This window comes from Actinomadura fulvescens, assembly GCF_039533225.1.
Taxonomy (GTDB): domain Bacteria; phylum Actinomycetota; class Actinomycetes; order Streptosporangiales; family Streptosporangiaceae; genus Spirillospora; species Spirillospora fulvescens.
In genome coordinates, this window is sequence record NZ_BAAATD010000001.1 from 681,700 (window position 1) to 736,150 (window position 54,451).

Below are 54,451 nucleotides of genomic sequence, written 5' to 3' on the forward strand. Positions count from 1 at the left end.
AGACCCTGGCCAAGCTGCGTCACCCGTCCCGCGCCCAGATGCTCAGGGAGTATCTGGACTGAATCCACCCATCCGGCAACGACTCTCCGCCGTGATCATGCGATCCCCACCCCGGTCGTGTGATCACGGCGGAGAGCCGTCCGGGGCGGGCAGGTTGCGCACCCTCATCCCGTGACCGCACGGGCTCAACGTGAGCGTCCCGGGGCCGATGGTGACCTGCTCGGCCGGTGTCCCGCAGACCGGGCACGGGGGCCGGTCGTCCTCGCCCTTGGTGCCGTACGGCGGCTTGAGGAACGGCCGCGCCCTCCACATGCTGACCCTCGGAAGCTCCCGCTGCCGCCTGCGCAGCAACGTCAAGGTGTCCTCCCCGCCTGAGCCGGCGTGCTCCCCGCTTGAATCGGCGTGCTCCCCGCCTGAGCCGGTGTGGCCGGGCGGCGCGGGCAACGGGCGCCTGCGCCTGCGTACGAGTGCCCACCCGGCCGGGACGACGAAGAACAGGACGAGGCCGACGCCGACGAAGAAGCCCTTGCCGGTCCCCGGGCCGCGGTCCACGGCGAACCCCGCGCCCCCACGGCAGGTCACCCGGTACTCGCCTTCGCGAGACGCCTCCAGGACATAGACGCGATGCCAGGTCGTCCCGTCCACCGTCAGGTCGGAGCCGGTGCGGGGCGTCAGCGTCGCGCGCGCGTCCGGCGTCACGCACCCGGCGGAGGCCGCCGGCTCGTCACGCACATAGATCGAACGTTCGTCGTCTCCAGAGACGAAGATCCTTGTCTCGTCCCCGGCGGCGAACCGGTCCTGGACCTTGCCGGTGCCGGTCACCAGCCCGGCGCCCGTCCTGACCACCAGCAGGCCGAAGGGGAGCACCACCAGCCCGACCACGACCCACGCCGCGATGGTGAACGCGCGCCCTGACTTTGCCATGGCGGACATGATCGGGCATCCGGTGCGATTCGCATAGGCAGCCGCTCATGATCGCAGGCTCAGGTTCCCCGGAGGGGGCGTCTCGTCGGCACTGCGTGTCCACCGTCTCGGTCCTGCCCGACGGTCGGCTGCGCGCCTGGACGAGACGTGGGAGTGGGAGTCGAAGCCCGGTTCCGGGACCAGCGCGGTGGAAGAAGTGTCAGAAGGGCTCTGACGGCACATTTCCGGCGTTGTTCCATTACCGTTGAGGCATGCTGATCGTGACGACTGACGGACTGGCCGGGTACGAGATCCGTTCCGTGTTCGGCGAGGTCCTCGGGGTGGCCGTCCAGACCGATCAGAGCCTGCCGGCGGCGGGGCAGTCCCCGAGCAGCGCGACGTTCCGGGTGACGGGTGAGCAGCCGGGCGTGGGCCTGGCGGCGACCCGCCGGGAGGCCGTGGACCGCCTCGCGCAGGAGGCTCATCGCAAGGGCGCCAACGCCGTCGTGGGCATGTGCTTCGACACGGCCCAGCTGGCCGGGGGAGGGCACGAGGTCTGCGCGTACGGCACCGCCGTGTGGGCCGAGCCGGCGAAGACCGCCGCCGCCCAGCCGCAGTCCGCCACCATGCCGCAGCAGAGCTCCCAGGCCGTCCCGCCGTACGCGGACCCGCAGCCGGGCGGTCCGCCCATGGCCGCGCGCAACCTGACGATCGGCCTGCACGACCGCCCCCGCTGAGAAGGGCCGCTGCCATCCCCGTGCGCAGGGGACGGCAGCGGGCCCGCGACCGGGTCAGCAGTAGATGCGCCGCCAGTCCTTCTTGCTGCCGCCCGCGACCATCCTGGAGTTGATCCGCAGGTAGACGCTGGTCTTGTAAAGCTGGCTGCCCCCGGAGCACTTCCACGCGAGGTTGATCCCGACCGTGAACGTCGCCCGGCCGGACTTGCCCACGACCTTCCTGGCCTTGGTGCTCCAGACGACCTTGCCGCCCCGGTACTGGGAGAGCTGCGCCTCGACGGCCCGGTAGTTGGGGAAGAAGGTCTTCTTGCAGTGGACGACGGCCCAGGCCCTGATGTACTTGCCGGACTTCCACGGATGGCTCCACTGCATGTAGCCGCCCTTGCCACCCCCGCAATTGCGCGACGACAGCTTCATCGAACCGGTCTGGACGCCGGCCTGGGGCTCGTCGGCCGTGTGGACGAGCGACGCGGGCGCCTGCACGGTGACGGCCTTGGCCGCCGGCGGCGAGCCGGTGGCCGCCTGCGCGGCGGGTGCGCTGAGCGTGGCGGCCGCGACAGCGGCTACCGGAACGGCCACGAGATACCGGGACTTGGTCATCAGACCCCATTTCAGGAAGCGGCGGAGCCGCGACCGCCTCGTTCGGCGATCGGGGAACACCTCAGCGACCGGCCGTCTCCGGTGCGTCGCCCGAGAGTCTCGGGAACGACTCCGTGGCGTCTCCGATGCTGCTGGCGGGCCTCTGATGCTGCCGGCGGGCCGGGCATCGCGCCGACCGCCCTGTCAGGCGCCGACCGCCCTGTCAGGCGCCGGCGGCGCGTTCGGCGCGGATTCGGGTCACCACGTCGCCCGCGGCGGTCTTGATCGCTTCCAGCTCCCGCAGGTAGGCCCAGTAGTCGGGGTGTGAGCCGGTGAGCCGTCCGGGCGCCGCGTCGAGGCGTTCGACGAGGGCGTCCAGCACGCGGGCGTGCTGGGGTGCGGGGCCGCCCGGCTGGGCGGTCGCGAGCTTCTGCGCGTCTCGTACGACGAAGCGGGCCGCCTCGGCGGGCGCCGCCGGGTCGGCGCGGACGGCCTCCAGCTCCGTCACCCGCCCGGTGACCTGGCCGGCCCGGCGGTCGGCGGCGGCGAGCTCGGTGCGCGCCGCCGTCAACGCCTGCTGGGCCCGCTTCCACTCGTTGCGGGACAGCAGCTCGGACGCCTCGTTCAGCCGCTCGCGGGCGCGGGTCACGCCGTCCTCGATGGCCTCCGGTGCGCCCTTGAGGTCCTGCCAGCACGCCTGCGAGTAGCTGATGAGCAACTTCTTCATGGCCAGCCGGACGGATTCCACCCGCCCGGACACCACGTCCACGCGCGTACGGACCGACGCCAGCGAGTTGCGCACCTTCTCGCCCAGACGGGGCAGCTCCTCGGCCGACTCCCGGGCACGGGCGGCGAGCCGGGCCACTTCGTCGGCCTTGTCCATCGCGCCGGACAGCCCAAGCCCGCCGAGGCCCTGCGATCCCAGGACGGCGAGGCCCTCCTTGGCCTGGGCGAGTTCCGCCTCGGGGTCGGCGGTGTCCATGCCCGCCTTCTGGGCGGCGGCGATGGCGGCCTCGGCGGCGGCGACGGCGTCGCGGGCGGCGGTCAGCCGGGGCGGCAGCCGGTCGAGCGCGGTCTCCATCCGCGCCATCTGGGGTGTCAGCCGCTCGGCGAACCGGTTGAGATCGTCAGTGATCTTGCGGAGCCGGTCGCCGACGGCCAGCAGGGCGCGGCGGGCGGCGTCGTACTCGGCCACCGAACGGTCCGGGGAGTCCAGATCATGAGCGTCCACGACGTCGATGTAGCCGGCGGACGCCGCGTCGGCCGCGTCGTTCAGCCGGTCGAAGTCCCTGCGGGCGGCGGCGCCGGCGGCCTGGTCGAGGTCGGTCAGGACGGTGACCCGGCCGTCCAGGTACTTCTGCGCCTGGTCCATGTCGTAGAACGCCGCGGCCGCGTCCTGCCTGGCCTCGACGGCCGCGGCGCGGGCCTCCGCCTCGCGCCCGGCCCCCCGGCCCCGGCGGCGCTGATCGCCCGGTCCCCGCAACGCTTGCCTCCCTGTCGGTCTCGCTCGCTCTAGTCTCGCTCAGGCCGACCGGTGAGTTCACCTCTCCAGGCCAGGTAATGTGTGGTGGATCACCCTTTCTCTGGGGATCTGGTCGGTTTGTGGTGAATCTGGCTGGCTCTGATCGTCCTGGAGGGAACGGATAGCATCACCTCCAGCGTCTTTATTGCGAGGCGCCACGCGGCGCCGGCGCAGCAGCAAGCGATTTTGGAGGCACTGTGGGTGTCAGTCTCAGCAAGGGCGGCAACGTCTCCCTCACCAAGCAGGCCCCGGGCCTGACCGCGGTGACCGTGGGTCTCGGCTGGGATCTGCGTACCACCACCGGTACCGACTTCGACCTCGACGCGTCCGCCCTGGTCCTGGACAACAGCGGCAAGATCGTTTCGGACCAGCACTTCGTGTTCTTCAACAACCTGCGCACGCCCGAGGGTGGCGTCGAGCACACCGGCGACAACACCACCGGCGAGGGCGAGGGCGACGACGAGCAGATCAAGGTCGACTTCGCCACCATGCCGGCGCAGGCCGAGCGGGTGGCCTTCGCCGTGTCGATCTATGACGCCGAGACCCGGAGCCAGAACTTCGGCCAGGTGCGCAACGCGTTCATCCGCGTGGTCAACCAGGCCGACAACTCCGAGCTCGCCCGTTACGACCTCACCGAGGACGCCTCGACCGAGACGGCGATGGTCTTCGGCGAGCTCTACCGCAACGGCGCCGAGTGGAAGTTCCGGGCGGTCGGCCAGGGGTACGCCTCCGGCCTGGCCGGAATCGCGACGGACTTCGGCGTCAACCTCTGACACCAGAGCCAGGGAGCAGCGCGATCATGGGAGTATCGCTCGCCAAGGGCGGCAACGTCTCGCTGACGAAGGCCGCGCCCGACCTCACCGCCGTCTCGGTCGGGCTCGGCTGGGACGTGCGCGCCACCACGGGCGCGGACTTCGACCTGGACGCCTCGGCGCTGCTGCTCGACAGCGGCGGCAAGGTGCTCTCCGACGAGCACTTCGTGTTCTTCAACAACCTGCGCAGCCCCGACGGCTCCGTCGAGCACACCGGCGACAACCTGACCGGCGAGGGCGAGGGTGACGACGAGGTCGTCACCGTCGACCTGGCCAAGGTGCCCGTCCAGTGCGAGCGGATCGTCTTCCCGGTGTCGATCTACGACGCCGACAACCGCGGCCAGAGCTTCGGCCAGGTCCGCAACGCCTTCATCCGCATCGTCAACCGTGCCGACAACAACGAGCTGGCGCGATTCGACCTGACCGAGGACGCCTCGACGGAGACCGCCATGGTCTTCGGGGAGCTTTACCGGCGCAACGACGAGTGGAAGTTCCGCGCCGTCGGGCAAGGGTACGCTTCAGGTCTGGCCGGTATCGCCACGGACTTCGGCGTCAACGTCGGATGACCCGCGCCGAATGACCCAGGCGATCGCCGCCAGTCACCCCGCCTAGCAGAGACACATTCATGATTCTTCGCACGTTCGGGTGGTCCTTCGGGATCACCGCCGCCGGCCTGGTCGCCGCCCTGTTCTACCGGGGCGCCACCGGGCTGGCCCTGGTCGCCGTCCTGGCCGTCCTGGAGATCTCGCTGTCGTTCGACAACGCCGTGGTCAACGCCAAGGTGCTGGACCGGATGAGCGTCTTCTGGCAGAAGATCTTCCTCACCATCGGCATCGCCATCGCCGTCTTCGGCATGCGGCTGCTCTTCCCGCTGGTCATCGTGGGCATCACCGCCAAGCTCGGCCCCATCGAGGCCGTCGACCTGGCGCTGAACGACAAGGAGGCCTACAAGGCCGCCATGGTGTCGGCCTATCCGATGATCGCGGCGTTCGGCGGGATGTTCCTGCTGATGCTGTTCCTGGACTTCGTGTTCGAAGAGCGTGACGAGCGATGGCTGGCCTGGCTCGAAACGCCGCTGGCCAAGATCGGCAAGCTGGACCAGCTGTCGGCGGTCATCGCGGGCGGTTCGCTGGCCCTGGTGGCGGCCGTGTGGGCCAAGGACCCCGGCGACGTGATGATCTCCGGTGTGCTGGGCATGATCACCTACATCCTGGTCAACGGGCTGGGCGAGCTGTTCTCCGACGCCGGCCTGAGCGAGGTCGAGACGGCGGCCGAGACGTCCGGACGCGGCGGCCCGAGCGAGCTGGCCAAGGCGGTCGGCAAGGCGGGCTTCTTCCTGTTCCTCTACCTGGAGGTCCTGGACGCCTCGTTCTCCTTCGACGGCGTCATCGGGGCGTTCGCGATCAGCACCGACCCGATCATCATCATGCTGGGCCTGGGCATCGGTGCCATGTACATCCGGTCGCTGACCGTCTTCCTGGTCCGCAAGGGCACGCTGCACGAGTACCGCTTCCTGGAGCACGGTGCGCACTGGGCCATCGGCGCGCTGGCGGTCTGCATGCTGATCAGCATCGGGCACCACGTGCCCGAGTGGATCACCGGTGGCCTGGGCGCCGGACTGATCATCGCGGCGTTCGTCAGCTCGGTCGTCCGCAACCGCAGCGAGTCCGACGGCGACCGGCCCACATCGGACAAGGAACTGCACTCCTCCGGCGTCTGACCGGGCGAGCCCAAGCCCAGGACCTCATGCGAGCCCCAACTCATCACCAAAGGAGCCGATGATGTCGATCTCACTGCAGAAGGGGCAGAAGGTCTCGCTGGCCAAGCCCGGCGGAGGCACTCTGACCCGCGTCAAGATGGGCCTCGGCTGGGACGCGGTCGCCAAGAAGGGCCTGTTCGGCAAGAAGGGCAAGGCGCAGTCGATCGATCTGGACGCGTCCTGCCTGATCTTCGACGCCAGCGGCAACCTCGCCGACACGGTGTGGTTCCGCCAGCTGCGCAGCAAGGACGGCTCGGTGCTGCACACCGGCGACAACCTCACCGGAGCCGGTGAGGGCGACGACGAGGTGATCAACGTGGACCTGCAGGGTCTGCCGGCCAACATCACCCAGCTGGTGTTCACGGTCAACTCGTTCACCGGGCAGGACTTCTCGCAGATCGAGAACGCGTTCTGCCGGCTGGTGGACGAGGCGACGGGCCAGGAGCTCGCCCGCTACGACCTGAGCGGCTCGGGCCAGCACAACGCCCAGATCATGGCCAAGGTGTCGCGGGACGGGGAGGGCTGGTCGATGACCGCGATCGGTGCGATCGCCACCGGCCGCACGGTCCAGCATCTCGTCCCGGCGGTGACCCCGCACCTGTAGAAAAGACGGCTGAAAAGCACCGACGGGCATCTTTTGGTGTTCGTCGGTGTTTTTCGTATGACCGAATATTCACATACCCCCACATACCCTGGGTATCGTGCCCGCGTGCGGGCCCGACGATGGGGAAGGACCCAGCGTGCATGCGGCACTTTGACCACATCGACACCGCGTACCGTAAACAGCTCTTCTACCGGCAGCCCCGCCGTTTCGACCGGCACGCCGACCCCGACATCCTGGCGGTCGCGCTGGGCGCCACCCTCTACAGCCCGGCCACCCGGCCGACCCTCGCGGGCGACGTCGCCAAGGCCCATCGGCGGGGTGTGACCAGCATGGTCATCTGCCTGGAGGACGCGATCGGAGACGCCGACGTCGCCGCCGCCGAGGCCAACGCGGTCGAGCACCTGCGCCGCGTCCACGCGGAGGGGACCGAGGCGCCGCTGCTGTTCGTCCGGGTCCGCGTTCCCGAGCAGATCGCGGACCTGGCCGCCCGGCTCGGCGACGCCGTCGAGCTGGTCAGCGGATTCGTGCTGCCGAAGTTCACCGCCGCCAACGGCGAGGCCTTCCTGGACGCGCTCGCCGAGGCCGCCGACCGCACCGGACGGCGCCTGCTGGCCATGCCCGTGATCGAGAGCCGCGAGGCGGTCTACCGGGAGACGCGCGGCGAGCTGCTCCAGGACGTGGCCCTGCTCCTCGCCAAGCACCGGGAGCGCGTGCTCGCCGTCCGGCTCGGCGCCACCGACATGTCCGCCGCGTACGGGCTGCGCCGGCCCCCGGACCTGACGATCTACGACATCCAGCCGGTGGCCGGGGTGATCGCCGACGTGGTCAACATCCTCGGCCGCGCCGACGGCACCGGATTCGTGGTCACCGGGCCGGTGTGGGAGTACTTCTCCGCCGGCGAGCGCATGTTCAAGCCCCAGCTGCGGCAGTCGCCGTTCGAGGCCCAGCGGGCCGCGCCGCTGCGCCAGCGGCTGATCACCTCCGACCTCGACGGCCTGATCCGCGAGGTGCACCTCGACAAGGCCAACGGCCTCACCGGCAAGACCGTCATCCATCCGAGCCATGTGGCGGCCGTGCACGCGCTCTCGGTGGTGACCCACGAGGAGTACTGCGACGCCGCCGACATCCTCGGCGTGGCCGGGGGCGGCGCGATGGCGAGCTCCTACGCCAACAAGATGAACGAGGCCGGGCCGCACCGGGCCTGGGCCGAGCGCCTCATGCTCCGCGCCCATGTCTTCGGCGTGGCGGCCGAGGACGTGACGTTCGTCGAGCTCCTCGACGCGGCGGCGGGCGGCCGGTGAGCGCGGGCATCTGGACCGGGCAGGCGGACCTGTGGACCGGCGAGTGGGTGTCGGATCGCCTGGACGTGCGCCTGGCCGACGGTGAACGTCCCGCCGGGGTGGGCCTGAGCGACCTGGTGGGCCTGGCCGTGCGGCGCAATCCGCGGCGGGCGCACCTGCTGGTCTCGACGGTGCTCGGCAAGCACGTCCCGACCGACCCGCGGCTGGTGTACGGGGCGGGACTGCTGCTGGGCGACCTGGTGAGAGCTCGGCTGAACGGGCGGTCGCCGGGCGATACAGGCGGCTTGCTCGCGGAGGCCCTCAAGAGCCGTCCCGGAGCCGCCGCCTCGTTGCGTGACCGTCTGCGGGCGCCGCGTACGCCGGTGGACGCGGTGGTGCTGGGCTACGCCGAGACCGCCACCGCCCTCGGGCATTCGGTGGCCGACTCGCTCGGCGGGGCCTACTACCTGCATTCCACGCGGCGTCCGGTGGCGGGCTTCGCCACGTACGGCGGCTTCGAGGAAGAGCACAGCCACGCCACCAGCCACCTTCTGCTCCCGGCAGACCCGGCGGAGCTCAATGCCGAGGTGCCGATGGTGCTCGTGGACGACGAGCTGTCGACGGGCCGTACGGTCCTCAACACCATCCGCGCCCTCCACGCCGTACGGCGGCGACGTCATTACGTGGTCGCGGCGTTGGTGGACCTGCGGGACGACGACGACCGGGCGCGCATGCGGGAGCTCGGCGACGAGCTCGGCGCGCGCATCGACGCCGTCGCGCTGGCGAGCGGCCGGGTGGAGCTGCCGGACGGGATCCTGGAGGCCGGCCAGGCCGTCGTCTCTGATCTTGAAGCCGGGCGCGGCGAGCGGCCGGTGAGGCCGGTGAGGCCGGCGAGGCCGGTGACGTGGGTCGACGTGGGATGGCCGCAGGGACTGCCCGACGGCGGACGGCACGGGTTCACGCCGGAGCATCGGGCGCGCCTGGAGAAGGAGCTGCCCGCGATGGCGGCGCGCCTGGTTCCCGCGCTGGCGGGCTGCGGGTGCGTGCTGGTACTCGGCTCCGAGGAACTGATGTACGCGCCGCTGCGGCTGGCTGAGGCGCTTGCGGACGTGCTCGCGGACGTGGCCGTGCGGTACTCGACGACCACGCGTTCGCCGGTGCTCGCCGTGGACGATCCGGGCTACGCGATCAGGACGCGGCTGGCGTTCCCGGCGCATGACGACCCGGCGGACGGGCCGGGGGAGAGGTACGCCTACAACGTCGGCGCGCGGTTCGACGCGATCGTGCTCGTGGTCGACGCCGCCGCCGACACGCAGGCGTTGAAGGGCGGCCTGCTGGCGGAGCTGAGCGCCCTGGCGCCGGTGTCCGTCGTCGTGATTCCCGCTTTCGGGGAGGGGGAGCTGTGACCGAAGGCATGCTGCCCGAGCCGCTGTACGGGCCGGACTTCGGCAGCTACGCGCGTGCCGATGTCGCCTGGCTGCTGAAGGACCTGTCGGACGTCCGGCTGGAGGCGCCCACGGAGGAACGCGAGGCCGCGATCCAGGCGGGCCGGGCCCACTACGCCGAGTCCCTGCCGGTCGAGTACCAGCCGGGCGAGGCGTACCAGCGGCTGTTCCACGAAGCCCTCGACGCGGCGGCCGAACGGCTCGCCTACGCGGTCGGCCTGATCTCCGAGCTGATCCTCGCCGAACGCGGCCCGGACGCCGTCCTGGTCTCGCTCGCGCGTGCGGGCACGCCGGTCGGGGTGCTCGTACGGCGCTGGGCCCGGTTCGCGCACGGCCTCGACCTGCCGCACTACGCGGTGAGCATCGTGCGCGGGCGCGGCATCGACGCCGTGGCCCTGCGCTATCTCGCCGCGCACCACGACCCGGCGAACGTGATGTTCGTCGACGGGTGGACCGGCAAGGGCGCCATCACCAAAGAGCTCACCGCGGCACTCGACGAGCACGCCGCCGCCCACCCGGGCGAGCGGTTCTCCGACCAGCTCGCGGTGCTGGCCGACCCCGGCCGCTGCACGCCGGTCTACGGCACCCGCGAGGACTTCCTGATCCCGTCGGCCTGCCTCAACTCGACGGTCTCGGGACTGGTCAGCCGTACGGTCCTGAACGACGACCTGATCGGGCCGGGTGACTTCCACGGCGCCAAGTTCTACGCCGACCTCGCGGACTCCGACGTGTCGCGGCTGTTCTTGGACACGGTCTGCGCGCGGTTCGGGGACGTCGCCGAGCGGGTGGCCAAGGACGCGCCCGACCTGCTCGCCGCCGACCGTACGCCGGACTGGTCGGGCTGGGAGGCGGTACGCCGGGTCGGTCGCGAGCACGGCATCGACGACCTCAACCTGATCAAGCCCGGGGTGGGGGAGACCACCCGGGTCCTGCTGCGCCGCGTTCCGTGGAAGGTCCTGGTCCGTGCCGACGCGGGCGACGACCTCCGCCACCTCCGGCTGCTCGCCGCCGAACGCGGCGTCCCGGTGCTGGACGTGGAGCCCGGCGCGTTCCCGTACGCCTGCGTCGGCCTGATCCACCCCAGCTTCGGCCAGGGAGCCGCGCAGTGACCGTGCTGGTCTGTTCGGACCTCGACCGCACCCTGATCTACTCGGCGGCGGCGATGAAGCTGGAGGGGCCCGACGCGGCACTGCCCCGGCTGCTGTGCGTGGAGCTCTACCAGGCCGCGCCGCTCTCGTTCGTCACCGAGACGGCCGCGCGCGGGCTGGAGTCGCTCGCCGCGGCCGCCACGTTCGTGCCGACGACGACGCGCACGCCCGAGCAGTACGCCCGGGTGCATCTGCTGGAGAAGCCGCCCGCGTACGCGATCTGCGCCAACGGCGGCCACATCCTCGTGGACGGCGTCGACGATCCCGAATGGTCGGCGCAGGTACGCGCGCGCGTCACCGAAGGACGCGCCGGGCTCGACGAGGTGCACGACCACCTCGTCGGTATCGGCGGCGACTTCGTGCTGAGGCTGCGCACCGCCGCCGATCTCTTCGCGTACGCCGTCGTCGACCGGGCGGCGCTCCCGGACGGCTGGATCGCCGAGCTCACCGGCTGGTGCGCCGAGCGCGGCTGGCGGACCTCGCTCCAGGGGCGCAAGGTCTACTGCCTGCCCGAGACCCTCACCAAGGCCGACGCCGCGGCGGAGGTGGCACGCCGGACCGGCGCCGACCGCACGCTCGCGGCCGGGGACTCCCTGCTGGACATCGAGCTGCTCGCGTTCGCCGACGCGGCGATCCGGCCCGCGCACGGCGAGCTGCACGCCACCGGCTGGAGTTCGCCGCACACCACGGTGACCGCCGCCCGGGGCATCGCCGCAGGTGAGGAGATCGTGGACTGGCTGCTCGACCGCGTCGCGACGGGGGCGCCCACAACGGCGTGAACAATCACATACTCCCCGCTCACAACGAAGAGAAGCGACAGCGAATTGGGGGTCGTCGCGGCCGCCTTCTGAGGTCACAATCGCGGTAATCCACGGTGCGCGACACCCGGAGGCGCGGTATGAAGGTCGACGTCGCTGTGGGGGGCCCGGAGCTCCGGCAGCTCTCCGGGCTCGCCCGCCTGGCTGAGGACATCGGATTCGACTCCCTCTACACCGCCGAGTCGTGTCGTGCTCCGTTCCCGTGGCTCGCGCGGGCGGCCGAGCACACCACCCGGCTCGGGCTGGGCACGTCCATGGCGGTGGCGCCCGCCCGCAGCCCGATGGCGCTCGCTCACCTCGCCAACGATTTGCAGGAGTATTCGCGCGGACGGTTCGTGCTGGGGCTGGGCGCGCAGACCAGGACCCAGCCCTGGTGGCGGTACGGCGCCTCGTTCCATCCGCCGGTGCCGCGCATGCGGGAGCTGATCCGCGCGGTCCGCGGGATGTGGCGGTCATGGCAGAACGAGACGGCGTTCGTGCCGCCGCCGCATCCGTACGGCCCGCCCAAGATCTACCTTGCGGGGGTGGGGCCGCGCATGACGCAGCTCGCGGGCGAGCTCGCCGACGGGCTGATCCTGCACGGCTTCACCACCGCCCGGCATCTGCGCGAGACCACCGTTCCGGCGCTGGAACGCGGGTTGCGCCACTCCGGCCGGACCTGGGAGGACATCGAGGTGGCCGCCCCGGCGTTCCTCGTCACCGGCGCCACCGACAAAGCGTACGAACGGTCGGAACGACGGGTCCGCCAGGCCATCGCCCTCTATGGCGCGAGCCCCGCGTACCGGCACGTCCTCGAATCGGCGGGCCGCGCCGGGCTGCAGGACGAGCTCGCCTCGCTCGCCCGGCAGGGCCGATGGACCGAGATGCCCGGCCGCGTCGACGACGAACTGGTCGACGAGGTCGCCGTACGCGGGGAGCTGACGGAGATCCCGGAACTCCTCGTGCGTCGCTATGGAGCCCTGTGCCGCCGCGTCACCCTGATGGGACCGTTCCATGAGAATCCGGGCGTCTGGGCCGTCCTGATCGCCCGCATCCACCAGATCACCTGTGAACCGGTCCCCTCGTAGGGGTGGCGAGAACGCGATTGAAAGGTCACCCTCAGGTTATGAGTCCCCGTCTGACCGGCGACGAGAGCGTGCTGTGGCAGGCAGCGGCGCGGGTACTCGACGCCAACTGGACCGGGGCGGCGACCGTTCCGTCCCCGGGCCTCTACCCGCACCAGTGGAGCTGGGACTCCGCGTTCATCTGCATGGGCCTGGCCCGGCATCGCCGGGACCGCGCCGAGCACGAGCTGACGTCGCTCTTCCGCGGCCAGTGGGGGACCGGCCTCGTGCCGCACATCGTCTTCAACACCGACGAGTCCCGGCTCGCCTACTTCCCCGGCCCCGAACTCTGGCGTTCGGACCGGCAGCCCGCCGCGCCCACCGGCACCCACACCTCCGGCCTCACCCATCCGCCTTTGCACGCGCTGGCCGCGCTCCGCCTCCACGAATGCGCCTCCGACACCGAGCACAGCCGGGACTTCCTCGCCCACCTGTATCCCAAGCTCGCCGCCCAGCACCGCTACCTCTCCGAGGCCCGTGACCTCGACGGCAGCGGGCTGATGGCCATCTGCCACCCCTGGGAGTCCGGCCTCGACAACAGCCCCGCGTGGGACAGGCCCCTCGGCGCGCTCCAGCTGCCGCCCACCGGGTACGCCCCCCGCAGGCTTCCGCGCAACCTGCCGACCGGAGAGGACTACGACCGTTACGTGTGGCTCGTGACCCTCCTCCGCGACGCCGGCTACCAGCACGACTACCTGCGCGAAGAGCACCCGTTCGCCGTCCAGGACCCCCTGGTCAACGCCACCTACCTGGCCTCCACCCACGCCCTCGCCGAGATCGCCGCCATCGTCAACGCCGACGCGCGTCCCCACCGCGAGGCCGCCCACCACATCCACTGCGGCCTGCTCGACCGCCTGTGGGACCGCGAGACCGGCTGCTTCCGCGCCCGCGACCTGCGCGATGGCCGGCTGCTCCCCGTGGTGACGGTGTCGTCGTTCGGCCCGCTCCTCGACCCCGAGCTGCCCCACCCGGTGATCCGCAACCTGGTGGATCTCCTGCTCTCCGCGCGCTTCGCGGGCGCGGCGGGCTACCCCGTCCCCTCGTGCGACATCCAGGCCCCGTCGTTCGACCGCGGCGGCTACTGGCGCGGCCCCACCTGGATCAACACCAACTGGCTGCTCTGGTACGGAGCCCTCAGCCATGACCTGACGGTCATCGCGGACCTGCTCTACGGTTCCACCCTCCGCCTGGTCCGCCAATCAGGCTTCCGCGAGTACTTCGACCCGTTCGACGGCACCGGCCGCGGCAGCCACGACTACAGCTGGTCGGCCGCCCTCGTCCTCGACCTTCTCGGCGCCCGCCGGGCGCCCCGCGCCGCCTGATCGCCTACGCTCGGAGCATGCGCCCGCCCGTCGACCTCGAACGCCGTGAACGCGTCCTCACCCACGCCCCCACCCGCGGCGGCTCGCACGTCGTCGCCACCACCACGGCCCTCCACATCCCCCGGGCCGAGGGCGGCTTCCTGCGCATCCCCTGGGACCGCATCGACCAGGCGACCTGGAAGAACGGCCACCTGCACCTCAAAACCGCCACGGCCGAGCACCACGTCGGCCTCACCGCCCCGGGCTCGGTCCCCGAGACGGTCCGCGAACGCGTCACCGCCACGATCGCGGTCAGCCACCAGGCCAGACTGCCGCACGGCGGCGGCGTCCGGATCGCCGGTCGCCGCCCGGCGACGGGCGGCGACATCCGCTGGACGTTCGTCTTCGACGCCGGCCTGGATGCCGACGACCCGGGGTTGCGGGCCCAGGCCGAGCAGCTCCTGGAAGACCTGCGCCGCCAAACCGGCCTTTAGCTGACCGGCTCGCGCCGCGGATCCTCGTACTCCGCCGGCGCCGAATCCTTGTGCAGCTTGTGGCTGACGGCCTGACCGGCCTTGTCGGCGATCTCACCGCCCTTCACCTTGGCCGCCCCGGCGAGCTCCTCGCCCTTGGAGCGCAAGACCCCGGCGGTCTCCTGAACGGTCGGGTTCTCAGCGAGCCTCCGCGAGGTCCGCTTGAGCTCCTCGTACCGCTCCCGTCCGGCCCGCGTCCCGAAGACGTAGCCGACGACGAGACCCGCCGCAAACGCTGCGCGGTACTTCATGTCCACCCCCCAGTGGTCCGGCTTCGTGCTGCCACCCATACCCAAGAACGATGCACCCAGTCCTTACCTCCTCCCTGCGGGACCGGGCCACACCACCGAACGCCCCTTGGCCCAGCAGCCTGAAGGCACGGGCCCCCAGCAACACGGGGATCTCGGCCGCTGACCGCATCCCCGTGGCCGAGGCATCCGGGCGCCGCTGTCTGACCACGTCGCCGTGAGCAGGTAGAACAAGCCTCCCGCGCCGCCTGAGCCCTCGCGCCCCCTGCAAGTGGCTCGCTGACCAGGAGTCGCCCCGGCACGAACAGGTCCCGGGATGCGCTAATCTAGACCCGCTGGCAGGGCGTGAAACCCCTGACGAGCACCAATCCCGCGTAGCTCAATCGGCAGAGCAGCCGGCTGTTAACCGGCAGGTTATTGGTTCGAGTCCAATCGCGGGAGCTCAACCACGCCCCCAAAAAGCGCAGATCAGGCCCGTATCCCCGCTGGGATGCGGGCCTGATCATTTGAGCGAGTACCAAAGTGAGTACCTAGGACGTCCTCACGGTGGCGGGGAAGATCCGGTCCATGGCCGTGGCTCCGTCCTGGATCACCGGCCGAATCTGCTGCCGGTAGACCTTCTCGGTGACCTGCGTCCCGCTGTGGCCCACCAACAGTGCGATCTGATCAAGGGACATCCCGTTGTCGGAGAGCAGCGACACGAAGCTGTGACGCAGCTCACGAGGCGTCCAGTCCTTGGCCACGAGGCCGGCCGGCCCGATCACCTCTGTGCGGAACGCCCTCAGGACGGCCATGGCTCCCCGAACTCTCCCGTCCGGATCCGGAAACACCAGGGCGCTCGGCTGTGGCGGCTCTGGCGTGCTCAGCCACAGGTCCCGGAGAGCGATCACGCATCGCTCTGGGAGCTTGAGCGTGCGACGTGACTTCTTGGTCTTGGTGTCGCTACGAGCTCGCACGGAGCGCCAGACGTAGACAGCGAACTCCTCGTGGTTCCAGCTCGTCTCGTGGATGGGTCGCCATGCCTTCCGGTTCTTGTCGTACGCCACGACATGAGACCAGTCGAGCTTGCGGAGTTCTTCGGTCCTTGCTCCGGTGAGCAGAGCCAGGATCACGTATTGCCGCATGTCGGACCGGGCTTGCTCGGCGGCTTCGAGAACTTGCACCGCTTGCGTGAAGTTCAGCGCCTTCGAAGGTCTGCCGGCGCGCTTCCCGGTTGGGACTTGGCAGAGCTCGACGACGTTCCGCGTCACGCGCTCGTCACGGCGCATCACGCGCTCGACAGCACGACGCAGCACCGAACGGACTTCACGCAGAGACTTCGTGCTGAGAAACTGGGCCCGGTCCTCAAGCCAACGCTCGCAGTCATCGGCGGTGAACTCGCGGACGGTCAGTTCGCCCAGTTGCGGAACGATGTGGTGCTTGGCGAGGCTCTTAGCGTTCTTGACGGTCTCCTGATCGCGCCCCATGAGCCCGTACTGCAGGAAGCCTGCAACCGCTTCGGCGATGGTGACCTCGGCGGTCGTCTTGGGGGCTTGCTTTTCCTCCCGCTTCTTGAGGCTCTCCTTGAGCTTGTTGAGTGCTTCCGTCTGCGTCTTCCCTCTGCCTCGGACGACGATCCGTCGTCCGTTGGGGCGGTAGCCGACAGTCTTGGACGCCACCCACCGTTCGCGGGACGCGTCCCAGCTCAAGCCGCCCTCGCCGTGGGCCCGCCGTGGCTTGCTGCTCATGGGGCCTCCGCTTGCTTGGGGGAGAGGTGCTCGGCCATCGGTACGTTCCTCCAAGGTGATCGTCACTGTGGGTGATGTGAGCTGGGGTGCTCGGGCGAGGCTCGGGCGGCTGCAGGCATGCAGGAAATGCAGGAATATTGATTTCTCTGCATTTCCTGCATGCCTGCAGGGGTTCGGGTGGGCTCAACCACCCAGGTCAGGTGACTGTGCGTAGCGGCGCTGAGGTTCATCGCGGAGCCTCTTCGGGCCCGCTGTGCGCGTCGGGATGGAGTTCGTAGAGGACGGCGCGTGCGCGGCCCGGACCGCCGTTGCGAGGCGGTACGGGCAGGCGCCGGATCCAGCCGTGGGCCTCCAGGACGCGCAGCCCAGGGTCAAGGTCGACGACCTTGCGGAAGCGTGGTCGTAGGGCTTGTACGGCGTCGCCGGCGGTGAAGCGGTGGGTGCCGGTGCGGACGAGCCAGTCACGGATGGCGCGGGCGTCGGCCAGGTCGGGGTCGGCGCCGATGAGGTCGTAGGCGGCCTGGGCGTGGGCGAGGAAGTAGTCGCCGATCTGCCGGGCCGAGGCGAACGTCGCGGCGGTGATGGGCCGACTCCAGGTGCCGTGATGGTGTTCGGCCAGATGCAGGAGGCCAGCGATGCGGACGACGGCGCCGGGGAACTTGCCGCCCCAATCGGGCATGTGCGCCAGGTCGTTTCCGGGGCGGTAGCGCGGTTCGGTTTCGCGCAGCAGCTCCAGCACGGCGGTCGTGGCGGAGTCGGTGAAGGTGAGCGCGATCGGTTCGGTGAGGGCGTGTAGCCGGGTGATCAGGTTGGTCAGCGAGGCGGCGTAGGTCTGGGCGACCTGGGCGGGAACGAGGTCGGGGGCGTTGTCGCGGTAGCCGAGCAGTGAGGCAGGGACCGAGTAGAGGATCCTGCCGAGCAGGCCTTGTCCGCGGAATTGTGGGGTGTCGGCCAGTCCGGTCAGTACGTCGGGTTGGGTGCAGATGCCGAGGGTGACGTGTGCCGATTCGATGATTTCCGAGGGGCGTCCAACGCGGTCGATGCGCATTCCTTCGCCGGCGTGGCCGTGTTTGAGGACGGCGAAGTTCGGGGCGCCGCTGTAGCGGCCGGCGGCGATGGAGAAGATCTCGCCCTCCGGTGACAGGACCGCCATCCGGCCGCCTTGCTGAGCCAAGAGCGAGGTCAGGACCTCCGGTGTGGCGTCGTCGGAGAACAGCCGCGGCTCGGCCGGTATCTGCAGGTCTTCTAGGCGTTCGGCGGCGATGCGGGCGTCGGCCAAGTGCTGTTTGCGAACGATGGCGTCGATGGCGTTGATCGCGGCTTTCTCGGCCTTCTCCATGTCGGCTTCGGCGACGCGCCGTTGCAGGGCGATGTCGGTGATGAGCGGTTGGGCCTGCTCACGCAGGGCTGCTTCGGCGGCGCGGATGGGGCCGGTCATCGCGGCGAATACCTCGGATTTGCGGTTGCCGGGGCCGAGGGCGATGACGGTGAAGATGTTGGTGGGCTCGCGCCAGCCGCGCGCCTGGACCCACACTTTGCCGCTGGCGGCGACTGCGAGGACGGCCAGTGCGAGGCATCCGGCCAGATCGTTGGGTGTCTGGGTCTGTTCGGCGAGGCGGGCCGCGTATTCGGCGATCCAGTCCGGCAGCATCGGCAGCGGGAAGCTCGGCAGGTCGCGGGCAGCTTCCAGCGGCGTGGGGGCCAGCCAGCCGCGGACGTGGGTGCCGGTGATGTCTTGGACGGTGTCGGCGACGGCGCCGCGCAGATCGGTGGTGTCGCCGTCGGTGGCCTGGTGGCCGAGCTGGGTGAGGCGGATACCTGTGATCGCGACGGCGCGGGCGTAGGCCAGATCGGCCAGCCGGTGGGCGTAGTAGGTGACCTGGGTGGACGAGACCGTTTCGCTGATGAGCGTGTGCAGGTACGGGCCGCCGCCCACCTTGCCGAGCTGGCGCGGCCCGAGTTCGGCGGCGACCGCGGTTGGCTCGCAGGGGTCGCCTCGGTCGGCCAGGTTGCAGATCGCCTGCCAGATCACTTGATGGGCGGGCCGGTAGAACTCGGTGCCGTCCAGCACTTCGCGGGCCTCGGCCACGGCGCGGGCGGACAGCATCATCGCCCCGAGCGCCTGTTGCTCGGCGCTGATGTCGTGGGGCAGCGGCCGAGCCGAGTCGCCGGGCTCGCCGTGGCCGCCGTCCAGAACGCGCAGCGGTGGCTTGCTCACAGGACGGCCACTCCTGGGAGGACAGGCCGGTCCCGTCGCGGTGCCGGCGAGGCGGGAGCGCTTGGAGCTTCCATCAGTCCTCCGAGAGCAAGAACGGATCAGCCGCGAGGCTGTTGGCTATGAGGCGGATGTGACTTGGCGAGCCGAGAGAGGCCCGGACCGCCACGGGGTAACGGTCCGGGCTGGATTCGATAGCTAGATCGAGATGGGCGGCCGCGTGACAGGCAGGGGTGTCACGGGCGGGGGCTGGGGGAGGGAGTCACAGGTCAGAGGCGGTGTCACGGCCGTGACAGGCGCCCGTGACAGGTGGCGTGGCACCCGCGTGACACCCTCCCGTGACAAGATCAATATCGGGTGCGAGCGCGGTCCCACGCGCAGCCGTACACACGCGAGAGGAGCCCGCGGCCACCGGGTGGCGGATCATGCGGCTTGGTTGAGGCCGGGGCTGTCGAGAGGCGCCAAGTCGATGACGGTGAACGTGGTGGTGGCGCCGGTCTTCTCACGGCGCAGTACGCCGTCGTCGACCAGCTCCCCGAGCACCTTGTAGGACCACGGCCGCTTGGTCCCGGACGCCTCGCGGATCTTCTGGAACTCCGGATCGCTGGCGGTGAAGGTGGGCCGGTTGGTCGCGGCGCGGTGGCGCAGCCAGTCGTGCACCAGGCGGCGCGCGGCCTCGGGCGACACCTTGGTCCCGTCCTCCTCGGGAGGGGTTTCCAAGACGTCGTCGGCGCCGGGCTCGGTGATCGGGTCGTCGGGGCCGGCGGTGAGGTCGGGCGAGGGGTCGTCGGTGCGGACGTGCTGGCTGACGGCGTCGCCGTCGGCGCGCAGCTGCTCCAGGACCTCCTGCGCGGCCTCGGCGTCGGCGGGTACCAGGACTGGTCGGCCGGTGGCGTCTTCGGTGGTCTGGGGGCCGATGATGCCGCGGCGTTCCAGGACCTCCAGGACGCGCAGGCAATCGGCGTGCGAGAGCCGCAGCTTGCGCTGCAGCATCGCGGTAGAGGCGTGCCGGGCGGTGACGACCAGCTCGGCCGCCTCGGCCAGCAGCTCGGTGAACCGCTCGTCGCCGGCACCCTCGCGCGGGCCCTCGACGGCTTCGGGCTGGCTCTGGCCGACGCCGTGGCCAGCGTTGGTGTGGTCGGCATCGGTGCTGGCGGCGGGCATCGCGATCGCCGCACCGGGCCGGGCCGCCGAACCGGACGGGTCGGCGAGGCGGGCGGTGAACTCGTCGGCGTTCTTGGAGGCCGCGGGGAAGGCGGCGGCGTGGGCGCGCATGTTGGCGTTGGCTTCGTTGTCGGTCTTGCCCCAGGCGTAGGTGCGCATTGGCATGGCGTAGTGGGTGGCGCGGATGCCGGGGGCGTCCAGGTAGGCCATGCCGGGCTGGTGGTTCTCCCACTGCTCGGGGGCGACGCCGGCTTTGCGCTGCCGGTCGCTGGTGCCGAACTTGGCGTCATCGTCGTCGGCCAGGCCGAAGCACATCTTGGCCATCTGCGACCGGATCAAGGTCGGGACCTGGGTGTAGTCGGCGCGCTGCAGCGAGATCACCACCGAGCCGCCCGCGGACCGGATCTCCTTGATGATCTCTTCGAGCTTGGTCTGATCGGCCTCGCCCAAGGCCTCGTACAGCTTGGAGTACTCCTCGATCCACAAGAACCAGTACAAGAGCCCGCAGCCCTTGGTCCACTTCTGGAAGCCGTGCGCCGACAGCCACTTGGTGCGCTGCGGGATCTCGGCGTGCATGCCGCGGATCAGGTCGACCGCACCGGCCTTGGTGGTCTCGAACCGGTGCAGACCATCGCGGACGGGGCCCAAGGTCTGCTCATCCTTGGAGATGTCGATGCCAAAGGTTCCGGTGTCACGGCGGGAGATGATCTCGGCGAGGTAGTTCCACGCGCCGCCGATCGACTTGCCGGACCCGATCATGCCCATGATCTGCAGGTGGTGGCCGATGAAGGGGTGCAGGACTTCGCTCATGTCCTGGTACATGCCGGGCCGCAGCGCCTCGGCGATCGACCCGCCGGGCCGGTAGGGGCCGGGCCAGGGCAGCGGTCGCTTCATCACCCGCGGGTCGGAGAAGGTGACGTGCGCCTGGGAGGCGTCGTCCTCATCGGCGGCGACCAGCACCGAGCCGGGCGGCAGCCTCATGCCCGATTCGATGTAGGGCGCGGTCTTGATGGCGTCGTCGGCGGTCTTCTCCCCGGCTGGCAGCGCCAGCTTGCCCCTGATCTTGTAGTCGTCGACCTCGGTGGTGCGGACCTTGGCGCCGGAAAGGCCGAAAGAGTCCTTGGCCTTGTCGAACAGGAACGACAGCGGGTCGACCGAGCCGCCGTCCAACGATGGCGTCTGGCGGATCACCGCGCGGATGTTCCATGCCACGGCCAGGGTGCCGCCGCCGAAGAACAGCATCCCGAGGGTGACCTGGGCGGCGATGCCGGTGATAGTGGCGATGGTGAACCACAACCCGCCGAACAGGGCTGTCAGCGTGGAATGGGCGCGGCCGAGCAGCCCGCGCTGATGGGACACCGCCCAGGTCACCCCAGTCATCACGACGGTGGACAAGGTGGCTGCCATGGTCGCCCACGTCACCGCGGGCGGTTGTCCCCACTTGGCGTGGGAGATCGCGGCGATGACCGTGACCAGGCCCAGGACGGCCCACGGCGGCACCATCACCCCGATCTTGGAGACCGCGGCGACGATGATGCGCTCGACGGTGGCGTCCTGGGCGATCTGCAGCGTCTGTGTCTTGCGTGCCATCAGAGCTCGACCTCTCCGGTGTGCTTGCGGGGCTTGTCGATGTCGATGAACTGGCGGCGGTACTCGAGGTTGAACTTCACGGCCTCGGCGGAGATCCCGGTGCACAGGTCGCGGGCCTGGCGCAGGTGGCGCGACACCCAGCGGGCGCGCACGTAGACGTTGACGTGCTGCAGCCGCGGATGCTCTTTGAGCTTGCGCATCGCGCGTTCGGCGGCGCTGGCGTCGGCGTCCAGCTGGCGGCCCAGGTCGCGGCCGAGCTGCTGGGTTTCCTTGGCGTAGGCGGCGATGTTCTTGCCGACCTTGCCGCGGAAGGTGATGGCGCCGATCCTCTCGATGCGGCGGACTGCGGACGAACCCATGACGGTCACCTCCAAGAGTCGTGAACAGGGCAGACAGGCGGCGGCCGGGTGCCGCCGTAGGTGTGAGCGGCACCCGGCGAGGGTCAGCGGCCGAGGAAGTGCTTGCGGTAGGCGCCGTGGAAGCGGCGGCCGTGCGACTCGATGCCGTCGGCCATCTCCTGCATGCGTTTGAGGCGCTTGGCGATCTGGCGGGCCTTCCATTTGGTGTCGACGCCCACCAGGTACCAATGGCCCTTGAGCGAGGCGATTGCGGCCTCGGCCTCTCCGGCGGCCAGCTCCAGCTCGAACTTCCACTGGCGGCCGAGCTCCTCCAGGACCTCGCCGTAGTCCAGGAACGCCTCGCCCAAAGAGCCTCGGAACTCGATCCACGCCAGCTCATCGATGTGGTTGGCCATCGCTACGCCGCTCCTCGTTCATCAGGGGTGAACACGTCACTGACCACCTCGCCGTCGACTACCTCGCCGGCGAGAGGGGCGTCGCTGACAGGCTCCTTGCCGTCGTCGAGGAGGTCGCCCAGGACGTAGGCGTCGCGAACGCGAGCGCGGATGACCTGGTAGCGGTCGGTGATCGTGTGGGCCAGGCTTCGCAGCCTCGGCCCCAGCGGCGCGATCCCCGTCAGCGCGGTGACCTGCTCATCCAGCCAGGCCGCGAACATCGCCAGCACAGCCCATACGCCGCGCAGCACCCGAACCAGCCGCGCCCACACGCCCGGCCTGACCGCTCGGCGCGGACGGGGAGGCACTGCGGTGAGCATGGTCAACGTGCGGGACGCCGAACGGCCGCTCACCGGTCAGCCCTCCGCGCGACGCGGGCGCTGATCTGGACCGGCCAGACCCACCGCAGCACGAACCGGGTCCGTATCCACATCACCGCGCAGAACGCCGTCGAGATCGGCACGGCCAGCGCGATCCGTTCCGGCCACGACGTCACCAGCACGCTCGCCGTGATGAACACGCCGATGGTGAAGAACACAGCCGCGATGAACGCCCGCCCGCTCGCTTGGGGGTCGGCGGGCCGCTTGCCGGGACCGTGCACATGCAGGTGCTGCTCGGTGTCGGCGACCTGTTCCAGCAGCCCGGCCGCGACGGCGCCGAGCTGCTGGTCAGCCAGCACCGCCAGACGGCCGATGAGCATGGCGCGTTCACCGTGGCCGCTGGCTCCGGCCAGCTTGAACCAGGTGTCCTCATCGTCGTCGACCGGGAACGAGGTGCCGGGGTGGCCGATGACGGCGCGCTCGGTCCAGGCGACATGGCGTAGCAGGGAGGCGCCGGCTCCCAGGCTGATGGACATGGGGCGCCTGTGCTGGTCCTCGTCACGGCCCCAGACGCGGGTGTGCACCGCGGCCAAGTCGTCCAGCAAATCAGCGGCGTGCTCCAGAAGCTCGGCGCGAGTGTCGGAGTCGGCGACCACGTGCAGTTCGCCGAGCGCGTGGTCCAGCGTCCGCGACAGCGCCTGATAGCGGCGCCGGTCGCCCGCCCGGTCCCACCGGGCGAACATCATCTCGATCATGAGCTTGACCTCCTCAAAGGCCAGGAGAAAGGGAAGAGTCGGGGGCCCGGTCGGGGCCGGGCTCAGGTAGCCCAGCGACCGCGGCCGGGGTGTGCTGTCGGCACCGCGGCCCGAGCACGTACGGCCGCACCGCGTCGGTGCCGCCGCACGCGCCGCTAGCCGTAGACCAGTAGCCACACACCGCCGCCAGCAGCCGCGGTGTGCCTGGCCGCGCTCGCGGGGCATCACCGCTGCTGACCGCCGTCATGGGTGCCGTCGGCGGGGTGGGGCAGATCGACTGACACGCGTAGGCCGCCGGACGGGACGGCGGTGTACTGCACGATGCCCAAGGCGGCGCAGATCCACAGGCCGCGGCCACTTTCGCCGCCGCCCAGCAGGACCTGAGGGATGCCGGAGCCGCCTTGGTCGACGACTTCCACGTGCACCTGTCCGCTGGCGACCGGCCTCACTTCCACCACGACGCGGTATCTGCCGCCCGGTCGACCCGAGGCGGTGTGGCGGGTGGCGTTGGTGGCCAGCTCGGACACGCACGTCAGTGCGTCAGATACCAGCTCATCGGGTACGCCCGCGCTCGCCAGGGCCTGGCGCGTCCAGCGCCGCACCTGGGCGACCGTTCCGGGTTCGCCGAGGAAAGCGGCCTCGTAGTGCTGCGGAGCGTCGTACTGCTGGCCGGGGTTCATGCGAGCACCCCCGCGACCAGCGCGGCGAACGTCAGGACCAGACCCGTGGTGAGCAGGTCGACGGCGCGTTGCACGGCCTGGTACTTGGTCCGCGCGAGGCGCGACAACACGATCAGCTCGGTGGTCTGGTGCGCCTGTTCGCCGTACTCGCTGCAGGTCAGCAGTGCCCGGCGGACTTCGTCGCCGGTCATGAACGCCCAGCGGCAGAAGCCCGTGGTGCCCAGCCGTGGTCGCAGCACCTGCGTCAGCAGCAGCACCGCGGCCGCCGCTAGCGCCAGACCGGCACTCACCAGCAGCACCTTGACCGGCCACGGGTTGTCGGCGCCCGCCTGGGTGACCAGGAACGCCAGGATCGCGCCGGCCAGGCTGGTCAGCGTGGCCACCTTGGTGTCGATGCGGGCCAGCTCGCCGCGCACCGCCAGCAGCTCGCCCTCCAGCAGCGCGCGGCCCGGCACCTGCGTACGGGAAGTGCTCATCGCGCCTCACTCCCGCTCACCCGTACGGCCACGGCCAGGCCCTCGGCCACCACCGCGTCGGCGACGGCGCCTGGGGCCGGCTGCAGGCCGATCTCCTCCAGGTGACCGGCGATGTAGGCGATCGGCGCGACCTCGCCGCACGCGGCCGCGGCCGCAGCCGCGCGGGCGTGCGTCAGCAGCTCGACGTACGCCACGTGCAGCTCGACATACGAGGCACGCGAAGTCTCGAGATTGCGCGACAGCGCCTCGGCGTTCTCGCGCAGCGCCGCCTCCTGCTCACGACGCGCCCGCAGTTCCTCGCGCGCCTCGCGCAACTGGCGACGCAGGTCCAGGTCGGCCGGCGAACCAGCCACACCAACGTCCTGCCCGTCCTGCCTGATGGGGGCATGGCGAACGATCGTCATCGCCGCTCACCTCCCACCACGGACAGGCCAGGGCGCGTCGGCACCGCAGAATTCGGAAGAGACTCCCTGACCTGGCGGTCCATCTCGGCGAGCTGCTCGCGGTACAGGTTCTGAATCCGGCGGGCCCGGTCGAACCCGAGGCCAAGAGCGCCCTGGACCCGGCGGATCGATGCGTCCTCGGGCACCTCGCCCTTGTCGATCGCCCTCACCAGGCGTTCGACGTGATCGGCGTCCGTCGACGGGCGCGGTGCGGGCTTCGCGCTCTTGGGCACAGGGACACCCTTGTTCGGGCGTCGTCGGCGCGCCTTCGGGCGTGGCTCGCGGGGTGCTTCCGCCTCCCGTTCTTCCTGCCGGTCATCGCCGGTTCGTGGAGCCGTCGTGTGGTCTTGTGTCGGCGCCGGACGCACGGTGATCGGCAGCGTGGGACGCTCCTCGCACGGGACCGGCCACACGACCGAGGCGGGCTTGTCCGCACTCCCGGGAGGGCTGCCGGAGGAGATGTCCGGGGCGCCTTCGGGAGTACTTGCCGGAGGGCTCGTCCTCGCTGGGCTCGTGGATGGACGCAGGTCCATCGCGGCGAGCCGAGGGACGTCCTGGCCGTCCTTGTCGCGCCACGGATCGGCCTCGGTGATCGACCTGTCGATCACGCCGATCAGGTGCGCTGCCACGGCCGCGCCGACCGGGCCGATCGCGTGCGCGAACGCCGCGCCGGCGACCGCCCATACCGACACGGGCGAGCCGTCGCCGGCGGGCACGGCCGCTACCAGGTTGAGGAAGATCGAGGTGGTCAGGCAGCCGATGCCGATCTTCTCGGCCGAGTCCGCGAGCCGACCACCCGAGGCGGCCAGACGGGCACGGACGATGATGATCCAGCACACGGTGCCGATCAACAGGGACTCCAAGCCCCACAGTACCCACCACACCGGACTGCCCGGTGTGACCGACATCAGCCGGGCCGCGCCCTGCTGAACGCCCGTGGTGGACCAAACCCCGAACCCGACCAGAACCGGGATCAGAATCACCAGGTTGCGCGAGCGCAGCCGGTCCAGACGCAGCGCGCGAGCCTCACCGGACCGCGCCATCACCGACCGGATCCGCGTACGCTCACCCGCCGCACGGAAGTCCCGGTACATCCGAGCCAACTCGGCCTCGGCACGAAGGTCGGCCTCACGCTCGACGCGCGCCAGCTCGGCGAGCCGCGATTCCTCGGCCACGTCCGCACGAGCCCGCTTGTGACCGGCCTCGGCACGCAGCCGCGCCAGCTCGTCCATCCGCTGCGCATCCTGCAGCTCGCGGCGGCGCCTCAACTCGCCGCCCAGCTCGTCCGCTGACAGGTCCGGACCGGACTGCCGCTCGTCCACACGGGACCTCATGCCAGCACCTCCATCGCCTCACGCGCGTGGGCACCGGACCGCAGTCCGGCGATCGAACGGGGACGTACGCCGCACAGCGGGCAGCGCCGAGCCGCTCCGCCCTGACGCTTGAGGGCACGCTCTCGGCGGCGGTCGCCCGGCCACAGCCGCGCCAGCCGCCACTCGATGCCGGCGTCCTGGACGACCTGCAGCAGGCGGGCACCGGACCCGGCCTCGTGCCGAGCCAGCCGTCCGGCCAGGTCACGGGTCCATCCGATGTAATGCCGGGCGTGCTTGTAGGGGCGGGCGAAGTGCAGCAGGTACACCACGCCACCCCGGCAGGACCGGCACAGCGGGAACGCCTCGGGCACACGGTCGGCCAGCATCACCAGCGCCGCATCGCAGCCCAGCAGGCTCAACGCGACGTCGCACGCCAAGCACGGCGCCCGCCCAACCTTGACCGGGACGGTGAGGAGAACAGTGCTCATCACGGCCGCCTTCCCTCGCCCGCGGCGAGCGGGACGACGGTGCCGCCGATCAGAGCCGTACCGGCGTCCAGGGCATGGCCGTCGCACATCAGACCGCCGTCGCCGTGCTGATCGGTCACCCGCCAGCGCACCGGCTCCGGACACGGGACCGAGCCGCGGTCGTAGTCCCAGCGGCGTCCGCACCCGGACCGGCGGCACCAGGAACGGCCGCCGGTGCTGGTGAGGGTGTTGCCGTGCTCAGGGCACACCGGCCACAGAACGCGGCACGCCTCGGCCGGCACCGCCGCGATTCGCTCCAGACCAACGGCCGTCTCGCGCAGATCGCGCGAGACTTGGCGGGCCTGCCCGGCCGCGTCCGGGAGCCGGAAGCCGGCCCGCCGCACCAGGTCGCCCTCGGTGAAGGTGTCCACCGGCCGTGCGGCCGGGGCGTCATCTGGTGCCGTTACCGACTGGAAGTCGGCGCGGGCGAGTTCGATCAGGTGGGCCAAGCCGTCGGCCACCGAGGCGATCGACCGCATCCGCTCCGGCGAGACCCGCGTGCCCGGGCCATCGCCGAGGGGCAGTACACCGCCCTCGGCGTGACACCATCGCTCGGTGCCGGCGTAGGACTCGGTGCCGGCGCCACAGACACCGGCGTTGCCGATCGCCCACGCGTCGAGTTCCTCGACCGCATCCAGCGCGGCCCGGAAGGCCCGCGCCGGACCGAACCCGGCCCCGGTGACGTAGCCGCGCCAGTCGCCGTCATCGGCGAGCATGTCGACCCCCGCGGCCTCGGCGGTACGGTCGGCGCTCGCCAGATGCATCAGCGCCGCCTTGACGTGACGGCCGATCTGCCGCGCCTGATCGACGCGCATCGCCGTCGAAGTGTAAGAATGAGAACTCATCGGGTTGGACCTCCTAAGGGTCCGATCAAGGCCCTCGTCAGGCGGTTGCGTCGCCATGACGAGGGCCGCCTTACGTCTGCGAGCTCTTGAAACGCACCTGCAGATAGACGCGCACGTTCTGCGAGGCGCCACGGCACGGGTACGCCGACGACACCTCCACCACCTCGAAGACCTCGGCCAGAGCCTCCGCACCGGCCGACACCTCCTCCGGCAGCCCCATCAACCGGATCCGCAGCCCCAACACAGGCCCCGAACCGGTAGGGGAGTGAGCGTGGCGCTCACGCGCCATCAGCCGGCCTCGCGTTCCAGCAGCGCGATGTACTCGGCGATCGCTGAGCCCGGGATCCGACGCGACCGGCCCTCGCAGACCGAACGCAACCGCCCCGAGCGAATCAGCTCGTAGATCACGCTCCGAGACAGCGAGAGCAACTCCATCGCCTCGCTGACCCGGTACAGCCGTACAAGCGGCGCCGCATCCGCGGCGCCCGAAATCGTGACGGTCATCAGTCGAAGACCTCCCAGAACCTGATCGGCTGTCCGCCGACAGGCCTCGTGATGTCCGCTAGCGTCCGACAGGACAACTAGACGTCTAGAGGAGTACGTCTGCGACGGTGACACGGCTCCTCTAGACAAGTCAAGCCTCTAGCGGGCCGGGAGTTCGTAGGAGAGGACGTAGGCGTCGCTCGACATGATCGTGTCGCAGACCTCGACAGGCCGCCCAGCCTGGTCATACGCGGTCCGCACCAGGTGGAAGACTGGCACGCCGGGCGCGAGCTTCAACGCCCGAGACTCGTCACGTAGAGGCATCCGAGCTCGGATCTCCTCGGTGAAGTGGTCCAGCCGATGGCCGAGCTCCTCCAGCCGTGCGTAGATCCCACCGGGCCCACTGTTGGGCTCCATGATCTGAGATTCCTTGGCAATCGACGCCGGAATGTACGAGGTGGCTGTCTCCACAGGGTGCCCGTTGAGCAGATACCTGCGAGCTCGAACGACGACCCGATCCTCACCACTCAGATTGAGCTTCGCCGCCACATCGGGCGACGGCTCGCTCTCGGTGATCTCAATGGAGTCCACCGAAGGCTTCACGCCGGCGCCTTCGGCTTCGGCGATGAACGCGGCCTTGCCCTCCTCGCGATGGTGACGAGCGAACCGATCAGAGGCCAGGCGCCTAACAGGCGGCCGCGACCGCACGAAGACGCCCTTGCCATGCTCGGCCACGGTCAAGCCCTCACTCTGCAGAATCTGAAGGGCGTGACGCACCGTCATCCGGGCCACGTCGTAATGCGAGATGAGCTGGCTCTCCGACGGAAGCCGTTCGCCCGGAGAAAGGTCTTTCCTGTCGATTGCTGCACGGAGATGGTCCGCGATCTGCTTGAAAACGGGCCGGTCGCTCGTGGGATCCAGCTCTGGCAACCGCAGCTCGCTCACGCGCGGCCAACTCCTCAACTCGTACGTACGTGTACTAGCGTGGAGTCTAGTAGCTGGACCTGCTCAAAGGAGCTTGCGTGATGTCCGACAGCCGCCACTCCGTCAGCGTGGCGGGTGTCATCGTCGACGACCAGGGTCGCGCCCTCCTGATCCAACGCCGCGACAACGGCCACTGGGAGGCACCAGGCGGCGTCCTGGAGCAAGACGAGGACATCATCACCGGCCTCCGCCGCGAGGTCCAAGAAGAGACAGGCCTAGACGTCACCCCCATCGCCCTCACCGGCGTCTACAAGAACATGTCCCGCGGCATCGTCGCCCTCGTTTTCCGTTGCAAGGCCGAGAACGGGACTCTCCAAGAGACTAACGAGAGTTCGGCATTCCGATGGGTCACAGCGGGTGAGGTTATCGAATTAGCGGACGAAGCCTTCGCTATCCGCGTAGTGGACGCGCTAACGAACCACGCCAGCGTGCCAGTCCGCCAACATGACGGAGTTCGCATGCTTCCCTGAATCTGGTGTGAAAGTACTTCGCGTGGCTTGCCGGGCCAGAACCAGTCTCGGCAATGAAGGGGAGCGTCGGTACCTGTGACTGGTCTCCTCAAGCTCGCTCTGCGGGACGTGATCACCAACGTACGTCTCTCACTTCGAACTCAATTATCACAAATGACACAACAGTACCTCGTGTCAAATAAGCAACACAGGCTCGTGTACTCTCGATGAATCAACTGCATCAGTCAGTTATTAGGAGACTCGATGGGGTCAGGCGAGAGACCACTGAGCGAGGTTAGATTCTTTACTGTTGCTGAGGTTGCCGCAGTAATGCGGGTGTCGAAGATGACCGTTTATCGACTCGTCCATTCCGGGGAACTCCCTGCAATTCGGGTAGGTCGTTCATTCCGAGTGCCGGAACAAGCTGTACACGACTATATTAGCGATATGGGTCGCATCTCCGTTAACGCAGGTGCAGGATACGGTGGCCCTATGCTACCGGAGGAACCTCACATCACAGGTCTAGAGAACGAATCCGAGTTGGCCGAAGAAAAGCGATCGCCTCCGGTTCAGGTAGACATATACCTGGACACGGACGATGATCGCATTATTCGTCGTGTTGTAGACAAATTCGATAGTCTCGTAAACTTTCTTGGTTACGATGGACCGTTCGACTCTAACGAGATCCGAGGATCGTTCATTCGACGCTCATGGGCATCAATGAAGCTGACGCTGAATCCAGCCGAGTTGAGGAATCGATCCTTCAGAGTAGAGCGAGCGCTAGAAGCTCACATGCTTGCCCCCAACCAAGCTGTAACGGATGCGGAGGCGGCTAGGGCCATAGTTAGTCTCTTTCAGGCCTTGGCGAATGTGCCCAATGCTTGCCTTAAGGCAGGGTCTATCGTAATTGTTAAATACGAAGTCAACGGGAGTGCCGTCGCGTTTGCGCGGCAGTTGTCTCCGAAAGAAATGCGAGCCTGGGAAAGGTTTCCGGAAATCCATCGCGACCCCAGCAGTGTTTTTGATGCCTTGGCTATGGCGGTGGCCAGACTCGATGATCAGCAAGTTTCAGGCCATTGAGTCAGGGGTGGAAGCATGTAGGAACTAGCTCCTGATAACCCTTCCCTTCTCGTCTCGTTTTCGTGGGACGGCATCCAGATTGAGTCCCGCAATACCAAAGATAGCAAAGAATGTCGCCGGAAGCAGTGACACCAGCCACCACTCGCCGCGAAATGCCAATGCAGCTATGGCGGCGCCGATAAGCAGGAATGCTGTCGCCAGTACTATGCCGAACAGATCGCGCCTCAATTCCTTCTCGTCTTCCACGTGTTGAAGTATCGCGGCTTCGGCTCGCTTAAGGAGTACCTCTTTAGCTCGACTATCATCAGGAAGCAAGGAATAGATGTCCAATTCCTCCTTTATTGACTTCCATGTTCCGCCGTGAGTGCGTTGGATTTGCCAGATTACGCCTACGAGCCCTATCACGGAGATGAAGATCCTGGAGGAGATATCCCAACTCATAGGATGGATACTAGGGTCAAAAAGGGAACTCCAGGATCGTCCGAAGGTGTCAGGCCGGACCCGGCCAACCTCGCGCCGAGCGTCCCGTGGATCACGTGGGGTGAAGGACACACCCGAAGTAGCATCGCGCTCCCTCGCAAGAACCGGAGGGCTCTCGCATCCACCAACTGCGTGACGGCGAACTCAAGCGGTATCGATTGAAAAGTCTATGAGCGGCTGGGTCGTGCCGGCGACCATCCTGGTCCTTCCTCCGAAGCTTGCCCGTTTTCGATCGAAGAGCCAACGGCCGATCCCTCGATCTGACTGTGCGCGAGTTCGACACCGGCGATCGCCTTCTATCGAGCTCCAAGCTTCGAGCTGCTAGTGGGCGAGTGAGAAAGCGTCAGTGGGGCGTGCTGGGCGTGTCATGCTCCGAGCGCGGAAGGTGTGATGATAGCCAACCGCCTGGCATCCGCCGATCTTTCTGATGCCAGTGAAAGGTGCCTTGGTCCGGGGCCGGCCGGTATCGGCGTTCATATCATAACGCGCTGCGACGCTGGATTGCTCGGTACCTGGTTGAAACGCAGGAGTCCTGCCCGCGCCGGTTCCATGGCTCCGCCTTAGTGCATCGACGGTAGTGATTGAGCACCCCTTGTTTGGCTGGGCTACTGTCGCCAGCCAACCAAGGACTAGAAGTGCCTTGTGGCTAAGCTCATAAACGCCGTTTATCTGACGATCAGCACGGTCCTGCTGTTCCGCTCAACTGCTTTAGCCTGGGCTTCAGAGTTCGCCGTTACTACGCTATCGAGGCGTGAAGCAGCAGGATAGGTTACCCGCAAGGCCGGAGGACGCTATGCTTGGAAGCGTGCCTGTTAACCCCGCAGGGAGCATCCAGTGCAGCTCCGCGGAGCAGACCTACTCCCCGCTGTTTGACGTCTTGATCGCAAACGGCAGAGAAGTATCTGGCGAAAACCTTAAGCTTGGTGATCGTGTCCTCCTGAATGGCTCAGAAAAGCCGCGAAAGGACTTCCCTCAACTTCGAGGCCTGGCTCGTAATCGAACTTTGATCGCGGCAGACATAAAGTCCCTTTGCCTTCGCGCCGGAAAGTGCCCATTTTGTGGTACGCGATACGAGACAAACGAGATGGGAATGCGGGATGCAGATGATGAACTCCCGGCCTTTAGGGTGCTGACGAGCTTTAGTTTCTGTAGGGCTTGTCGGCACTGGGAACATCTTGAATGGCGAACTGAGACTTATGATGCCCGAGCCTTGCTCTATGATTCTTATCATATCCAGCTAACGCAGTCGAAAGAGCGAGAATTTGAGACTGTTGCTCCAGAGGGAACACTAGCCGAAATTGGGCAATGGTTTCGTAGGCTTCCAAAACTCTACAATAGTGTAGAGCCGAGATATCTTGAAAAGCTTGTTGCAAGAGTATTTGCAGCGAGCGGCGAGTACTGTGAAGTCGTCCACGTCGGACGACCAGATGACGGCGGGGTCGACGTCGTACTGGTGGAAGGTGAGGATACGAAGATACTTGTCCAAGTAAAGCGCAGAGAGCACCCAGAATCGGTCGAATCTGTAAGTACGATCCGTAACCTGCTGGGAACGCTAGTGCTCGAAAGTTCGAATCGCGGAATTGTGGTATCCACTGCCGACCATTTTTCCTATCGTGCCCGGCAAGCGATTGGCCGCGCTGCAAAGTCAGGTTTTATTGTCCGCCTTGTCGACCGAAGGGCTTTCGACCTTCTGCTAGCAGGGAATATTCCGAAAGCGCCATGGTCTGCAGTTCTGGCGAAGATGGAAGCAGAGCGTCGTGAGTGGTTCGGTGAACCAGATGCTGGGATCGAGTTCGAGCCAGGGCCATTGCGCAGCAAATGGCACGGAGACTCTCCGCCTATCCCGTTCGACCCGAATCAAATACCGCTGTTCGATATCTAGCGCAACTTGACTTTCGGCAGGGTAATGCGGTGTCCACGATGCCTCATTATCAGTGCCATCCGCACCATGATTGAACTGTGTGAGTCGAGGAGAAAATTGTGCTCCCACTCCGCAAGGCCGATTGTTAGTAGGCGAGAGATCTCAATCGTGAGGCGCAGTGTGCTCGCCAATTCTTGATCAGAGCTTTCATTCAATCTTTCTATACTCAGAGTTTCGATGATGTCAATATATTCCCCAAGACCCTCTTCAAGCTCCTCTTGAATTGCCGAATAATCCGGGGTGAAACGAGCATACTCTTTAGTCTGGGTGCTGAGGAGATAGCGTCGCCATCGCTCCAGCAGATTGATAGCAATCTCGGTCAGGTCGCCTGGAGTCGTGGCCATGTGTGACTCGCTTTGATTTTTGGGTTCACTAGGATGACGTCTGAAGGTCGGTTCGTTGCGGGAGGTTGTAAAATCAACTGAAGGCAGTTTAGTCATCCATGCGGATCGCTGCGCCTAGTTGATGCCGACTGTCCTGATGTCGTCGACTGGTTGGCCTGGCCGGGCTAGCCTGACGGACTGCCATACGATGCAGGCGCATCGCATGGCCTTCACTGGACCCCGGTGAACCTGTGGTGATTCGTCGACGACATGGCGACGACATGGCGAAGGCGTGGCCAGAAGGTGTCCGGCGCAGTGCTTGCCATTGCGGCGCTCGGGGTCTTCAGTACTGCCGAAGAACGACGCTGTGAGTGACCTCCGATGCCCTCACCTGCCAGCTCGTTCGCGCGGCAGTGAGTAGCAAACCGAGTAGCAACCATGGTGGACGCAGGCGAACGTACCTGCATGCATGCGGCCACGGGATGTCGGTTGGCTCGTCGGGCAACCTGGCTCGAACGTGTGTGCTGTCCGTTCGAGTCCAATCGCGGGAGCTTCTCCACGCCCTGCAAAAGCGCAGCTGAGGCCCCCACTCCGATCATGGAGCAGGGGCCTCGATCCGTTCCGGGGAGCCTCACCCCGCCTCGTTCCGATCGGGCTGGAAGATCCGATCCAGACCCTGGTCTCGGAACAGCTCTCCGGCGCGGTGCCGGATCTGCGTCTGGTCGGCCTGCTGCTCGACCGCCAGCTGTGGCAGAGCGAGGGTATGACGGGACTTCTTGGTGTCGCCACCGGCCTGCACCGAACGCCAGACGGCCACATACGGGGGAACGACCGAACGAGCGTCCGCATCAGATCGACACTAGCCCAGATGAGGTCGCGCGCCGCTTCGGTGCGCATGCCTGTCAGCACGGACACGATGACCTACGCGCCGAAGACCTCGCCATCACGGGCCTTGAGGACCGCCATGGCCTGCTCCATAGTGAGGACGCGGCTCGGGTGACCGAGCTGCTCGGTGCGAGGTCTCGCAGAGCGCGGAGACGTTGCGCCCGACCAGGTCGCGTTTCTCTACCCAGCGGATCGAGCGGGTGAGCCTGGCGGACTGTCTTGGTGGCGAGACCCTCGGCGAGGTCGTCAAGCCACAGATCGACATGTTCGGCCCAGAGCTCCTTGAGCCGATGGATACTAAGTGCGCAATCCGAGTCCGAAGAGTCCGCTCAGCCTTAGAGAGCTTCTCAGCGAGCTTGGCTCGCCTTCGCCATTGCTCGCCGTGTTGACCCGGGGGGCGACCCCTGGACCCCCTATGTGGGGCTCCGTCCCCCGCGCCCCCTTGGCCTTCGCTTCGCTCGGCATTGGGGCTTCGCTTATTGCTTGTGTTGCTGGTCCCGCTCTGTGGGTTCAGGGGGCGGTTACTCCCAGGGTCTTTACGGTTGGGGACGGGGGGACTTCTTCTTTGGCGGGGTAGGTGCCCAGGGCCTTGTCGGAGATCGGGGTGATGATGCCGTACCAGTAGTTCTCGTTACGGAAGTGGTGGAGCTGGTGGGTGCGGCGGAGCTTTCTGTACAGGGTTGACTTCGGGGTGTAGGCGGAGTGGATCAGGAAGTGGGTCCACTCGTAGGCCGTCAGGAGAGTGAACGAGGTCGCCATGCCTGTGAGGGTGTGGCGGGGGGTGCGGAGGATCGTCCAGTTCGCGGCGGCCAGGCCCAGGAGGGTGGCGGGCAGCGCGGGCACGAAGAGGATGTCCGGGTTGTGTGGGTCCATGTGGTGCAGGCGGTGCTTTTTGGACGAGGGCAGTTCGTAGGTCTTGCCGCGGAACGTGCGGGGGGTCAGGTGCAGGACGTTCACGTGGATCAGCCATTCGACGAACGGCTCGATCGCGGTTGTTGCGGCGAGGATCGCCGTGTCGCGTTTTGTGAAGCGGCGCAGGGCTAGGCGGGTGGCGATCGTGGCTGCCGTGAGCGGCAGGAGTGTCTTGGCGTTGGGGTAGGTCATGAAGAGGCGGGCCGCCTCGGTGAGGGTCAGGTCGCGACGTCGGTACAGTGGATGAGCCACTGATCCAGTGTTGGTGCCGGAGGTGCGAGTGTCAAGGCGGCGATGAGTTCCGGGGTGGAGGATGGTCTCTGTTCCAACGGAAGGAGCGGACATGGAGACCACGAACCTGGACATCTACGGGGCGGCGCCGTTGCCCTGGAGCAGGGCGCGGGACGCGATGGAGGCCGGTCTGCCAAGGATGGAGACGCCGGTCTTCCTGGGGACGACCAAGCCGGACGGGCGGCCGCATTCGGCGGGCGTCGGGTTGTTGCGGCTGGACGAGGAGATCTACTTCACCAGCGGGCCGGGTACGCGCAAGGCCCGCAATCTGGCCGCCAACCCCGCGTGCACGCTCTCGATGCGGCTGGAGGGGCTCGACCTCGTGCTGGAGGGCACGGCGGAGCGGATCGAGGATCCCGAGCTGGTGAGGCGGGTGGCCGAGGGGTACGCGGCGGGCGGATGGCCGGCGGAGGCGGACGGGGCCGCGCTCACCGCGCCCTTCAGCGCCCCGAGCGCCGGGCCGCCGCCCTGGCACGTGTACCGCTTCTCGCCCGACGTCGCGTTCGGGGTCGCTTCGGCCGAGCCGCACGGCGCCACCCGGTGGACGTTCGGCGAGGGAGGCTGAGTTACCCTCGGGTGATCATCTTCTGGACGCCTTCCGGTCGCCTGGGCGCTTCCTCGGTCCTGGAGGCTCCTCGCGCATACTTCGCTCCCATCAGGAGGTCCCATGCTGCGCAGAGTCGTCCTCGCCGGGTGCTCCGGAGTCCTCGCCTTGCAGGCGGCACCGGCGCATGCCACGCCCACGCCGCCCGGTCCGCAGACCGACCCGCTGCCCGCCAGGCTGTCGGCGAAGCTGGCCGTGCCCTCCGCCCCGTCCACCGGCAAGGCGCGGGGCCTGGTCATCGGCGGTGACCAGGGCGCCGACCGGATCTGGGTCATGGACGCCCGGCGCCGCGACTGGAAGCCGGGCACGGCGAAGTGGTCGTGGGCGCCGACCGCCAAGGCCGGTTTCAAGGACGTGGTGGCCGGCTGGGGCGCGGTGTCCGATGTGCGGGTGCGCAAGGCGGGACGCAAGACGTACGTCCTCGCCGGCGACTCGTGGGGTTACGTCGGCGCGGTCGAGTACCCCTCGGGTAAGCGCCTCTGGGCGGTCAACGCCGGGCGGCCCAGCAACGTGCACGCCGTGGAACTGCTGCCCAACGGCAACGTCGCCGCGGCCGCCAGCACCGGCGGGTGGGTGCGCGTCTACGCCGCCTCGAAGGGACCGGCGGCCACCGCCTACACCGAGTTCAAGCTGAAGGGCGGCCACGGCGTGCTGTGGGACCCGCGGCGCAAGTCGCTGTGGGCGATCGGTGACGACCATCTCGTGGAGCTGAAGGTCGGCGGCACGGCCGGCGCGCCCACTCTGCGGGAGGTACGGCGGGTGGCGCTGCCCACGCAGGGCGGCCACGACCTGGCACCGGTGTACGCGAACCGTGGCCGCCTTTGGGTCACCACCAACTACGGCGTCTACCAGTTCGACAAGCGCAGCCGCACGTTCAAGACGAACTACCGCCACGCCTCACGCGTCAACCTGCCCATCGTCAAGGCCGTGGGCGACAACCCGGTCACCAAGCAGGTGCTGCTCACGCGTCCCGAGAAGGGCTGCGCGACGACCTGGTGCACCGACACCCTGGAGTTCTTCGGACGCAGGTCCGCCACGCGCTCGCTCACCGGCGCGCAGTTCTACAAGGCCCGCTGGTTCGTGACGCGCTACCAGTGAGCCTCAGTCCTCGGACGTGTGGGGGTCCTGGCCGGCGAGGGCTTCGGCGAGGAGTTGTTCCTCGTCGGAGCCCCGCCGCCAGTAGCCCATGAACTCCACGCTCTTGCGGTCGTAGCCGCGTTCGTTCACCAGATGGCGGCGCAGGGCGCGGATCGTGCCCGCCTCGCCCGCGATCCAGGCGTACGGGACGCCGTCCTCGGGAAGGGCGGCGTCCCGCACCGCCTCCAGCAGGCCGCCCGCCGGCAGCCAGGTGATCTCGGCGTCGGCGGCCGTCGGCAGGTCCTGGCGGTCGGCCGCGTCGAGCACCTCGATCCAGACCTTGGCGCGTGCGCCCGTGGGAAGCCATTCGAGGATCCCGCCGATCGCGGGCAGCGCGGTGGCGTCGCCCGCGATCAGGAACCAGTCGGCCTCGGCGGGCGGCTCGAACTCCACGCCGCCGTTGGCGGCCACCGTCGGGCCGAGCACGACGAGCCGGTCGCCGGGCCGGGCGCCGACGGCCCAGCGCGCCGCCGGGCCGTCGCCGTCGCCGTGCAGCGCGAAGTCGACGACGACCTCCCCGTCCCGCCGGCTCCGGACGGTGTACGTGCGCATGATGCCCCGCACGTCCGGATCGAGGCTCCGCCACTCGGCGAACCAGTCCCCGCTTTGAGGCACCACGGGAACGTCCTGCCCCGGATGCGGCAGGAACAGCTTGAACCGCTGGTCACGTCCGCCCGAAACGAAGTCGTCGAGGTCGCCCGCGCCGAGGACGACGCGCATCATGTTCGGGGTGAGCCGTTCGGTCCGCGCCACGCGCAGCTCGAAGAAGCGGAACGGCGCCTCGGTCGCCATCAGGAGACCTTCTTGACCGTCTGCAGGTTCTTGGCGAGCTCTTCGAGGATCGGCGCGCAGCCCGCGTACGAGAACCGGGGCTCGGGCTGCCAGGGCAGGACCTGGTTCGCCTTGACCGCGGGCAGGTCCTTCCAGGAGGGCTTGGAGCCGAGGTCCTTGGGCTGCAGCGCCTGGGTGCGGCTGTCGAGCAGCAGCAGGTCCGCCTTGTACTTGTCGGCGTTCTCCCAGCTGAGGCCCTCGAAGTAGTCGTCCTTGTCGAGCTTGTTCGGGACGATGACGTCGACGCCGAGCTCCTTGAAGTACATGAGGTCGCTGTTCTTGCCCGGGTTGGACGCGTAGAACAGGTCCGGGCTGGCCGAGCACGCCAGTACCTTGAGTCCGCCGTTGGCCTTGGCCGCCTGGCGGACGCTCTCGGCGGCCTTCTCGAACCGGGCCTTGGCGGCGGTGACCTGCGCGGAGTTGAGGTCGGCGCCGAGCGAGGCGGCCAGCTGCGCGTACCGTTCGATGGGCTTGGGCAGCGGGAGGGCGCCGGTGGAGATGGCGACCTGCGGCGCGAGGGGGAGGATCTTGTCCTTGCTCTCCGGCGGCACGTAGAAGATGTCGTTCTGCACGAACATGTGGCCGACGAGCACCTCGGGACGCAGCGAGGCGTACTTCTCGATGTTGAACTCGCCGTACGCGTTGCCGATGATCGTGACCTTGTTCACGTCCAGCTCGCCGGCCTGCGGGTCGCGGCTGCCGTCCTTGAGCTTGGTCGGTCCGAACACGCCCTTGACCCGGTCGGCGACCCCGTAGTCCTGGAGGATCGCGGCGGCGCCGACGTACGCGACGACTCGCGTGGGCTTGGCGGGGAGTGAGACCTGCTTGTTGCGGTCGTCGGTGAACGTCCAGGCGCCGCCGCCCGGCTTGGCCGAGCCGGAGCCGCCGTCGTCGCCGCCGCAGGCGGACAGGAGCGCTCCGAGAGCGGTGGCACCACCCGCGGCGAGGAAGCCGCGGCGGGAGAACTGCAGGGCCCGGTTGTCTGACATGGTGTTTTGTGCTCCTGTGGTGCGCGGGTTACTGATAGCCCGATTCGGTCGCTTAGGTTAACCTAACCTAATCAGTTGTCCAGTTCAGGGCGCCCCACCGGCTCCCTGTCGCTGCCCGAAAGCCCCGCAGGTGACCCTTACGAAAGCCCCTCCGCCGCCGGGCGCGCCCGCCGCGCGACCGCCGGAGGGCAGCCGCTACGCGGCCCGCACCGCCGGACTCCTCGGCGCACTGCTCGCGCTCCTCGCCGTCCTCGCGCTCAGCCTCGCGGTCGGCGCCAAGCCGCTCTCCCTGAACGAGGTGTGGCGGGGACTCGTCGACAGCGGTTCTCCCGGCTACACCGTCGTGCACGAGATGCGGCTGCCGCGCACCCTGCTCGGGCTCCTCGTCGGTGCCGCGCTCGGCCTCTCCGGCGCGGTGATGCAGTCGGCCACGCGCAACCCGCTCGGCGACCCCGGCCTGCTCGGTATCAACGCGGGCGCGTCGGCGGCCGTCGTCTCGGCGATCTCGTTCCTCGGGCTGAGCTCGTTCCTCGGGTACGTGTGGTTCGCGTTCGCGGGCGCCGCGGCCGTCTCCGTCGGCGTCTACGTGATCGGCGGAGGACGCACCGCCACACCGGCCCGGCTCGCGCTCGCGGGCGCGGCGCTCAACGCGGCGCTGTTCTCCTACGTGAACGCGGTGATGCTGCTCGACACCGCCGCCCTCGACCGCATGCGCTTCTGGACGGTCGGCTCGCTGGCCACCGCGCATCCGGACACCGTCGAACGCGTCCTGCCGTTCGTCGTCATCGGTCTCGTCCTGGCGCTGGTACTCGCGCGCCCGCTCAACGCCGTCGCGATGGGCGACGACTCCGCCCGCGCGCTCGGCGCCCACCCGGGCCGCACCCGCGCCGCCGCGATCGTCGCCGTCACGCTGCTGTGTGGCGCGGCGACCGCCGCGTGCGGACCGATCGTCTTCGTCGGCCTGATGGTGCCGCACCTCGTCCGCGCCCTCACCGGGCCTGACCTGCGCTGGATGCTTCCGTACTGCACGCTGCTGTCACCCGCCCTGATGCTCGGCGCGGACGTCATCGGCCGGGTCATCGCGCGCCCCTCCGAGGTGCAGGTCGGTGTCGTCACGGTCGTGCTCGGCGGCCCGTTCTTCCTCTACTTCGTCCGGCGCCGCAGGACGGTGTCATCGTGAACGCCCTCACCAAGCGGTCCTTCCGGTCGGGCCTCATCCGCACGCCCGGCGGCCTCTCACTGCGCTTCCGGCCGCGGGCGATCGTCGTCTCCGCCGTCTGCGTGCTCGTGGCGCTCGGCGTCGCCGTGCTGGTCATCGGCAGCGGCGACTTCCAGCTGAGCCCGGGCCAGGTCGTCCGCACGCTCCTCGGCGGCGGGCATCCGGCCGACTCGTTCATCGTCAACGAGGTGCGGCTGCCGAGAGCCGTCACCGGCCTCGCCGTGGGCGCCGCGCTCGGCATGGCCGGGGCCGTCTTCCAGTCGCTGTCGCGCAACCCGCTCGGCAGCCCGGACCTGCTCGGCTTCACCCAGGGCGCCGCGACCGGCGTGCTGGCCGCGATCGTGCTGTTCGGAGCCGGGAGCCTCCTCGCCGCGGGCGGCGCCGTCGCGGGCGGCGTGGTCACCGGCCTGGTGATCCTCATGCTCACCGGACGGCACGGGGCGCACGGGCAACGGCTGATCCTCGTCGGCATCGGCGTCGCCGCCATCCTGACCGGCGTGAACGGCTACCTCATCACCAAGGGCGAGCTGACCGAGGCGGCGCGGGCGGTGCTCTGGCTCACCGGCAGCCTGGACGGCCGCGACTGGGCCGACGCGGCGCCGGTGCTGGTCGCGCTCGCGGTGCTGATGCCGCTGGTCATGATCGGCTGCGGCCGCCAGCTGCGGATGCTGGAGATGGGCGACGACGCCGCGCACGGCCTCGGCGTACGGATCGAACGCGTGCGGCTCGTGCTCCTCGCGGCGGCGGTGCTGCTCGCCGCGTTCGCGGCCGCCGCCGCGGGGCCGGTCAACTTCGTGGCGCTCACCGCGCCGCAGCTGGCCCGGCGGCTCACCCGCACGCCCGGCCCCAACCTGCTGCCCGCCGCCTGCCTGGGCGCGGCGATGCTGGTCGCCGCCGACTTCGCCGGGCAGCGGCTCTTCCCCGGCCACCAGCTTCCGGTCGGCGTGGTGACCGGCCTGCTCGGCGGCGGATACCTGGTGTGGCTGCTGGCCACCGAACGCAAGACGGGACGGATATGACGCACACCGAGCAGGCACGGAAGTCCGCTCCGCGGAACGCACGGCTGATCGGCGAGAGCCTCACGCTGGCCTACGACAAGCGGGTCATCGCCGAGGAACTGGACGTCGCGGTGCCGGACGGCTCGTTCACGGTGATCGTCGGACCGAACGCGTGCGGCAAGTCGACGCTGCTGCGCGCCCTCGCCCGGATCCTCAAGCCGGCCGCCGGCTCGGTCGTCCTGGACGGCGAGCGGATCGGCGCGTGGCCCGCCAAGAAGCTGGCGCGCACCCTCGGCCTCCTGCCGCAGTCGTCGATCGCGCCCGAGGGGATCACGGTCGCCGACCTCGTGGCCCGCGGCCGTTACCCGCACCAGGGCCTGCTGCGGCAGTGGTCACGGGAGGACGAACGGGTCGTTCTGGAGTCGATGGAGGCCACCGGCGTCGCCGACCTCGCCGAACGGTACGTGGACGAGCTGTCGGGCGGGCAGCGGCAGCGCGTCTGGATCGCGATGGCGCTCGCTCAGCAGACCCCGCTGCTGCTCCTGGACGAGCCGACCACCTACCTCGACATCGCGCACCAGATCGAGATCCTCGACCTGTGCGCGCGGCTGCACGAGGAGGGCCGCACCGTCGTGGCCGTGCTCCACGAGCTGAACCACGCCGCGCGGTACGCCACGCACCTCATCGCCATGCGGGACGGCCGGATCGTCGCCGAGGGAGACCCGAACGACATCGTCACGGCGGCGCTGGTGGAAGACGTCTTCGGCCTGCCGTGCCGGGTCATCGACTGCCCGGAGACCGGCACGCCGCTGGTGGTGCCCGCGGCGCCCCGCACCCGCGTCACGGCCTGACCGCCGCGCTACCGCCGGGGACGCGCTACCGCCGGGCGTCGAACTCGTCGAACGCCGGGGACGCGAGCATGCGGGCGTGCTCGCGCGGCGTCCACGGCCACAGCTCGGGCAGGCCGTCCTTGCCGAGGTACCAGCTGGAGCAGCCGCTGGTCCAGATCGTGCGCGGGAGGGCCTTGCGCATCTCCTCGTTGAAGGCGTCGGTGGCCTCGCGCCTGGGCGCCATGGTGGTGACCAGCCCGGCGCGGTGGCGGCGGATCCAGCCGGCGATGTAGGCGGCCTGGGCCTCCGCGATCGCGGTCAGGGAGTAGTTGCCGATCGGGCTGTGCGGACCCATCAGGAAGAAGAGGTTGGGAAAGCCCGGCATGGCCACGGTGCGGTAGGCGTGCGGGCCGTCCCGCCAGGCCTCGTCGAGGGTCCGGCCGTCCGGCGCGACGAGCCGCATCGGCCGGACGTACGCGTGGGCGTCGAAGCCGGTGGCGAGGACCAGGACGTCGAGCTCGTGGAGGCGGCCGTCCACGGTCACGATGCCGCGCGGCTCGACGTGCGAGATCGCGTCGCTGACCAGCTCGACGTCGTCGCGCTGCACCGCCTCGTAGAAGCCGCCGGAGGCGATGAGGCGCTTGCACATCGGCTGGTCCGGCGGCGTCAGCTTGCGGCGCAGCTCGGGGTCGGCGACCCTCTCCAGGTTGCGGCGGCAGAGCGCGCCGATCAACCTGCGCTGCCAGCCTGGCCTGATGATGGCCTCGGACAGCACCTTGCTGATGACGAACTCGTGCCAGCGGTAGCCGAGCCGGTCGAGCACGGGCAGCCTCCGGTGCGCGGCCCGGGTGAGCCGCCCGTACGGCCGGTTGCGCGCCGGCAGGATCCACTGGGGGGTGCGCTGGAAGAGCAGCAGCCGGCCCGCGGTGCCCGCGAGGTCGGTGGTGATCTGCACGCCGGTCGAGCCGGTGCCGACCACGGCCACGCGGCGTCCCCTGAGCGGGACGTCGTGGTCCCAGCGGGCGGAGTGGAACGCCGCACCCGCGAACGTGTCGAGCCCCGGGATGGCGGGGTAGCGCGGATGGTGCAGCACGCCGGTCGCGGTGACGAGGAAGTCGGCCTCGTCACCGGCGCCGGTCGAGGTCTCGATCCGCCAGCGTTCACCGGTGTGGCACGCGGCGGTGACCTCGGTGCCGAACACGATGTGCTCCCGAACGCCGTACCGGTCGGCGATGCGGTCGAGATACGCCCGGATCTCGGGGCCGGGGGAGTACAGGTGCGTCCAGTCCGGGTTGGTGGCGAACGAGAACTGGTAGAAGCGCGACGGCACGTCGCAGGTCAGCCCCGGATAGGTGTTGTCGCGCCACGTCCCGCCGACCGCGCCGGCCTTCTCGTAGATCGTGAAGTCGCGGACCCCCGCCCGCCTGAGCTCGATCGCCATGCAGAGCCCGGACATGCCCGCCCCGACGATCACCACCCGCGGTTCAGCCATGCGAATAAGTAAACACTGACCCCCGCGACAACGAAAAGACCGCGAGGGGGTGTCGGCGGGTGTTGGTCAGGAGGGGCGGTTGTGGCCCGCGTCGGTGTCCATGCGGGCCCAGGCGGCCTCCCATTCGGCGGCGCGCACGCGGTCGAAACGTCGTCTGAGTAGGCCGTACGCGGCCAGGATCGGGATACCGACGGCCGTCGTGGCGGCGAGCGCGGCATAGGCGGCGTCGGTGACCGTCCGGCTGTGCGGCCGCGGGCGGATCGCGACGGTGCCCTTGTGGTCTACCCAGATCCGCTTGGTCACGCCGGGCTTGGCGCCCTTCCAGCTCGGCAGCGAGCCGGTGCGCGCCGTGCCGTCCGGAGCGGTCCACCTGGCGTGCACGGTCTCGTGGACATAGCGGTCACCGGTGCTGCCGACGCCGCCGGTGGACACGACCGTCGCGAGGACCTGCCGGCGTTCGGCGTGCTCGGCCCGTTCCGCCCGCAGTCCCGAGTCGTACGACCAGCTCGCGCACCAACCGGCGACGGGTGGCGCGGCCAGCAGGAAGAGGGCGAGCAACCCCAGGGCCGCCAGGCGCTGGACGCGGTCGATCCGCCTGCGCAGCTCGTTGCGTTCCAGCCCGAGCCGCCGCCATAGCCGCCGCATGGGCGAGCACCCGTAATGGGCGCCGGGCCTGCGCATCTCGTCACCTCCCCGGAGAGTACGCTCCCGGTAAGAGGCCTTTAGCCAGTCTTTCCCAGGATATTCCGGCGATACGTGATCGGCACAGGCCCGGCGGAGCTTTTTACCCTGCGGCGTCAGCGTTTGGCGGCCTCTTCGACCAGTTCGTTGAAACCGCCCACGATGCCCTTGGAGAGAACGTCCAGATCGGGCATCGCGTCGAAGTCGCCCGTGATGCCGAAGTGAAGCTGCCCGCAGTAGGACACGATCGCCGTCGCCACCCGGATGCCGCCCGTCAGCGGCACGTACGGATGCAGTTCCAGCACCCTGCGGCCCATCACGTACAACGGGAAGGCCGGGCCGGGCACGTTCGTCGTGACGGTCTGGACCAGGTCCTGGTGGAGCCGGACCGGAAGCCGCGCGGCCAGCGAGAGCAACGCGGGCGCGACGGCCGCGTCGGTCAGCCGGGCCAGGGCCTTCGTACCGGCGGCCTGGTTGCTGCCCTTGACGTCGTCGGTCTGCTCGCGGACGCGGCGCAGGCGTTCCAGCGGGTCGTCGACGCCGACCGGCAGGTTCACGAAGACCGCGGCGACGCGGTTGTTGAGCTCGCCCTGCTCGTCCTCGCGGCGGACCGACACCGGGACCGCCGATCGCACGCAGGTGTCGTAGGTGAGCTCGCCGCGGGCGTTCAGCAGGTCGCGGTACCCGGCGGTGACGGCGGCGAGCACGAGGTCGTTGACCGTGCCGCCGAGGGCCTTGCGGACCGCCTTGACCTCGCCGAGCGGCAGCTGCTGCCAGCACCAGCGCCGGTGCGGGCCGATCGGCCCGTTGAGCGAGCCGGCGGACGGATGGACGAAGCGCGCGGTGGCACGGCTCAGTCCGAGGGCGAAGTCGCGCAGCTCGCCGCCGGGACGGGGCGTGCCGAGCCGGGCGGGACCGCCGTCGAGCACACGGATCACGCTGTCGAGGCCGGGCGGGCCGGGCACCCCGAGGCCGCGTGCCAGGTCGCGGGCCACGCCGAGGGGCTGGGTCACGGCGCGCTGTGCGGAGTCGCGCAGCAGGTCCAGCGCGGACGGCTCGGGCTCGGGCGTCCACTCCTCGGGTTCGCCCGGCGGTTCGTGGTCGGGGGACAGGTCGAACATCACGGTCGCCAGGTCCATGCCGGCGACCCCGTCCACCATGCAGTGGTGCACCTTGGCGATCATCGCCCAGCGGCCGTCGGTGAGCCCCTCGACCAGCCAGATCTCCCAGAGCGGCTTGCCGGGGTCGAGGCGCTGGGCGAGCACCCGCCCGGCGAGGTTGCGCAGCTGCTCGTCGGTGCCCGGAGCGGGGAGGGCCGTGTGCCGGACGTGGTAGAGCACCTGGAAGTGCGGGTCGTCGGCCCAGACGGGCCTGCCGAGGTGCAACGGCACCGAGCGCACGCGCCGGCGGTAGCGCGGCACGAACGGAAGCTTGGCGACGATCGCCCGGACCAGGTCGCCGTACGAGGGCACGGGCCCCTCGAACACGATCACCGAGGCCACGTGCAAAGGGGTGTTCTCGTCCTCCAATAGATAGAAGCTGGCGTCCAGTCCGCTCATCCGATGCACGGCCTCACCGTCTCTCTGCCGCCGGGTCGGGGGAAGGGTGTCGCTGGGTTTCGGGGGCGGCGCTCCCACTGAACACCCGGGCTCGATTCCTGACAAATTTCCTGACTCGACCTGACATCTGTCACTCCGGGGAGGGCTACTGTCTGGTAAGCCCGGAATCTCCGGAAGGAAATCGGCTTGTCACGCTAACCACCACAAACGTCGGTGGCGTGACGAGTGTGTAGGTCGTGGATGGCGGGACCGGGCCGGTGTGGCCACATCCGGACAATCGCTCCACGCGGGTTTGCCGAAGCGGGCAGGCACGCGCCGTCAGACCTCCGTCAGACCTCGGCGGCCTGCTTGACGAGCTCGTCGAAGGCGGCGCGGATACCGTTCGCCAGCACCTCCAGGTCGGGCATGCCGTCGAAGTCGCCGGTGAGCCCGAACGACAGCCGTCCCTCGTACGAGAAGATCGCGATGCCGACCCGCAGGCCCATCGCCAGCGGAACGAACGGGTAGAGCCCGACGAGCCTGCGCCCGAGCACGTACAGCGGGAAGGGCGGGCCGGGCACGTTGGTCACCACGGTCTGCACGAGCGGCTGGCTGTGGCTCAGCGCGTACCGCGACCCCAGCGCCATCAGCGTCGGGGCGAACCCGGCGAGCCTGCCGAGCGCCTCGCCGCCCGCGGCCTGGTGGGTGCGCTTCACGTCGTTCATCTGGCTGCGGACCTTGAACAGGCGGCGTCGCGGGTCCTCCTCGCCCGCCGGTAGGTTGACCAGGACGCCGGAGACCTTGTTGGCGAGCTCGCCGCGTTCGGCCTCCGCCCGTACCGACACCGGGACGAGCGTGCGCACCCTCGTGTTGTCCGTGAGCTCCCCCCGCCCGGCCAGCAGCTCCCGGAACCCGCCGCTGACGGCGGTCAGGATCACGTCGTTGACGGTGCCGCCGAACGCCTTGCGCACCGTGCGGATCTCGTCGAGGTCCGCGTGGATCCACATCCAGCGGCGGTGCGGGCCGATCGATCCGTTGAGCGAGCTCGCCGAGGGCCGCGCGAGCCGGCCGATCGCGGTCGGCGCGTCGATGCCGAGGCCGCGCAGCGTGCGCGTGCTCAGCAGCCGCCGCGCGGCCCTGGGCGCCGCGGCCAGCTGCCGCACCGGCTCGGCGACGGCCGTCCGGGCGGTGTCGGCGAGCACCGCGGCCGACGACGGCTGCGGCGCGGGCTCGGGCAGCTCGCCCGCCGCGGGCTGCTCGGCGTCGGGCGACAGGTCGAAGAGCGTGGTCATCAGGTCGACACCGCCGACCCCGTCGACCACGCAGTGGTGCACCTTGGTGATGAGCGCCCAGCGTCCCTCCGACAGGCCCTCGACCAGCCAGATCTCCCACAGCGGCTTGGCCGTGTCGAGCCGCTGCGACAACACCCGCCCGGCGAGGTTGCGCAGCTGCTCGGGCTCGCCGGGCGCCGGGACGGCGGTGTGGCGGACGTGGTAGAGGATGTTGAAGTGCGGATCGTCGACCCAGATCGGGCGGCCGAGATGCAGGGGCACGGTCCGGACGCGCTGGCGGTAGCGGGGCACCCGCGGGAGCTTGGCGATGACCGCGCGGATCACCTCCCCGTACGACGGGGCCGGTCCTTCGAAGACCGTCACCGACGCGATGTGCAGGGGAGTGTTCTCCGACTCGGCGAAGAAGAATCCGGCGTCCAGGCCGCTCAGCCGCTCCATGGCAGTACCGTCCCGTCGTCATAGAAGAGGGGGCCGTATGGGACTGCCCGTCGAGATTCGACTCAATCGGACATCGCGCCAATAAACGTCACCGGGTGAGGAGTTCGTCGCGGGAAGAGGCCGGCGTTCCGGGGTCCTCGTTCCGTACGGTGACCGCGAGCGCCAGCAGGGCGCCGAGCACGCACAACCCCGCCGTCACCCAGAACATCTCCTGGTACTGGGTGCGCAGCGCGTCCTGCAGCGCGGCCTTGTAGGCGGTCAGCTTCTGCGCGAACCCCTCGTCGAACGGCAGCGGCATCTGCAGGTCGGCGGTCAGCGAACGGAAGCGGTAGAACCCCCACGCCGACAGCGCCGAGATCCCCAGCAGCATCCCCATCATCCGCGCCACCACGACGGCCGCCGACGCGACCCCGTGCTGCGCCGCCGGCACGAACCGCAGCACGGCCGACGACACCGGCGCGATCACGAGCCCCAGCCCCAGCCCGGTCACCACCAGGTCGGCGTCCATCCGGGGGATCGGCCCGTACGAGGCGTTCTCCAGGTCGGCGGGCCAGCCGGAGATCAGCAGGAAGCCCACGGCCGCGATCGCCATCCCGGCCACCATGGGCCAGCGGTCACCGACCCGCCGGGCCGCGTAGCCGCCCGCCACCGCCGCGACCGGCAGCGCGACCAGGAACCGGGTCAGCATCAGCGCGCCGTCCACCGAGTCCTTCTCCAGCAGCGTCTGCGCGACCAGCACCACGTCCACGAGCGTGACCATCAGTGCCGCGCCCGACAGCAGGCTCACGCCGAGCGTCGCGAACAGAGGCCCGCGCCGCACCCCCGTCAGGTCGAGCAGCTTCGTCCGCGCCCGCGCCTCCCACACCACGAAGCCCACCAGCACCACGACGCCGGCGCCGACCACCGGCAGACCCCACGGAGGCAACGCGGACTCGTCCGGCTCGGGGTTGTAGAGGCCCCCGACCAGCAATCCCAGGCCGAGTGCCAGCAGCGACCCGCCGACCACGTCCACCCGGGCGCGTTCGGCCTCGCGCGACCGCCCGCCTGGCACAGAGAACTGCACCGCCGCCATGGCCGCCGCCGTCAGCGGCAGGTTGATCCAGAAGATCCAGCGCCAGTCGTCGAACGCCGCCGCGACGGCCACCCCGTACAGCGGGCCGAGCACGCTGCCCAGCTCCTGCGCGGCGCCCAGCGTGCCGAGCACCACTGGACGCTGCCGTTCCTCCCACAGGTCACCGGCCAGCGCCATGGTCACCGGCAGCAACGCGCCGCCCGCGACGCCCTGGATCACCCGTCCCGTCGTCAGCAGCGGCACGCCCTTCGCGTACGCCGTGACGGCCGACCCCAGCGCGAAGAACGCCAGGCAGGACTGCAGCACCGCGCGCCGGCCGAAGCGGTCCGACAGCTGGCCGAGCAGCGGCATGGCCGCGACGTAGCCGAGCAGGAACCCGGTCAGGACCGGCGTGATCCGCTCCAGCCGGTTGATCGGGATGCCCAGATCCTGGACGACGGTGACGAGGATCGTGGTGATGACGTACGCGTCCAGCGCGGCGAGCAGCACGACGGTGCCGCCCACGCCGATGGCGATCCGGCGGTCGGCCATGGCCTACTTCGGCGCCCTGAACGTGTACGGGGCGTTGAACTCGGTGAAGTTGATGATCACTGAGCCCTTGTCGCCGCCGCCCGCCGCCGGCGGGATGTTCGCCTTGACCTTCACCAGCCGGTGGTCGGCCTTGGTGATCCACACCTGGCCGTCGATGTCGGAGGTGATCCCTGGGATGAGCCCGCCGAGCGAGTCCCTGGGCAGCGTCGCCCGTACCCGCTCGGCGTCCTTGCCGTTCACCTTCTCGGTGCCCTCGACCTTGGCGTTCGTCATGGTCGTGAGCAGTTTGGAGATGCCCCGGTCCGGATCGAGCACCGCCGACGGGTCGTACAGCGTCGCCGCCATGGCCTTGGGCACCTGCCGCCAGCCGCCGGTCACGCCCTTGACGTAGATGCTCGCGCCGACCGCGACGATCTTCATCTCGACGGCCTGGCCGCTCTGCGTGATCTGCAGCGTTCCCTCGGCGTCGCCGCTCTTGAGCAGCTTCAGGTCACCGCTCTTGACCATGATCGGGGGCTTGCCCTCGGTGGCGAGGGTGAACGCCACGCTGCTGAGACCGGCCATCGCGGTGGAGGCCTGCTTGAGCGTGGGCGCCCCGTCGGGCTGGTTCGCGGCGGGCTTGCTCGGCTCGTCGTCTCCGCCCGAGCACGCGCTGACCGCCGTCAGCGCGAAAAGGGCCATTACCAGGGCGATGATGCGGCCGGGGATACTGGGCATAGGCGGACCCTACCGACCGGTCACCATCCGCGTCACTCGCCACCAGGTATGACATCGCCGCCATCCCTGAGTCGGATGACTGTCTTCGCGGTGGCCTCGGGAAAGACCGCGCCGCTATCATGGCCCGCGGCGCGCCCAGTCCTGGTCACAGCGGTCCACGGGTCCGCCCAAGGGGCGGTAGCTCAGCTGGTCAGAGCAGGGGACTCATAATCCCTGGGTCGCGGGTTCGAGTCCCGCCCGCCCTACTCGGCAGGGTGCGCGCAGGTCTGCCGTCGTCCCCGATCAAGGGGACAGGTAGAGGGTCAGCCGCGTGCCCGGGACCGGGACGGTCCGCCAGGAGGCGGCTTCGGGCAGCCGGGGACGGGTCGTGGCGATCACGCGCAGCCCCTGGGCACGCAGGCGCGCGATGTTGGCCCGGGTGACGTCGCCGTAGGAGTCGCGGGGCTCGATGCCGTCGTGCATGTCGGCGGCGTGACAGCGGCGTTGAAACGCGATCTGCGGGCCGAAGCGGCCGATCACGGCGCAGCGGCCGGTGACCGGGAGGGCCTCGGCGGCGCGCACGAACGGGGTGAGGGCCTCGGTCGCGGAGTCGGTGGCCCGGGCGGCCGTGGCGATCTGGAACGTGACGTGCGCGAGCACGGCGGCCGCCGCCAGCACCACGGCCGGCCTCCACCGCGCCAGATACCTGAGGCCCTCGGAGGCGGGGATCGAGAGCAGCGCGAAGACGGGCAGGATGTAGCGCGGCACCGCCCAGTCGGACAGGACCAGGTAGGCCGCCGCGAAGACGGCGGCCGTGACCGTGCAGATCACGACCGCGCTCATCATCGGGGCTCGGCGCGCGGCGTGGAAGCCCAGGGCGACCAGGATCGCCCCGCCGATCCACCACAGGCCGGAGGCGAACGTGATCGGGCCGCAGTCGGCGGTGGTCGGCAGGCAGGTCTCGTTGCCGTCCATGGCGGCCCAGTAGCGGAGCAGCTCGAAGTGCAGGCCGTCGGTGCCGTTGATCGACGCGATGGCGCCCAGCCGCGTCGTGGGGCTCCCGAACCGCGCGTACGCCTCGATGAGCCACCACAGGCCGCCCGCCGCCAGACCCGCGCAGATCGCGGCGGCCGCGGCCCGGCGGCGCTTCAGCAGGGCCGCGACCAGGAGAGGGACGCCGATGTAGGCGGCGTCGGTGGGCCGCAGGAGGGCCAGGCCCGCGAAGACCATGGCGAGGGCCACGCGGCTGTCGCGGACCAGCAACCCCGCAGCGGCGATGGCCCCGAGGGCGACCAGGTGGTTGGGCAGTGCCGCTCCGGCGAAGCGGAGAGAGATCCAGGTGGACGCGAAGAGGGCGGCGGCCAGCGGGGCGGCGCGCGTCACCTTGAGCCAGGGAAGGTACGCCGCGACGAGGAGGACGGCCGACAGCCCGATGAGGTAGCCCCGGATGACGGGGACCGAGGAGGTCAGGAGCACCACCGGAGCGGCTGCCAGGCCCTGGCCTGGCGCTCGGTGCGCCGCGTAGGGAATGGTCGGCACGCTGGACGAGAACTGGCTCAGATAGACGGCCTCGTCGAGGTCCAGCGGCACGCGCAGGCCGCCGACCGCCGCCTGCGTCACCGCGAAGGCCAGGGCGACGAGCGCCAGCAGGATGAACGAGCGGCGGTGGGCCACGTTCCCCCGATTTCGTGGTCAACCAGTCTGTCGCTCCAGGTTACAAGGCCGTTACTTTTCGTGATCGACCCGGTGCTTGCAGGGGCGGCGGCAATGGAGAGTTGGAACGGTGTTTATCCCTGTTTGTCCCTTTCGTTCGTACGCTGGCACCGTCATGAGCAGCCGACCCGGGGAACCAGATGACGGATCGGGACGATGGGGCCGCCGACCTGGTGCGGAGCGAGGTGGCGGCCTGGCAGGAGCTGGCCCGCCGCCAGGCCCGCAACGAGGCGGCCGGTCTCCGGCTCGCGACCGCCGGACGGCCGGGCGAGCTCTCCGCGGACGACGACGTGCGCGGCGACGTCCGTGGCGTTCCGGGCTGGATGGCCGGGGCGCTGGCGGCCGTGCCGACCGGCGCGATCTACGTGGAGCCGGTACGCGCGTCCGATGGCAGGATCGTCGACCTCGTGGTGCGCGCGGCCAACAAGACGGCCCGGCTCGCGAACGGTGAGGTCGTCGATCGCCTTGTCGGGCGGCGGCTCCTCGACATCAGTCCGGGTCTGCTGCTGTCCGGCGTGTTCGGCGAGTACGTGCGCGCCTACGAGACGGGGCAGGTCTTCCACCGTTCCTACGCCGAGTACCCCGCCGGGTCCGGTGGCCAAGGCAAGCCCGTAGAAGTGACCGTTCGCGCCGCGCCCCTTCACGAGGGACTGCTGGTGTCATGGCAATACCACGGTGACGCCGACCGGCTCTCCGAACGCTGGTCGCTGGCCGAGCGCCTCGTCGGCCTCGGCTGGGGTGAGTGGAACCTCATCACCGACGACGTCGTCTGGACGCCCCGGCTGTACGAGGTGTACGACCGTGACCCCGCTGATGGGCCGCTCCGGCTCGACCAGCTTCCCAAGTTCGTCGTCCCGGAGGATCTGCCCGCCGTCCAGGAACGCATCCGTGCGCTGTTCGAGCAGCGCACGCCCGTGGACGGCGAGTACCGGATCAGGGGCCGCCACGGGACGCGCCATCTGCGGGTGCTCCACGAACCGGTGCCCGACGCGTCCGGCCGGACCGTCGCCATCCGCACGCTGGCCATGGACGTCTCCGAGCAGCGCCGGGCCGCCCAGGCGCTCGACGAGACCCGGGAAGAGGTGCTGCGCGAACGGCGGCGCGTCGAGGAGGAGCGCAGGATCGCCCGGCGGCTGCGGCGCGCGCTGCTCCCGGTCCGGGAGGGCCTGATCGAGTTTCCGGGGCTGCGGGTCGCCGTCCGGTACCTGGCCGGAGAGCCGGGCCGGGTCGGCGGCGACTGGTGGAAGGCGCGGCGGCTGCCCGATGGCCGGGTGCTGCTGGCGATCGGCGACGCGATGGGCCACGGCCTGGAGGCGACCACGATGATGACCGCGATGCGCGCGGGCCTGGCTGGGCTGGCCTATACCGGTGCCGGGGCGCCCCAGCTGGCGACGTGGTTGAACGAGCTGGTCAACAACATGGTGCCCGGCGAGATCGTGACCGGGACGGCGGCGCTCGGCCATGTCGACCCGGAGAGCCGGGAGCTGGCGTGGACCAGCGCGGGCCATCCGCCGCCGGTGCTGGTACGGGACGGGCGCGCACGGCTGCTCGACCACCTGCCGCACGGTCCGATGCTCGGAGTGCTGGACGAGCCGGAGTTCCCGCTCACCACGACCGCGCTGGAGCCCGGCGACATCGTGCTGTTCTACACCGACGGCATCCTCGACCGGCAGGGCCGCGACCGCGACGAACTCACCGAGGCCATGCTGGACGCCGTCCAGAGCGTGGCCCGGCGGGTCAGGCGCGACACCGGTGACGCCGCCGACCCGGTCCTCGCCGTCGAACGCGTCATGCAGGCCCTGGACGCCGAGGAGTCGGCCGACGACATCTGCGTGATGGCCGTCCAGGTCCGCTGACGCATTCCCGTCCGCTCGAACGCTGAGGCGGCCGGTCCGCTCGAACGCTGAGGCGGCCGGTCCGCTCAAACGCTGAGGCGGGCGGTCCGTTCGGGCGGCTGGGGCGGGTGGGCGCGCTTGGGCGCCTGTTCGTTCAGGCGGGCCATTGGGGGCGGCGCTTCTCCAGGAACGCCGTCATGCCCTCCTGCGCCTCCGGAGTCTGGCTGGAGGCCGCCATCACCTCGATCGCATAGGTGTAGGCGTCCGCTTCCGTACGGTCGAGCTGGGCGTACATGGCCTGCTTGCCGAGCGCCTTGCTGCGCGGGCTGCCCTGGGTGGCGCGGTCCAGCAGGTCACGGGTGGCCTTCTCCAACTCGGCCGCCGGCACCACCCGGTTGACCATGCCCCACTCGTACGCCGTTCGCGCGTCGACCACGTCACCCGTCAGGGCCATCTCCATCGCGCGCTTGCGGCCGACGTTGTGCGAGATCGCGACCATGGGCGTGTGGCAGAACCAGCCGCCCTTGCCACCGGGCGCCGCGAAGCCCGCGTTCTCGCTCGCCACCACCAGGTCGCACGTCACCGCCAGCTGGCAGCCCGCCGCCGTGGCGAGCGCGTGCACCTGGGCGACCACCACCTGGGGCACCGCCTGGATCGTGCGCATGAGCTCGGCGCAGGTCTGCAGGAGGCCGCGGACGTCGGCGTGCGAGGCGCCGGCCATGTCGGCGAAGTCGTGACCGGCGGAGAACACCGGCCCGTTCGCCGCCAGCACGATCCCGAGGGCGTCGGTGCGGCCGGCCTCGCGGAAGGCCTCGGTGAGCGCCAGCAGGAACTCCCGGGACAGGGCGTTGCGGCGCTGTGGCCGGTTCATGGTGATCGTCGTGACGGCGTCGTCGCGCTGGACCAGAACATCGCTCATGAACGTGACGCTACGTCAGGACGGCCCGGCCCGCACGAGCGGGGATCTCACGATCGCGCGTGGGATGTCGGACCCGCGTCGTACGGTGGGCGCGACACGAAGGGGGCCGGGCCTTGAAACTCCTCACCGCCACGAACGCCACCCAGGGACACCGTCACAACGACTTCGACTGGTGCGTCGAGGGCGAG

At 69.5% G+C, this 54,451-nt stretch carries 57 protein-coding genes, 2 tRNA genes and 1 pseudogene (2 of these 60 running past the window's edge); 26 read left to right on the top strand and 34 right to left on the bottom strand.

The genetic code is table 11. The features are described 5' to 3' along the window. On the top strand, positions 1-62 hold the 3' end of the coding sequence (gene rpoD, locus ABD333_RS03150; RefSeq protein WP_151564750.1) for an RNA polymerase sigma factor RpoD. Its footprint begins 1,084 nt before the window's first position; only the last 62 of its 1,146 coding nucleotides appear in the window; its start codon lies off the left edge, out of view; its stop codon occupies positions 60-62. Between the two features lie 61 nt (positions 63-123). Here rpoD and ABD333_RS03155 read toward each other — a convergent pair whose 3' ends face one another. Further along, positions 124-924, bottom strand: coding sequence for a hypothetical protein (locus ABD333_RS03155; protein WP_344537467.1), 801 nt, complete (start codon positions 922-924; stop codon positions 124-126). 251 nt (positions 925-1,175) lie between these two features. On the opposite strand from ABD333_RS03155, the gene ABD333_RS03160 reads away from it, so the two are divergent. Next, positions 1,176-1,640, top strand: coding sequence for a YbjQ family protein (locus tag ABD333_RS03160; protein ID WP_344537469.1), 465 nt, complete (start codon positions 1,176-1,178; stop codon positions 1,638-1,640). A gap of 54 nt (positions 1,641-1,694) precedes the next feature. On the opposite strand, the gene ABD333_RS03165 is transcribed toward ABD333_RS03160, so the two are convergent. Then, positions 1,695-2,240: a hypothetical protein gene (locus tag ABD333_RS03165; RefSeq protein WP_344537471.1), complete on the bottom strand. Its 546-nt coding sequence runs from the start codon at positions 2,238-2,240 to the stop codon at positions 1,695-1,697. Positions 2,241-2,442: 202 nt separating this feature from the next. Then, positions 2,443-3,702, bottom strand: a complete 1,260-nt coding sequence (locus ABD333_RS03170; RefSeq protein WP_344537472.1) for a molecular chaperone DnaJ — start codon at positions 3,700-3,702, stop codon at positions 2,443-2,445. A gap of 236 nt (positions 3,703-3,938) precedes the next feature. Between ABD333_RS03170 and ABD333_RS03175 the strand changes: the two genes are divergently transcribed. From ABD333_RS03175 to ABD333_RS03225, 11 genes are all read left to right on the top strand, one after another. Next, a complete protein-coding gene (locus tag ABD333_RS03175) occupies positions 3,939-4,514 on the top strand; it encodes a TerD family protein (RefSeq protein ID WP_344537474.1) in 576 nt (191 codons plus the stop codon). A gap of 26 nt (positions 4,515-4,540) precedes the next feature. Continuing rightward, positions 4,541-5,119: a TerD family protein gene (locus ABD333_RS03180; protein WP_344537476.1), complete on the top strand. Its 579-nt coding sequence runs from the start codon at positions 4,541-4,543 to the stop codon at positions 5,117-5,119. Between the two features lie 59 nt (positions 5,120-5,178). Further along, positions 5,179-6,273 (top strand): DUF475 domain-containing protein, encoded by a 1,095-nt coding sequence (locus ABD333_RS03185; RefSeq protein WP_344537478.1) that lies wholly within the window; start codon positions 5,179-5,181, stop codon positions 6,271-6,273. 61 nt (positions 6,274-6,334) lie between these two features. Then, complete coding sequence (locus tag ABD333_RS03190; protein ID WP_344538826.1) at positions 6,335-6,916, top strand: TerD family protein; 582 nt, start codon at positions 6,335-6,337, stop codon at positions 6,914-6,916. 140 nt (positions 6,917-7,056) lie between these two features. Then, a complete protein-coding gene (locus tag ABD333_RS03195) occupies positions 7,057-8,217 on the top strand; it encodes an HpcH/HpaI aldolase/citrate lyase family protein (RefSeq protein WP_344537480.1) in 1,161 nt (386 codons plus the stop codon). Continuing rightward, entirely contained in the window at positions 8,214-9,602 is a 1,389-nt protein-coding gene (locus ABD333_RS03200) for a phosphoribosyltransferase family protein (protein WP_344537482.1), read from the top strand. The genes ABD333_RS03195 and ABD333_RS03200 overlap by 4 nt, the downstream gene beginning before the upstream one ends. Then, the gene (locus ABD333_RS03205; protein WP_344537484.1) at positions 9,599-10,750 is read left to right on the top strand and encodes a cysteine protease StiP family protein; all 1,152 of its coding nucleotides are present in this window, start codon (positions 9,599-9,601) and stop codon (positions 10,748-10,750) included. Before ABD333_RS03200 ends, ABD333_RS03205 begins: the two co-directional genes overlap by 4 nt. Next, positions 10,747-11,568: an HAD family hydrolase gene (locus tag ABD333_RS03210; RefSeq protein ID WP_344537485.1), complete on the top strand. Its 822-nt coding sequence runs from the start codon at positions 10,747-10,749 to the stop codon at positions 11,566-11,568. The genes ABD333_RS03205 and ABD333_RS03210 overlap by 4 nt, the downstream gene beginning before the upstream one ends. Positions 11,569-11,687: 119 nt before the next feature. Next, entirely contained in the window at positions 11,688-12,674 is a 987-nt protein-coding gene (locus ABD333_RS03215) for a TIGR03617 family F420-dependent LLM class oxidoreductase (RefSeq protein ID WP_344537487.1), read from the top strand. Between the two features lie 38 nt (positions 12,675-12,712). Then, on the top strand, positions 12,713-14,032 hold the full coding sequence (locus ABD333_RS03220) for an MGH1-like glycoside hydrolase domain-containing protein (protein WP_344537489.1): 1,320 nt from the start codon (positions 12,713-12,715) through the stop codon (positions 14,030-14,032). Between the two features lie 17 nt (positions 14,033-14,049). Next, a complete protein-coding gene (locus ABD333_RS03225) occupies positions 14,050-14,505 on the top strand; it encodes a hypothetical protein (protein ID WP_344537491.1) in 456 nt (151 codons plus the stop codon). Here ABD333_RS03225 and ABD333_RS03230 read toward each other — a convergent pair. After that, on the bottom strand, positions 14,502-14,834 hold the full coding sequence (locus tag ABD333_RS03230) for a YtxH domain-containing protein (RefSeq protein WP_344537493.1): 333 nt from the start codon (positions 14,832-14,834) through the stop codon (positions 14,502-14,504). The two genes, ABD333_RS03225 and ABD333_RS03230, sit on opposite strands and share 4 nt — an antisense overlap. Before the next feature lie 326 nt (positions 14,835-15,160). Here ABD333_RS03230 and ABD333_RS03235 point away from each other — a divergent pair. Continuing rightward, a tRNA-Asn gene (locus ABD333_RS03235) sits at positions 15,161-15,233 on the top strand. Positions 15,234-15,322: 89 nt separating this feature from the next. Here the strand turns inward: ABD333_RS03235 and ABD333_RS03240 are convergent. From ABD333_RS03240 to ABD333_RS03315, 16 genes are all read right to left on the bottom strand, one after another. After that, the gene (locus ABD333_RS03240) at positions 15,323-16,519 is read right to left on the bottom strand and encodes a tyrosine-type recombinase/integrase (protein WP_344537495.1); all 1,197 of its coding nucleotides are present in this window, start codon (positions 16,517-16,519) and stop codon (positions 15,323-15,325) included. A 226-nt stretch (positions 16,520-16,745) separates the two neighbouring features. Beyond that, entirely contained in the window at positions 16,746-18,737 is a 1,992-nt protein-coding gene (locus tag ABD333_RS03245; protein WP_344537497.1) for a DUF3987 domain-containing protein, read from the bottom strand. Between the two features lie 420 nt (positions 18,738-19,157). After that, the gene (locus ABD333_RS03250; protein WP_344537499.1) at positions 19,158-21,488 is read right to left on the bottom strand and encodes a DNA translocase FtsK; all 2,331 of its coding nucleotides are present in this window, start codon (positions 21,486-21,488) and stop codon (positions 19,158-19,160) included. Then, on the bottom strand, positions 21,488-21,847 hold the full coding sequence (locus ABD333_RS03255; protein WP_344537501.1) for a hypothetical protein: 360 nt from the start codon (positions 21,845-21,847) through the stop codon (positions 21,488-21,490). The genes ABD333_RS03250 and ABD333_RS03255 overlap by 1 nt, the downstream gene beginning before the upstream one ends. Positions 21,848-21,930: 83 nt before the next feature. Further along, a complete protein-coding gene (locus ABD333_RS03260) occupies positions 21,931-22,242 on the bottom strand; it encodes a hypothetical protein (protein WP_344537503.1) in 312 nt (103 codons plus the stop codon). Positions 22,243-22,244: 2 nt separating this feature from the next. After that, the gene (locus tag ABD333_RS03265; RefSeq protein ID WP_344537504.1) at positions 22,245-22,634 is read right to left on the bottom strand and encodes a hypothetical protein; all 390 of its coding nucleotides are present in this window, start codon (positions 22,632-22,634) and stop codon (positions 22,245-22,247) included. Next, positions 22,631-23,356 (bottom strand): hypothetical protein, encoded by a 726-nt coding sequence (locus ABD333_RS03270; protein WP_344537505.1) that lies wholly within the window; start codon positions 23,354-23,356, stop codon positions 22,631-22,633. Before ABD333_RS03270 ends, ABD333_RS03265 begins: the two co-directional genes overlap by 4 nt. Before the next feature lie 224 nt (positions 23,357-23,580). Beyond that, entirely contained in the window at positions 23,581-24,036 is a 456-nt protein-coding gene (locus tag ABD333_RS03275; protein ID WP_344537506.1) for an ATP-binding protein, read from the bottom strand. Continuing rightward, entirely contained in the window at positions 24,033-24,512 is a 480-nt protein-coding gene (locus ABD333_RS03280) for a Pycsar system effector family protein (protein ID WP_344537508.1), read from the bottom strand. The genes ABD333_RS03275 and ABD333_RS03280 overlap by 4 nt, the downstream gene beginning before the upstream one ends. After that, complete coding sequence (locus tag ABD333_RS03285; protein ID WP_344537510.1) at positions 24,509-24,916, bottom strand: hypothetical protein; 408 nt, start codon at positions 24,914-24,916, stop codon at positions 24,509-24,511. The genes ABD333_RS03280 and ABD333_RS03285 overlap by 4 nt, the downstream gene beginning before the upstream one ends. Then, entirely contained in the window at positions 24,913-26,289 is a 1,377-nt protein-coding gene (locus tag ABD333_RS03290; RefSeq protein WP_344537512.1) for a hypothetical protein, read from the bottom strand. Before ABD333_RS03290 ends, ABD333_RS03285 begins: the two co-directional genes overlap by 4 nt. Beyond that, complete coding sequence (locus ABD333_RS03295; RefSeq protein WP_344537514.1) at positions 26,286-26,756, bottom strand: hypothetical protein; 471 nt, start codon at positions 26,754-26,756, stop codon at positions 26,286-26,288. Before ABD333_RS03295 ends, ABD333_RS03290 begins: the two co-directional genes overlap by 4 nt. Continuing rightward, positions 26,756-27,610 carry a hypothetical protein gene (locus ABD333_RS03300; RefSeq protein WP_344537516.1) on the bottom strand — a complete coding sequence of 285 codons (855 nt, stop codon included), beginning with the start codon at positions 27,608-27,610 and terminating at the stop codon, positions 26,756-26,758. The genes ABD333_RS03295 and ABD333_RS03300 overlap by 1 nt, the downstream gene beginning before the upstream one ends. A gap of 100 nt (positions 27,611-27,710) precedes the next feature. Next, positions 27,711-27,860 carry a hypothetical protein gene (locus ABD333_RS03305; RefSeq protein ID WP_344537517.1) on the bottom strand — a complete coding sequence of 50 codons (150 nt, stop codon included), beginning with the start codon at positions 27,858-27,860 and terminating at the stop codon, positions 27,711-27,713. Positions 27,861-27,928: 68 nt separating this feature from the next. Next, positions 27,929-28,144 carry a helix-turn-helix domain-containing protein gene (locus tag ABD333_RS03310; RefSeq protein ID WP_344537519.1) on the bottom strand — a complete coding sequence of 72 codons (216 nt, stop codon included), beginning with the start codon at positions 28,142-28,144 and terminating at the stop codon, positions 27,929-27,931. A gap of 138 nt (positions 28,145-28,282) precedes the next feature. Further along, a complete protein-coding gene (locus ABD333_RS03315; protein WP_344537521.1) occupies positions 28,283-29,068 on the bottom strand; it encodes a GntR family transcriptional regulator in 786 nt (261 codons plus the stop codon). Positions 29,069-29,148: 80 nt separating this feature from the next. Between ABD333_RS03315 and ABD333_RS03320 the strand changes: the two genes are divergently transcribed. The 3 genes and pseudogenes from ABD333_RS03320 to ABD333_RS03330 all read left to right on the top strand — a co-directional run bounded on the left by ABD333_RS03320 (position 29,149) and on the right by ABD333_RS03330 (position 30,636). Next, entirely contained in the window at positions 29,149-29,577 is a 429-nt protein-coding gene (locus tag ABD333_RS03320; RefSeq protein ID WP_344537523.1) for an NUDIX hydrolase, read from the top strand. A 243-nt stretch (positions 29,578-29,820) separates the two neighbouring features. Continuing rightward, positions 29,821-30,003: pseudogene (locus ABD333_RS03325) on the top strand (helix-turn-helix domain-containing protein); the annotation flags it as partial. After that, positions 30,004-30,636 (top strand): hypothetical protein, encoded by a 633-nt coding sequence (locus tag ABD333_RS03330; protein WP_344538874.1) that lies wholly within the window; start codon positions 30,004-30,006, stop codon positions 30,634-30,636. Positions 30,637-30,660: 24 nt separating this feature from the next. Here the strand turns inward: ABD333_RS03330 and ABD333_RS03335 are convergent, their stop codons facing one another. Next, a complete protein-coding gene (locus ABD333_RS03335) occupies positions 30,661-31,077 on the bottom strand; it encodes a hypothetical protein (RefSeq protein WP_344537525.1) in 417 nt (138 codons plus the stop codon). Between the two features lie 790 nt (positions 31,078-31,867). Between ABD333_RS03335 and ABD333_RS03340 the strand changes: the two genes are divergently transcribed. After that, positions 31,868-32,998, top strand: coding sequence for a restriction endonuclease (locus tag ABD333_RS03340; protein WP_344537527.1), 1,131 nt, complete (start codon positions 31,868-31,870; stop codon positions 32,996-32,998). Here ABD333_RS03340 and ABD333_RS03345 read toward each other — a convergent pair. The 3 genes from ABD333_RS03345 to ABD333_RS03355 form a co-directional block, all read right to left on the bottom strand. Next, the gene (locus ABD333_RS03345) at positions 32,995-33,477 is read right to left on the bottom strand and encodes a hypothetical protein (RefSeq protein ID WP_344537529.1); all 483 of its coding nucleotides are present in this window, start codon (positions 33,475-33,477) and stop codon (positions 32,995-32,997) included. The two genes, ABD333_RS03340 and ABD333_RS03345, sit on opposite strands and share 4 nt — an antisense overlap. A 514-nt stretch (positions 33,478-33,991) precedes the next feature. Then, positions 33,992-34,177 carry a hypothetical protein gene (locus ABD333_RS03350; RefSeq protein WP_344537530.1) on the bottom strand — a complete coding sequence of 62 codons (186 nt, stop codon included), beginning with the start codon at positions 34,175-34,177 and terminating at the stop codon, positions 33,992-33,994. A 578-nt stretch (positions 34,178-34,755) separates the two neighbouring features. Continuing rightward, a complete protein-coding gene (locus ABD333_RS03355) occupies positions 34,756-35,409 on the bottom strand; it encodes a sterol desaturase family protein (protein WP_344537532.1) in 654 nt (217 codons plus the stop codon). A 91-nt stretch (positions 35,410-35,500) separates the two neighbouring features. Between ABD333_RS03355 and ABD333_RS03360 the strand changes: the two genes are divergently transcribed. Then, the gene (locus ABD333_RS03360; protein ID WP_344537534.1) at positions 35,501-36,013 is read left to right on the top strand and encodes a pyridoxamine 5'-phosphate oxidase family protein; all 513 of its coding nucleotides are present in this window, start codon (positions 35,501-35,503) and stop codon (positions 36,011-36,013) included. A 102-nt stretch (positions 36,014-36,115) separates the two neighbouring features. Beyond that, positions 36,116-37,150: a DUF6528 family protein gene (locus ABD333_RS03365; RefSeq protein ID WP_344537535.1), complete on the top strand. Its 1,035-nt coding sequence runs from the start codon at positions 36,116-36,118 to the stop codon at positions 37,148-37,150. Between the two features lie 3 nt (positions 37,151-37,153). Here the strand turns inward: ABD333_RS03365 and ABD333_RS03370 are convergent, their stop codons facing one another. Together ABD333_RS03370 and ABD333_RS03375 are read right to left on the bottom strand one after the other, a co-directional pair. Continuing rightward, on the bottom strand, positions 37,154-37,981 hold the full coding sequence (locus ABD333_RS03370; RefSeq protein ID WP_344537537.1) for a siderophore-interacting protein: 828 nt from the start codon (positions 37,979-37,981) through the stop codon (positions 37,154-37,156). Continuing rightward, a complete protein-coding gene (locus tag ABD333_RS03375; RefSeq protein WP_344537539.1) occupies positions 37,981-39,009 on the bottom strand; it encodes an ABC transporter substrate-binding protein in 1,029 nt (342 codons plus the stop codon). Before ABD333_RS03375 ends, ABD333_RS03370 begins: the two co-directional genes overlap by 1 nt. A 130-nt stretch (positions 39,010-39,139) precedes the next feature. On the opposite strand from ABD333_RS03375, the gene ABD333_RS03380 reads away from it, so the two are divergent. From ABD333_RS03380 to ABD333_RS03390, 3 genes are read left to right on the top strand one after another with little or no spacing between them, the layout of a single operon-like run. After that, a complete protein-coding gene (locus ABD333_RS03380; RefSeq protein WP_344537541.1) occupies positions 39,140-40,189 on the top strand; it encodes a FecCD family ABC transporter permease in 1,050 nt (349 codons plus the stop codon). After that, positions 40,186-41,247 carry a FecCD family ABC transporter permease gene (locus ABD333_RS03385; RefSeq protein WP_344537543.1) on the top strand — a complete coding sequence of 354 codons (1,062 nt, stop codon included), beginning with the start codon at positions 40,186-40,188 and terminating at the stop codon, positions 41,245-41,247. The genes ABD333_RS03380 and ABD333_RS03385 overlap by 4 nt, the downstream gene beginning before the upstream one ends. Then, on the top strand, positions 41,244-42,077 hold the full coding sequence (locus ABD333_RS03390) for an ABC transporter ATP-binding protein (protein ID WP_344537545.1): 834 nt from the start codon (positions 41,244-41,246) through the stop codon (positions 42,075-42,077). Before ABD333_RS03385 ends, ABD333_RS03390 begins: the two co-directional genes overlap by 4 nt. A 25-nt stretch (positions 42,078-42,102) precedes the next feature. Here the strand turns inward: ABD333_RS03390 and ABD333_RS03395 are convergent, their stop codons facing one another. The 6 genes from ABD333_RS03395 to ABD333_RS03420 form a co-directional block, all read right to left on the bottom strand. Then, positions 42,103-43,548 carry a flavin-containing monooxygenase gene (locus tag ABD333_RS03395; RefSeq protein ID WP_344537547.1) on the bottom strand — a complete coding sequence of 482 codons (1,446 nt, stop codon included), beginning with the start codon at positions 43,546-43,548 and terminating at the stop codon, positions 42,103-42,105. A 66-nt stretch (positions 43,549-43,614) separates the two neighbouring features. Further along, a complete protein-coding gene (locus ABD333_RS03400; protein WP_344537549.1) occupies positions 43,615-44,229 on the bottom strand; it encodes an Rv1733c family protein in 615 nt (204 codons plus the stop codon). 116 nt (positions 44,230-44,345) lie between these two features. Next, a complete protein-coding gene (locus tag ABD333_RS03405; RefSeq protein ID WP_344537551.1) occupies positions 44,346-45,788 on the bottom strand; it encodes a WS/DGAT/MGAT family O-acyltransferase in 1,443 nt (480 codons plus the stop codon). A gap of 329 nt (positions 45,789-46,117) precedes the next feature. Beyond that, entirely contained in the window at positions 46,118-47,497 is a 1,380-nt protein-coding gene (locus tag ABD333_RS03410; RefSeq protein ID WP_344537553.1) for a WS/DGAT/MGAT family O-acyltransferase, read from the bottom strand. Between the two features lie 88 nt (positions 47,498-47,585). After that, entirely contained in the window at positions 47,586-49,100 is a 1,515-nt protein-coding gene (locus ABD333_RS03415) for an MFS transporter (RefSeq protein ID WP_344537554.1), read from the bottom strand. 3 nt (positions 49,101-49,103) lie between these two features. Further along, entirely contained in the window at positions 49,104-49,817 is a 714-nt protein-coding gene (locus ABD333_RS03420; protein WP_344537556.1) for an LppX_LprAFG lipoprotein, read from the bottom strand. Positions 49,818-49,988: 171 nt separating this feature from the next. Here ABD333_RS03420 and ABD333_RS03425 point away from each other — a divergent pair. Further along, positions 49,989-50,062, top strand: a tRNA-Ile gene (locus ABD333_RS03425). Positions 50,063-50,099: 37 nt separating this feature from the next. On the opposite strand, the gene ABD333_RS03430 is transcribed toward ABD333_RS03425, so the two are convergent. Beyond that, complete coding sequence (locus ABD333_RS03430; protein WP_344537558.1) at positions 50,100-51,470, bottom strand: hypothetical protein; 1,371 nt, start codon at positions 51,468-51,470, stop codon at positions 50,100-50,102. 179 nt (positions 51,471-51,649) lie between these two features. Here ABD333_RS03430 and ABD333_RS03435 point away from each other — a divergent pair, with 179 nt between their 5' ends. Next, positions 51,650-53,365 carry a PP2C family protein-serine/threonine phosphatase gene (locus ABD333_RS03435; RefSeq protein ID WP_344537560.1) on the top strand — a complete coding sequence of 572 codons (1,716 nt, stop codon included), beginning with the start codon at positions 51,650-51,652 and terminating at the stop codon, positions 53,363-53,365. A 133-nt stretch (positions 53,366-53,498) separates the two neighbouring features. Here the strand turns inward: ABD333_RS03435 and ABD333_RS03440 are convergent, their stop codons facing one another. Continuing rightward, positions 53,499-54,263, bottom strand: a complete 765-nt coding sequence (locus ABD333_RS03440) for an enoyl-CoA hydratase-related protein (RefSeq protein WP_344537561.1) — start codon at positions 54,261-54,263, stop codon at positions 53,499-53,501. Positions 54,264-54,376: 113 nt separating this feature from the next. Between ABD333_RS03440 and ABD333_RS03445 the strand changes: the two genes are divergently transcribed. Next, positions 54,377-54,451, top strand: partial view of a DUF7715 family protein gene (locus ABD333_RS03445; RefSeq protein WP_344537562.1) — the 5' end (the start) only. It continues 330 nt past the right edge of the window; only the first 75 of its 405 coding nucleotides appear in the window; it begins with the start codon at positions 54,377-54,379; its stop codon lies off the right edge, out of view.

What these genes read in the sequence shown, in the direction of transcription:
- ABD333_RS03155 (WP_344537467.1), bottom strand. Translation starts at nt 924, where the DNA reads ATGGCAAAGTCAGGGCGCGCGTTCACCATCGCGGCGTGGGTCGTGGTC.
- ABD333_RS03160 (WP_344537469.1), top strand. Translation starts at nt 1,176, where the DNA reads ATGCTGATCGTGACGACTGACGGACTGGCCGGGTACGAGATCCGTTCC.
- ABD333_RS03165 (WP_344537471.1), bottom strand. Translation starts at nt 2,240, where the DNA reads ATGACCAAGTCCCGGTATCTCGTGGCCGTTCCGGTAGCCGCTGTCGCG.
- ABD333_RS03180 (WP_344537476.1), top strand. Translation starts at nt 4,541, where the DNA reads ATGGGAGTATCGCTCGCCAAGGGCGGCAACGTCTCGCTGACGAAGGCC.
- ABD333_RS03185 (WP_344537478.1), top strand. Translation starts at nt 5,179, where the DNA reads ATGATTCTTCGCACGTTCGGGTGGTCCTTCGGGATCACCGCCGCCGGC.
- ABD333_RS03190 (WP_344538826.1), top strand. Translation starts at nt 6,335, where the DNA reads ATGTCGATCTCACTGCAGAAGGGGCAGAAGGTCTCGCTGGCCAAGCCC.
- ABD333_RS03195 (WP_344537480.1), top strand. Translation starts at nt 7,057, where the DNA reads ATGCGGCACTTTGACCACATCGACACCGCGTACCGTAAACAGCTCTTC.
- ABD333_RS03215 (WP_344537487.1), top strand. Translation starts at nt 11,688, where the DNA reads ATGAAGGTCGACGTCGCTGTGGGGGGCCCGGAGCTCCGGCAGCTCTCC.
- ABD333_RS03220 (WP_344537489.1), top strand. Translation starts at nt 12,713, where the DNA reads ATGAGTCCCCGTCTGACCGGCGACGAGAGCGTGCTGTGGCAGGCAGCG.
- ABD333_RS03225 (WP_344537491.1), top strand. Translation starts at nt 14,050, where the DNA reads ATGCGCCCGCCCGTCGACCTCGAACGCCGTGAACGCGTCCTCACCCAC.
- ABD333_RS03230 (WP_344537493.1), bottom strand. Translation starts at nt 14,834, where the DNA reads ATGGGTGGCAGCACGAAGCCGGACCACTGGGGGGTGGACATGAAGTAC.
- ABD333_RS03240 (WP_344537495.1), bottom strand. Translation starts at nt 16,519, where the DNA reads ATGAGCAGCAAGCCACGGCGGGCCCACGGCGAGGGCGGCTTGAGCTGG.
- ABD333_RS03250 (WP_344537499.1), bottom strand. Translation starts at nt 21,488, where the DNA reads ATGGCACGCAAGACACAGACGCTGCAGATCGCCCAGGACGCCACCGTC.
- ABD333_RS03255 (WP_344537501.1), bottom strand. Translation starts at nt 21,847, where the DNA reads ATGGGTTCGTCCGCAGTCCGCCGCATCGAGAGGATCGGCGCCATCACC.
- ABD333_RS03260 (WP_344537503.1), bottom strand. Translation starts at nt 22,242, where the DNA reads ATGGCCAACCACATCGATGAGCTGGCGTGGATCGAGTTCCGAGGCTCT.
- ABD333_RS03270 (WP_344537505.1), bottom strand. Translation starts at nt 23,356, where the DNA reads ATGATCGAGATGATGTTCGCCCGGTGGGACCGGGCGGGCGACCGGCGC.
- ABD333_RS03275 (WP_344537506.1), bottom strand. Translation starts at nt 24,036, where the DNA reads ATGAACCCCGGCCAGCAGTACGACGCTCCGCAGCACTACGAGGCCGCT.
- ABD333_RS03280 (WP_344537508.1), bottom strand. Translation starts at nt 24,512, where the DNA reads ATGAGCACTTCCCGTACGCAGGTGCCGGGCCGCGCGCTGCTGGAGGGC.
- ABD333_RS03285 (WP_344537510.1), bottom strand. Translation starts at nt 24,916, where the DNA reads ATGACGATCGTTCGCCATGCCCCCATCAGGCAGGACGGGCAGGACGTT.
- ABD333_RS03290 (WP_344537512.1), bottom strand. Translation starts at nt 26,289, where the DNA reads ATGAGGTCCCGTGTGGACGAGCGGCAGTCCGGTCCGGACCTGTCAGCG.
- ABD333_RS03295 (WP_344537514.1), bottom strand. Translation starts at nt 26,756, where the DNA reads ATGAGCACTGTTCTCCTCACCGTCCCGGTCAAGGTTGGGCGGGCGCCG.
- ABD333_RS03300 (WP_344537516.1), bottom strand. Translation starts at nt 27,610, where the DNA reads ATGCGCGTCGATCAGGCGCGGCAGATCGGCCGTCACGTCAAGGCGGCG.
- ABD333_RS03305 (WP_344537517.1), bottom strand. Translation starts at nt 27,860, where the DNA reads ATGGGGCTGCCGGAGGAGGTGTCGGCCGGTGCGGAGGCTCTGGCCGAG.
- ABD333_RS03310 (WP_344537519.1), bottom strand. Translation starts at nt 28,144, where the DNA reads ATGACCGTCACGATTTCGGGCGCCGCGGATGCGGCGCCGCTTGTACGG.
- ABD333_RS03320 (WP_344537523.1), top strand. Translation starts at nt 29,149, where the DNA reads ATGTCCGACAGCCGCCACTCCGTCAGCGTGGCGGGTGTCATCGTCGAC.
- ABD333_RS03330 (WP_344538874.1), top strand. Translation starts at nt 30,004, where the DNA reads ATGGGTCGCATCTCCGTTAACGCAGGTGCAGGATACGGTGGCCCTATG.
- ABD333_RS03335 (WP_344537525.1), bottom strand. Translation starts at nt 31,077, where the DNA reads ATGAGTTGGGATATCTCCTCCAGGATCTTCATCTCCGTGATAGGGCTC.
- ABD333_RS03345 (WP_344537529.1), bottom strand. Translation starts at nt 33,477, where the DNA reads ATGACTAAACTGCCTTCAGTTGATTTTACAACCTCCCGCAACGAACCG.
- ABD333_RS03360 (WP_344537534.1), top strand. Translation starts at nt 35,501, where the DNA reads ATGGAGACCACGAACCTGGACATCTACGGGGCGGCGCCGTTGCCCTGG.
- ABD333_RS03365 (WP_344537535.1), top strand. Translation starts at nt 36,116, where the DNA reads ATGCTGCGCAGAGTCGTCCTCGCCGGGTGCTCCGGAGTCCTCGCCTTG.
- ABD333_RS03370 (WP_344537537.1), bottom strand. Translation starts at nt 37,981, where the DNA reads ATGGCGACCGAGGCGCCGTTCCGCTTCTTCGAGCTGCGCGTGGCGCGG.
- ABD333_RS03375 (WP_344537539.1), bottom strand. Translation starts at nt 39,009, where the DNA reads ATGTCAGACAACCGGGCCCTGCAGTTCTCCCGCCGCGGCTTCCTCGCC.
- ABD333_RS03390 (WP_344537545.1), top strand. Translation starts at nt 41,244, where the DNA reads ATGACGCACACCGAGCAGGCACGGAAGTCCGCTCCGCGGAACGCACGG.
- ABD333_RS03395 (WP_344537547.1), bottom strand. Translation starts at nt 43,548, where the DNA reads ATGGCTGAACCGCGGGTGGTGATCGTCGGGGCGGGCATGTCCGGGCTC.
- ABD333_RS03400 (WP_344537549.1), bottom strand. Translation starts at nt 44,229, where the DNA reads ATGCGCAGGCCCGGCGCCCATTACGGGTGCTCGCCCATGCGGCGGCTA.
- ABD333_RS03405 (WP_344537551.1), bottom strand. Translation starts at nt 45,788, where the DNA reads ATGAGCGGACTGGACGCCAGCTTCTATCTATTGGAGGACGAGAACACC.
- ABD333_RS03410 (WP_344537553.1), bottom strand. Translation starts at nt 47,497, where the DNA reads ATGGAGCGGCTGAGCGGCCTGGACGCCGGATTCTTCTTCGCCGAGTCG.
- ABD333_RS03415 (WP_344537554.1), bottom strand. Translation starts at nt 49,100, where the DNA reads ATGGCCGACCGCCGGATCGCCATCGGCGTGGGCGGCACCGTCGTGCTG.
- ABD333_RS03420 (WP_344537556.1), bottom strand. Translation starts at nt 49,817, where the DNA reads ATGCCCAGTATCCCCGGCCGCATCATCGCCCTGGTAATGGCCCTTTTC.
- ABD333_RS03435 (WP_344537560.1), top strand. Translation starts at nt 51,650, where the DNA reads ATGACGGATCGGGACGATGGGGCCGCCGACCTGGTGCGGAGCGAGGTG.
- ABD333_RS03440 (WP_344537561.1), bottom strand. Translation starts at nt 54,263, where the DNA reads ATGAGCGATGTTCTGGTCCAGCGCGACGACGCCGTCACGACGATCACC.